This is a genomic window from Halorubellus salinus (assembly GCF_020567525.1).
Lineage (GTDB): Archaea > Halobacteriota > Halobacteria > Halobacteriales > Natrialbaceae > Halorubellus > Halorubellus salinus.
The window spans coordinates 57,365-113,381 of the sequence record NZ_JAJCVI010000001.1 but is presented as its reverse complement, the minus strand read 5'-3'; the positions used below and the strand labels follow the sequence as shown (position 1 = coordinate 113,381).

General features: G+C 68.3%; 54 protein-coding genes and 1 tRNA gene (1 of these 55 only partly in view). 17 read left to right on the top strand and 38 right to left on the bottom strand.

The features are described 5' to 3' along the window. Positions 1-1,121 carry the 5' portion of an NAD(P)/FAD-dependent oxidoreductase gene (locus LI336_RS00540; protein ID WP_227130670.1) on the bottom strand. The gene continues 193 nt to the left of window position 1, outside the view, so only the first 1,121 of its 1,314 coding nucleotides appear in the window; its start codon is at positions 1,119-1,121; the stop codon falls past the left edge of the window. A gap of 127 nt (positions 1,122-1,248) precedes the next feature. On the opposite strand from LI336_RS00540, the gene LI336_RS00535 reads away from it, so the two are divergent. Next, positions 1,249-2,322 (top strand): ABC transporter ATP-binding protein, encoded by a 1,074-nt coding sequence (locus tag LI336_RS00535; protein WP_227130669.1) that lies wholly within the window; start codon positions 1,249-1,251, stop codon positions 2,320-2,322. After that, the gene (locus LI336_RS00530; RefSeq protein ID WP_227130668.1) at positions 2,319-3,095 is read left to right on the top strand and encodes an ABC transporter permease; all 777 of its coding nucleotides are present in this window, start codon (positions 2,319-2,321) and stop codon (positions 3,093-3,095) included. Before LI336_RS00535 ends, LI336_RS00530 begins: the two co-directional genes overlap by 4 nt. 56 nt (positions 3,096-3,151) lie before the next feature. On the opposite strand, the gene LI336_RS00525 is transcribed toward LI336_RS00530, so the two are convergent. From LI336_RS00525 to LI336_RS00510, 4 genes are all read right to left on the bottom strand, one after another. Beyond that, positions 3,152-3,949 (bottom strand): cytochrome c biogenesis protein CcdA, encoded by a 798-nt coding sequence (locus tag LI336_RS00525; protein WP_227130667.1) that lies wholly within the window; start codon positions 3,947-3,949, stop codon positions 3,152-3,154. Positions 3,950-3,951: 2 nt separating this feature from the next. Further along, on the bottom strand, positions 3,952-4,545 hold the full coding sequence (locus LI336_RS00520; RefSeq protein WP_227130666.1) for a TlpA family protein disulfide reductase: 594 nt from the start codon (positions 4,543-4,545) through the stop codon (positions 3,952-3,954). 93 nt (positions 4,546-4,638) lie between these two features. Next, the gene (gene nucS / locus LI336_RS00515) at positions 4,639-5,406 is read right to left on the bottom strand and encodes an endonuclease NucS (RefSeq protein ID WP_368408330.1); all 768 of its coding nucleotides are present in this window, start codon (positions 5,404-5,406) and stop codon (positions 4,639-4,641) included. Positions 5,407-5,482: 76 nt separating this feature from the next. Then, entirely contained in the window at positions 5,483-6,106 is a 624-nt protein-coding gene (locus LI336_RS00510; protein WP_227130665.1) for a DUF420 domain-containing protein, read from the bottom strand. Between the two features lie 177 nt (positions 6,107-6,283). Between LI336_RS00510 and LI336_RS00505 the strand changes: the two genes are divergently transcribed. The 3 genes from LI336_RS00505 (at position 6,284) to LI336_RS00495 (ending at position 8,876) form a co-directional block, all read left to right on the top strand. Continuing rightward, positions 6,284-6,700 carry a cobalamin B12-binding domain-containing protein gene (locus LI336_RS00505; protein WP_227130664.1) on the top strand — a complete coding sequence of 139 codons (417 nt, stop codon included), beginning with the start codon at positions 6,284-6,286 and terminating at the stop codon, positions 6,698-6,700. Continuing rightward, positions 6,697-7,755 carry a methylmalonyl Co-A mutase-associated GTPase MeaB gene (gene meaB / locus LI336_RS00500; RefSeq protein ID WP_227130663.1) on the top strand — a complete coding sequence of 353 codons (1,059 nt, stop codon included), beginning with the start codon at positions 6,697-6,699 and terminating at the stop codon, positions 7,753-7,755. Before LI336_RS00505 ends, meaB begins: the two co-directional genes overlap by 4 nt. Positions 7,756-7,883: 128 nt before the next feature. Continuing rightward, positions 7,884-8,876, top strand: a complete 993-nt coding sequence (locus tag LI336_RS00495) for an alpha/beta fold hydrolase (RefSeq protein ID WP_227130662.1) — start codon at positions 7,884-7,886, stop codon at positions 8,874-8,876. A 33-nt stretch (positions 8,877-8,909) separates the two neighbouring features. Here the strand turns inward: LI336_RS00495 and LI336_RS00490 are convergent, their stop codons facing one another. Together LI336_RS00490 and LI336_RS00485 are read right to left on the bottom strand one after the other, a co-directional pair. Next, positions 8,910-9,299 carry a Zn-ribbon domain-containing OB-fold protein gene (locus LI336_RS00490; protein WP_227130661.1) on the bottom strand — a complete coding sequence of 130 codons (390 nt, stop codon included), beginning with the start codon at positions 9,297-9,299 and terminating at the stop codon, positions 8,910-8,912. Next, positions 9,296-10,465 carry a thiolase domain-containing protein gene (locus LI336_RS00485; RefSeq protein ID WP_227130660.1) on the bottom strand — a complete coding sequence of 390 codons (1,170 nt, stop codon included), beginning with the start codon at positions 10,463-10,465 and terminating at the stop codon, positions 9,296-9,298. The genes LI336_RS00490 and LI336_RS00485 overlap by 4 nt, the downstream gene beginning before the upstream one ends. Before the next feature lie 152 nt (positions 10,466-10,617). Here LI336_RS00485 and LI336_RS00480 point away from each other — a divergent pair, with 152 nt between their 5' ends. From LI336_RS00480 to LI336_RS00465, 4 genes are all read left to right on the top strand, one after another. Then, positions 10,618-11,046, top strand: coding sequence for a DUF7541 family protein (locus tag LI336_RS00480; protein WP_227130659.1), 429 nt, complete (start codon positions 10,618-10,620; stop codon positions 11,044-11,046). A gap of 125 nt (positions 11,047-11,171) precedes the next feature. Continuing rightward, a complete protein-coding gene (locus LI336_RS00475) occupies positions 11,172-11,552 on the top strand; it encodes a DUF6684 family protein (protein WP_227130658.1) in 381 nt (126 codons plus the stop codon). A 162-nt stretch (positions 11,553-11,714) separates the two neighbouring features. Next, positions 11,715-13,613, top strand: coding sequence for a cbb3-type cytochrome c oxidase subunit I (locus LI336_RS00470; RefSeq protein WP_227130657.1), 1,899 nt, complete (start codon positions 11,715-11,717; stop codon positions 13,611-13,613). A 401-nt stretch (positions 13,614-14,014) separates the two neighbouring features. Then, positions 14,015-14,290: a DUF7520 family protein gene (locus LI336_RS00465; protein ID WP_227130656.1), complete on the top strand. Its 276-nt coding sequence runs from the start codon at positions 14,015-14,017 to the stop codon at positions 14,288-14,290. Between the two features lie 122 nt (positions 14,291-14,412). Here the strand turns inward: LI336_RS00465 and acs are convergent, their stop codons facing one another. Beyond that, positions 14,413-16,404, bottom strand: a complete 1,992-nt coding sequence (gene acs / locus LI336_RS00460; RefSeq protein ID WP_227130655.1) for an acetate--CoA ligase — start codon at positions 16,402-16,404, stop codon at positions 14,413-14,415. 152 nt (positions 16,405-16,556) lie between these two features. On the opposite strand from acs, the gene LI336_RS00455 reads away from it, so the two are divergent. Further along, complete coding sequence (locus LI336_RS00455; RefSeq protein ID WP_227130654.1) at positions 16,557-17,948, top strand: UDP-N-acetylglucosamine 2-epimerase; 1,392 nt, start codon at positions 16,557-16,559, stop codon at positions 17,946-17,948. Positions 17,949-18,038: 90 nt separating this feature from the next. After that, positions 18,039-19,376: a DUF7537 family lipoprotein gene (locus LI336_RS00450; protein WP_227130653.1), complete on the top strand. Its 1,338-nt coding sequence runs from the start codon at positions 18,039-18,041 to the stop codon at positions 19,374-19,376. 18 nt (positions 19,377-19,394) lie between these two features. Here LI336_RS00450 and LI336_RS00445 read toward each other — a convergent pair whose 3' ends face one another. The 20 genes from LI336_RS00445 to LI336_RS00350 all read right to left on the bottom strand — a co-directional run bounded on the left by LI336_RS00445 (position 19,395) and on the right by LI336_RS00350 (position 42,032). After that, the gene (locus LI336_RS00445) at positions 19,395-21,095 is read right to left on the bottom strand and encodes an acyl-CoA mutase large subunit family protein (protein WP_227130652.1); all 1,701 of its coding nucleotides are present in this window, start codon (positions 21,093-21,095) and stop codon (positions 19,395-19,397) included. A gap of 101 nt (positions 21,096-21,196) precedes the next feature. Further along, positions 21,197-22,255 (bottom strand): PAS domain-containing sensor histidine kinase, encoded by a 1,059-nt coding sequence (locus LI336_RS00440; protein WP_227130651.1) that lies wholly within the window; start codon positions 22,253-22,255, stop codon positions 21,197-21,199. Positions 22,256-22,297: 42 nt separating this feature from the next. Beyond that, entirely contained in the window at positions 22,298-23,068 is a 771-nt protein-coding gene (locus LI336_RS00435) for an ABC transporter permease (protein ID WP_227130650.1), read from the bottom strand. Continuing rightward, the gene (locus LI336_RS00430) at positions 23,065-24,129 is read right to left on the bottom strand and encodes an ABC transporter ATP-binding protein (RefSeq protein ID WP_227130649.1); all 1,065 of its coding nucleotides are present in this window, start codon (positions 24,127-24,129) and stop codon (positions 23,065-23,067) included. Before LI336_RS00430 ends, LI336_RS00435 begins: the two co-directional genes overlap by 4 nt. 79 nt (positions 24,130-24,208) lie before the next feature. Further along, the gene (locus tag LI336_RS00425) at positions 24,209-25,012 is read right to left on the bottom strand and encodes a CBS pair associated ParBc domain-containing protein (protein ID WP_227130648.1); all 804 of its coding nucleotides are present in this window, start codon (positions 25,010-25,012) and stop codon (positions 24,209-24,211) included. A gap of 53 nt (positions 25,013-25,065) precedes the next feature. Beyond that, entirely contained in the window at positions 25,066-26,550 is a 1,485-nt protein-coding gene (locus LI336_RS00420) for a DHH family phosphoesterase (RefSeq protein ID WP_227130647.1), read from the bottom strand. Positions 26,551-26,641: 91 nt separating this feature from the next. Beyond that, a complete protein-coding gene (locus tag LI336_RS00415) occupies positions 26,642-28,129 on the bottom strand; it encodes an NADH-quinone oxidoreductase subunit N (RefSeq protein WP_227131422.1) in 1,488 nt (495 codons plus the stop codon). A gap of 221 nt (positions 28,130-28,350) precedes the next feature. Next, positions 28,351-29,898, bottom strand: a complete 1,548-nt coding sequence (locus LI336_RS00410; protein ID WP_227130646.1) for a complex I subunit 4 family protein — start codon at positions 29,896-29,898, stop codon at positions 28,351-28,353. After that, positions 29,899-32,013 (bottom strand): NADH-quinone oxidoreductase subunit L, encoded by a 2,115-nt coding sequence (nuoL, locus tag LI336_RS00405; RefSeq protein WP_227130645.1) that lies wholly within the window; start codon positions 32,011-32,013, stop codon positions 29,899-29,901. Position 32,014: 1 nt separating this feature from the next. Further along, positions 32,015-32,320: an NADH-quinone oxidoreductase subunit NuoK gene (gene nuoK, locus LI336_RS00400; RefSeq protein ID WP_227130644.1), complete on the bottom strand. Its 306-nt coding sequence runs from the start codon at positions 32,318-32,320 to the stop codon at positions 32,015-32,017. After that, a complete protein-coding gene (locus tag LI336_RS20480; RefSeq protein WP_227130643.1) occupies positions 32,320-32,928 on the bottom strand; it encodes an NADH dehydrogenase subunit 6 in 609 nt (202 codons plus the stop codon). The genes nuoK and LI336_RS20480 overlap by 1 nt, the downstream gene beginning before the upstream one ends. Then, on the bottom strand, positions 32,925-33,197 hold the full coding sequence (locus tag LI336_RS00390) for an NADH-quinone oxidoreductase subunit J (protein WP_227130642.1): 273 nt from the start codon (positions 33,195-33,197) through the stop codon (positions 32,925-32,927). The genes LI336_RS20480 and LI336_RS00390 overlap by 4 nt, the downstream gene beginning before the upstream one ends. 12 nt (positions 33,198-33,209) lie before the next feature. Continuing rightward, positions 33,210-33,671: a NuoI/complex I 23 kDa subunit family protein gene (locus tag LI336_RS00385; protein WP_227130641.1), complete on the bottom strand. Its 462-nt coding sequence runs from the start codon at positions 33,669-33,671 to the stop codon at positions 33,210-33,212. After that, positions 33,668-34,747 carry a complex I subunit 1/NuoH family protein gene (locus LI336_RS00380; protein ID WP_227130640.1) on the bottom strand — a complete coding sequence of 360 codons (1,080 nt, stop codon included), beginning with the start codon at positions 34,745-34,747 and terminating at the stop codon, positions 33,668-33,670. The genes LI336_RS00385 and LI336_RS00380 overlap by 4 nt, the downstream gene beginning before the upstream one ends. Then, positions 34,747-36,417 (bottom strand): NADH-quinone oxidoreductase subunit D, encoded by a 1,671-nt coding sequence (locus tag LI336_RS00375; protein ID WP_227130639.1) that lies wholly within the window; start codon positions 36,415-36,417, stop codon positions 34,747-34,749. Before LI336_RS00375 ends, LI336_RS00380 begins: the two co-directional genes overlap by 1 nt. Next, on the bottom strand, positions 36,414-37,115 hold the full coding sequence (locus LI336_RS00370; protein ID WP_227130638.1) for an NADH-quinone oxidoreductase subunit B: 702 nt from the start codon (positions 37,113-37,115) through the stop codon (positions 36,414-36,416). The genes LI336_RS00375 and LI336_RS00370 overlap by 4 nt, the downstream gene beginning before the upstream one ends. A 12-nt stretch (positions 37,116-37,127) precedes the next feature. Next, on the bottom strand, positions 37,128-37,526 hold the full coding sequence (locus tag LI336_RS00365) for an NADH-quinone oxidoreductase subunit A (RefSeq protein WP_227130637.1): 399 nt from the start codon (positions 37,524-37,526) through the stop codon (positions 37,128-37,130). Between the two features lie 498 nt (positions 37,527-38,024). Then, the gene (locus LI336_RS00360) at positions 38,025-38,663 is read right to left on the bottom strand and encodes an AIR carboxylase family protein (protein WP_227130636.1); all 639 of its coding nucleotides are present in this window, start codon (positions 38,661-38,663) and stop codon (positions 38,025-38,027) included. A 30-nt stretch (positions 38,664-38,693) separates the two neighbouring features. Further along, the gene (locus LI336_RS00355; RefSeq protein ID WP_227130635.1) at positions 38,694-39,857 is read right to left on the bottom strand and encodes a 5-(carboxyamino)imidazole ribonucleotide synthase; all 1,164 of its coding nucleotides are present in this window, start codon (positions 39,855-39,857) and stop codon (positions 38,694-38,696) included. Between the two features lie 27 nt (positions 39,858-39,884). After that, positions 39,885-42,032, bottom strand: coding sequence for a flippase activity-associated protein Agl23 (locus LI336_RS00350; RefSeq protein WP_227130634.1), 2,148 nt, complete (start codon positions 42,030-42,032; stop codon positions 39,885-39,887). 145 nt (positions 42,033-42,177) lie between these two features. Between LI336_RS00350 and ribH the strand changes: the two genes are divergently transcribed. Then, entirely contained in the window at positions 42,178-42,591 is a 414-nt protein-coding gene (gene ribH, locus LI336_RS00345; protein WP_227130633.1) for a 6,7-dimethyl-8-ribityllumazine synthase, read from the top strand. Further along, positions 42,588-43,736, top strand: coding sequence for a pyridoxal phosphate-dependent aminotransferase (locus LI336_RS00340; protein WP_227130632.1), 1,149 nt, complete (start codon positions 42,588-42,590; stop codon positions 43,734-43,736). Before ribH ends, LI336_RS00340 begins: the two co-directional genes overlap by 4 nt. An 18-nt stretch (positions 43,737-43,754) precedes the next feature. Here the strand turns inward: LI336_RS00340 and LI336_RS00335 are convergent, their stop codons facing one another. Beyond that, entirely contained in the window at positions 43,755-44,429 is a 675-nt protein-coding gene (locus tag LI336_RS00335) for a DNA methyltransferase (RefSeq protein ID WP_227130631.1), read from the bottom strand. A gap of 142 nt (positions 44,430-44,571) precedes the next feature. Here LI336_RS00335 and LI336_RS00330 point away from each other — a divergent pair, with 142 nt between their 5' ends. Then, positions 44,572-44,946 carry a CBS domain-containing protein gene (locus LI336_RS00330; protein ID WP_227130630.1) on the top strand — a complete coding sequence of 125 codons (375 nt, stop codon included), beginning with the start codon at positions 44,572-44,574 and terminating at the stop codon, positions 44,944-44,946. 16 nt (positions 44,947-44,962) lie between these two features. Here LI336_RS00330 and LI336_RS00325 read toward each other — a convergent pair whose 3' ends face one another. Both LI336_RS00325 and LI336_RS00320 read right to left on the bottom strand, forming a co-directional pair. Further along, positions 44,963-45,394 carry an FAD synthase family protein gene (locus tag LI336_RS00325; protein WP_227130629.1) on the bottom strand — a complete coding sequence of 144 codons (432 nt, stop codon included), beginning with the start codon at positions 45,392-45,394 and terminating at the stop codon, positions 44,963-44,965. After that, the gene (locus LI336_RS00320) at positions 45,395-45,916 is read right to left on the bottom strand and encodes a Mov34/MPN/PAD-1 family protein (RefSeq protein WP_227130628.1); all 522 of its coding nucleotides are present in this window, start codon (positions 45,914-45,916) and stop codon (positions 45,395-45,397) included. It lies immediately after the preceding gene. Positions 45,917-46,234: 318 nt separating this feature from the next. Between LI336_RS00320 and han the strand changes: the two genes are divergently transcribed. Beyond that, a complete protein-coding gene (han, locus tag LI336_RS00315; protein WP_227130627.1) occupies positions 46,235-48,133 on the top strand; it encodes a Hef-associated nuclease in 1,899 nt (632 codons plus the stop codon). A 29-nt stretch (positions 48,134-48,162) separates the two neighbouring features. Here the strand turns inward: han and LI336_RS00310 are convergent, their stop codons facing one another. The 3 genes from LI336_RS00310 to LI336_RS00300 all read right to left on the bottom strand — a co-directional run bounded on the left by LI336_RS00310 (position 48,163) and on the right by LI336_RS00300 (position 52,110). After that, positions 48,163-49,914, bottom strand: coding sequence for a phospholipase D-like domain-containing protein (locus LI336_RS00310; protein WP_227130626.1), 1,752 nt, complete (start codon positions 49,912-49,914; stop codon positions 48,163-48,165). 159 nt (positions 49,915-50,073) lie between these two features. After that, positions 50,074-51,336 carry a HEAT repeat domain-containing protein gene (locus LI336_RS00305; RefSeq protein WP_227130625.1) on the bottom strand — a complete coding sequence of 421 codons (1,263 nt, stop codon included), beginning with the start codon at positions 51,334-51,336 and terminating at the stop codon, positions 50,074-50,076. 51 nt (positions 51,337-51,387) lie between these two features. Next, the gene (locus LI336_RS00300) at positions 51,388-52,110 is read right to left on the bottom strand and encodes a protein sorting system archaetidylserine synthase (RefSeq protein ID WP_227130624.1); all 723 of its coding nucleotides are present in this window, start codon (positions 52,108-52,110) and stop codon (positions 51,388-51,390) included. A 178-nt stretch (positions 52,111-52,288) separates the two neighbouring features. Between LI336_RS00300 and LI336_RS00295 the strand changes: the two genes are divergently transcribed. Further along, positions 52,289-52,714: a plastocyanin/azurin family copper-binding protein gene (locus LI336_RS00295; protein WP_227130623.1), complete on the top strand. Its 426-nt coding sequence runs from the start codon at positions 52,289-52,291 to the stop codon at positions 52,712-52,714. A 111-nt stretch (positions 52,715-52,825) separates the two neighbouring features. Here LI336_RS00295 and LI336_RS00290 read toward each other — a convergent pair whose 3' ends face one another. The 4 genes from LI336_RS00290 to LI336_RS00275 are packed head-to-tail and all read right to left on the bottom strand — an operon-like array spanning position 52,826 to position 55,391. Continuing rightward, on the bottom strand, positions 52,826-53,485 hold the full coding sequence (locus LI336_RS00290; protein WP_227130622.1) for a 30S ribosomal protein S3ae: 660 nt from the start codon (positions 53,483-53,485) through the stop codon (positions 52,826-52,828). Continuing rightward, positions 53,482-53,718, bottom strand: coding sequence for a KEOPS complex subunit Pcc1 (locus tag LI336_RS00285; RefSeq protein ID WP_227130621.1), 237 nt, complete (start codon positions 53,716-53,718; stop codon positions 53,482-53,484). The genes LI336_RS00290 and LI336_RS00285 overlap by 4 nt, the downstream gene beginning before the upstream one ends. Beyond that, positions 53,715-54,911 (bottom strand): exonuclease RecJ, encoded by a 1,197-nt coding sequence (locus LI336_RS00280; protein WP_227130620.1) that lies wholly within the window; start codon positions 54,909-54,911, stop codon positions 53,715-53,717. Before LI336_RS00280 ends, LI336_RS00285 begins: the two co-directional genes overlap by 4 nt. Before the next feature lie 6 nt (positions 54,912-54,917). After that, entirely contained in the window at positions 54,918-55,391 is a 474-nt protein-coding gene (locus LI336_RS00275) for a 30S ribosomal protein S15 (protein ID WP_227130619.1), read from the bottom strand. A gap of 276 nt (positions 55,392-55,667) precedes the next feature. Here LI336_RS00275 and LI336_RS00270 point away from each other — a divergent pair. Then, positions 55,668-55,739 (top strand) — tRNA-Ala (locus LI336_RS00270). Positions 55,740-56,017 lie beyond the last annotated feature (278 nt).

The following is a 56,017-nucleotide window of genomic DNA, read 5'->3' as shown; positions in this document are numbered from 1 at the left end:
GAGTCGAAGTCGAAGCGCTTCATGCGCGGTTCGAAGTCGCCGGGTTCGCTCGTCCGGCGGTGCTCGACGAGCGCCGCGACGTTGGCGGCGGCGACGCGTGCTTCGCGGATGGCGGATTGGGCGCTCGCGGGGACGGCTTCGCCGTCGGCGTCGACGACGCGGCCGGCGTCGCCGACGACGAACGTGTCGCCGCCGACGCGGAGGTCGGCGCGCGCGTCGACGCGGTCGCCGTCGGTTGCTTCGGGGCCGGCGATGCCGCCGGTCCAGACGAACGTGTCGTACTCGACGCGCGTGCCGTCCTCGAGGACGACGGCGTCGGCGGTGGCTTCGGCGACGACCGCGTTCGTACGGACGTCGACGCCGGCGTCCTCGAGTGCGTCGTGGACGGCGACCTGGAAGTTCTCGGGGAACCCGGGTGCGACCGAGGCTCGCATCTCGAGGACGGTCACCTCGAAGTCGTCGGCTGCAGCGCCCTGGGACGCCACGTCGTCCGTCACGGGGTCGTCGGGTGCGGGGTCGTCTGCTGCAGGTTCGGTCGTTTCGGCGTGCTCGGGCGCGTCGGTCGCGTCGTCGACGCTGACCTGGACCGGGTCGCTGTCGTCCGTCGGCGCTGGGTCGGTGTGAGCGTCGCGGAGGGCGGCGAGTTCGCCGGCGACCTGCACGCCGGAGAGCCCGGCGCCGCCGACGATGGCACGACCACCGGCCGCTATCGTTTCGAGGACGGAGTCGCGGATTTCGTCGGCGTGCGAGACGCGCTTGCAGGGGATGGCGTGCTCGCGGACGCCGGGGAGGTCGTAGTACGCGGTCTCGCTCCCGAGGCAGACCGCGCCGACGTCGTACGTGAGGACGGTGTCGTCGTCGAGCGTCACCTCGTTCGCGTCGGTGTCCACGTCGACGACGGTGCCTTCGCGGACCTCGGCGCGGTCGAAGAGATCGTGGAGGTCGAGCGTGATGTGGTCCGCGACCCGTGGTTTCCGGATGACGCGGTGGACTTCGTGCTGGACGACGTGCGTGCCGGTGTCGTCGACGACGACGACATCGACGTCGTCGTCGAGCGTCCGTTCGAGCTTCCGTGTCAACGCGACGCCAGCGTAGCCGGCGCCGAGAACGAGGACTCGCATATGGGTCCCTTGGAGCCGAATCGGCATATGCTGGGGGGTGCCGGCACGGCAGCGACCGTGCACGAAGATCGCTCGGCGCGAACCGAGACCGGGACGCATTAGCGCGTCGACGCCGAAGCGTCTCCCGATGACTGATGCGCTCGTCGCGACTGACGTCCGGAAGGCCTACGGCGAGGTCCAGGCCGTCGCAGGGGTGTCGCTGTCCGTGGCCGCGGGCGAGGTGTTCGCGCTCGTCGGTCCGAACGGTGCGGGGAAGACGACGCTCGTCCGGACGCTCACGGGCACGGCGACGCCCGACGCGGGCGGCGTCGAACTCCTCGGCGAGAAGCCGACGGCGGCCGACCGGGAGCGCCTCGGGGTGCTCCCGCAATCCTTCTCGCCCCCCGAGCGGTTGACCGGGCGGGAGGTCGTCGCGTACTACGCGGGCCTCTACGACGACGCGCGGGACGTCGAGGACGTCCTCGCGGCAGTGGGCGTGACCGAGGCGGCGGACGCGAACTACGGCGACATGAGCGGTGGCGAGCAGCGTCGCGTGTGTCTCGGGAGTACGCTCGTGAACGACCCGGACGTGCTGTTCCTCGACGAGCCGACGACGGGCATCGACCCGGCGGGCCGGCGGACGGTCTGGAGCCGTATCGAGGAGCAGGTCGCGGGCGGAACGACGGTCGTGTTGACGACGCACGACATGCGGGAGGCTCAGCGGCTCGCGGACCGCGTCGGGTTGCTCGCGGACGGCGAGCTCGTCGCCGTGGGGGCGCCAGAGGACCTCGTCGCGGAGCACGCTGGCGCGCCGAGCGTCGTCGTCGACGTGGACGCGACCGCGGACGGCGCCGAACGCACTGGCGAGCGCGACCGCGGTTCGTCGGGGAGCGAGCAGCCGGTGGTCGTCGCGGAGCGCGCGCTCGCGGACGCCGGGATGGACGTGACGACGCACGGGACCGAGGTCCGCGTCCGGGGCGTCGCGGCGCGCGACGTCGCGACGGTCGCCGACGCGCTCGACGACGCCGGCGTCCCGTACTCCGGGCTGTCGTGGCGCGAGCCGACGCTCGAGGACGTCTACCTCGCGCTCGCCGGCGAGACCTACGACGCCGACGTCCAGGACGCTTCGGGGATCGCGGGCGGTCGTCGCGACGGCGCGGTCGCGGGCGCTCGCACTGACGGCGGGCCGACGGAGGCCGTGCAAGGGGGTGAGTCGTCGTGAGTCGCGTCGGGCGCGTGCGGTCGGCGTCGATGGCGGCGTCGCGGTCGTTCCTCCGGCGACGCGTGGCGGTGTTCTTCACGTTCTTCTTCCCCGCGATACTCGTCGGGATCTTCGGCGTGCTCGTCCAGACCGACGCCGCGGGCGCGGGACTGTTCACGAAGCCGGCGTCGTACTACGTCCCGGGGTACGTCGCCGTCGTCGTGCTGTTCACGCCGCTGTCGCGCGTCGGGAGCGAGGTCGCGCGCCACCGCGAGCACAACCGGTTCGAGAAGCTCGCCACCACGCCGCTGACGCGCGGCGAGTGGCTGCTCGCACAGACGCTCGTGAACGTCGGCATCATCGGCGTCGCGACCGTCCTCGTGCTCGCCCTCACCACCGCGCTCACCGGCGCGAGCATCGTGCTCTCCCCGCTCCTGCTCGTCTACGTCCCGGTCGGCGTGGCGTGTTTCTGCGGCGTCGGCGCGCTCCTCGGCGCGTTCGCGGACAGCCAGGACGGCGCCGTCACCGCGAGCAACGCCATCGGCCTCCCCCTGCTCTTCCTCTCGCAGACGTTCGTCCAGCCGGCGCTACTGCCCGAGTGGTTCCACCCGCTCGTCGCCCTCAGCCCGCTCACGTACTTCGCGCAGGGACTCCGCCAGGTCATCGCGCCCGGGTCGACCGACGCGGGCACGGTCGTCCTCGACCTCGGCCCGCTCGCCGCACTCGGCGTGCTCGCGGTCGCCGCGGTCGCGTTCCTCGCAGCGGGCGCCCTCGCTATCCCGGTGACCGACTGAGAGCCACCGCGACGGCAATCGCTCGAACCCCGAGCAGGCTCCCGATTCCTCCACCCTCAGGCCCCGAGCAGGCTACCGATTCCCGCGACGTCGAAGACGACGACGAGGTAGTACGCGGCGACGGCGACCATCACGACGCCCGTGACGCGGTTGACGAGGCCCGCGTTCTGAGCGAGTGCGCGGGTGACGGCGCGACCGCGGGCCTCCGAGATGGCGGCGAACGCGAGCAACGGTGCGCCCATCCCGAGGCCGAACACGAGGAAGCCCGCGAAGCCCGCGATGGGCGAGTCGAAGAGGATGGGCGTTCGCGCGAAGAACAGCGCGATGAACCCGGGGTTGCAGGGGAGGACGATGCCGCCGAAGAAGAGGCCGTAGACGAACGCGGACCCGTACGCGTTCCCGGTCTCCGGCGGGTCGAGGCCGGGGAGGCGGTCGACGACGTCGTGGTCGAGCGCGAGCGCGACGCCGAGGACGAACAGGACCGCGAACGCGGCCGGGGAGACGACCTCGACGACGGTGGTCAGTGACTCCTGGAGGAAGTACGCGAACACGAGGCCGACCGCGCCCATGAACGCGACGACGCCCGCGACGACCGCGAGTCCGAGCACGAACGACGACCGCGACGCGCCGCCGTCGCTCGCGGCGCCGGACCCAGTGCCGTCGCCAGTGCCCGTCTCGGAGCGGTCGCTGCGTGCGAGATACGAGAGGAATCCCGGGTAGAGCGGGAGCGCACAGGCCGCCGTCAACGGGGTGAGGACGCCGACGACGAACGCCTCGACGAATGGCGCGATGCCCGCCGGGAACTCGAACCCGAGCTGGAGGGCGAACCCGAGCTGGAGGGCGATTTCGGGCACGGCTAGCACTCGTCGAGCGCGGACTCGAGGAACGCCACGGACTTCTGGCCGTCCTTCAGGCGCTCGACGTCCTCGGGCCCGCACATGCGGAGCATCGGGACCGACGGCGCGTTCGCCATCGACGACCCGAACTCGCTCGTGACGGACTTCGTCCACTCGCCGGGCGCGACCGCGTATCGCCAGTCGAACCCGTGCTTGTTCGCGTGGTCGCGGACCTTCTTCGCGTCCTCGTTCGGGTCGATGTCGACCGCGACGGTCGTCACGTCCGGGTTCGCCTCGTGGAAGTCGATCATCGTCTTCTGCTGGCGCAGACAGTTCGAACACCAGACCGCGAACGTCTCGACGAGCACCGGGCCGTCGGCTGCGAGGTCGGCGATGGTGAACGACTCGTCGCCGCGGACCGTCGAGAGCGAGATGTCCCGCCAGTCCGCCCCCGAGCCGTCTTCGCCGGTGCCTCCGTCGCCGCTGCCATCGCCGGCGTCGCCGCCGTCGGTCGGGTCGCCGCTCCCGCTACCCGTGCTCAGACACCCCGCGAGGCCAGCGAGTGCGCCGGCGCCGACCGAGGAGAGGACCGCTCGCCGCGTGGGACCGTTCATATCAATACGGGAGCGCGCCGTGCGTTAATGCGTCCCTCGGTCGTGCACGTGGCACGCCAGACCGCCACCCCGACGGCCGCGGCACGGTCCAGGTCAGGAGAAGTCCGTCAGCGTCGTCTCTGACGCTTCGCGAGTCTCGACGTCGAACTCGGCGAGGCGCACGAACTCCATGTCGTTGTCCCGGAGCGCGCGCTTGACGCGGTCGCTCGTCGACGGTGCGACCAGCATCCCACGCACCTCCGGGTTCGATTCCCGGTACAGGTCCATGTAGCGCTTGAGCTGGTCGAAGTGATTCAGCGTCGCCTGCCGGCGCTTGACCTCGACGACGACGGGCGTCCCGTCGGCGTCCTGCGCGAAGAAGTCGAGGTACCCGTACTGGGTCTCGCGCTCGTGCTCGACGATGCGGATCCCGGCTTCGAGCGCGCTCTCCGGATCGCTCTCGATGTACTCGTGCATCTCCGCTTCCGTGCCGCGCTCCTGGTACTCGACGGCGTCCGTCGCGTCGAAGCGCGACACCGAGTAGACGTCCTGGAGGTACACGCGCAGGAACTCGTTGGGGTTCGACCGGCGCGCGTACAGCAACGGCGCGTCCTCGTCGCTCTCACCGGGGTCGACCTTGATGGTGGCACCGCCAGGCATCCAGTTCACGGGCTTGTGGCCGGACGGGCGATGCACGAGGAGCGTCCCGTCGGGCTTGCAGACGACGAGCCGGTCGCCCGGACCGAGGTACCCGCCGGACCGGCCGTCGTACTCGACCTCGCACTCGGCCTCGATGGAGACGACCGCGCCCTCGCGGAGCCCGTCGCCGACGACGCGAGCGACGGTGGCCGCATCCGGGGCCGCGAAACGTTCGACAGTCACGACGACTCGATACCCGAGGCACCAGTAAAAACCTATCCGTTGCCGGAACGACTCGCGGCCGCGAGCCGTCGCCGCCTCAGACGGGGAGTGGGACCGCGACGACCGCCTTCACGAACTCGAACCCGTAGATGTGATTCAGCATGAGGTACGTGACGACGCCGAGCGAGAGCGAGAGGATCCACGCGCTCGCGGCGATGCGGCCGACGCGCCGGTGCGGGGTCTCCTGGCGGAGTTCCCGCGGCGTATGCGTCACGCCGAGGAGGATGGCGTAGAGCACGACCGGCACGGAGACGATGGAGAGCAGGATGTGGATGGCGAGCATCGCGAGGTACGAGTAGTAGATTGCACCCGGTTCGAGCGCGATCTCCTTCGTGCCGCCGCCCCCGGTCTTCAGGAGGTAGAGCACGAGGAACACGAGGATGAGCGCGAACGCGCCACCCATGAGCGCGCGGTGGCGGTCGACGTTCCCGCGGCGGATCTCTCTCCAGCCGAGGACGAGACAGGTCGTCGCGACCGTGTTGATGACCGCGATGGCGTCGCTCAGGGTGTTCACCGTGTTCAGTCCGATGTCGGGGTAGATGGGGAGCCCGAGGTAGAGCGTCCCGAGCACGAGCGCGTACCCGACGACCGAGAGTACGATGGTCAGCGACCGCACCGAGCCCTTCAGGTCCCGGAGTGGCGGCGTCGTCGTTTCCGTCATCGACCGGGGCTAGGGAGAGCGCGAGTAATTGCTTTTGCATTCGGACTCCCTGGGAGTCCCGTGGCGGTCGCTGTCGGTACTGGAACCGCTGGTGGGCCGGTCCCACCGAGAACCCCTACCCGTACGAGGCGTCACACTTCCGTTAAAGTAAAACCTGCCGGAAGGGAACAGTCGTTCATGAGTCAGAGCCAGGAGGAGCGGTCCATTCGCTGCCTCGTCGCGAAGGTCGGCCTCGACGGGCACGACCGTGGCGCGCACGTCATCGCGCGGGCGTTCCGCGACGCCGGATTCGAGGTCATCTACTCGGGCCTCCACAAGGCGCCCGACGAGATCGTGCAGGCGGCGGTCCAGGAGGACGTCGACGTCATCGGCATCAGCATCCTCTCGGGCGCGCACAACACGCTCGTCCCGAAGGTCATCGAGGGCCTGAAGGAGTACGACGCGTTCGAGGACACGCTCATCCTCGTCGGCGGCGTCGTCCCCGACGAGGACAAGGCGCACCTCAAGGAACTCGGTGTCGCCGAGGTGTTCGGTCCCGGGACGTCGATGGAGCAGACCATCGAGTTCGTCCGCGAGAACGCCCCGGAGCGATGACGCTGTCGACGCAGGAACTGCTCGACGGCATCCTCGAGGGCGAGCACCGTGCGCTCGCGAGAGCGATCACGAAGATCGAGAACCGACAGGACGGCTACCGCGACATCGTCTCCGGGCTCTACGAGCATACCGGGGACGCTGACGTCATCGGCATCACGGGGAGTCCGGGCGCGGGGAAGTCGACGCTCGTCGACAAGGTCGCGAAGGCGTACCGCGACCGCGGCCTCACCGTCGGTATCGTCGCCATCGACCCGTCGTCGCCGTACACGGGCGGCGCGGTGCTCGGGGACCGCATCCGGATGGCGTCGAACGTCGGCGACATGGACGTGTTCTTCCGGTCGATGTCGGCGAGGGGAAGCCTCGGTGGGTTGTCGACGGCGACCGCGGACGCCGTGAAGGCGCTGGACGCGTTCGGGAAGGACAAGGTCATCATCGAGACCGTGGGCGCGGGCCAGAACGAGATCGACATCGTGCAGGCCGCCGACACCGTCGTGGTGCTCGTTCCGCCGGGGTCGGGCGACAACGTCCAGATGCTGAAGGCGGGCATCCTCGAGATCGCGGACGTGTTCGCGGTGAACAAGGCGGACATGGACGGCGCTGACCGCACCGTCCAGGAACTGGAGGAGATGGTGCACATGGACGACGGGCACGTGAGCGTCGCCGCGGGGCATCACGGGATGGGCGTCGACACGGAGGTCGACATGCCCGAGAAGGGCAACGAGAGCGAAGAGACCATCGAGCCGTGGGAGACGCCGGTCCTGGAGACGGTGGCGACGACCGGCGACGGCGTCGACGAGTTCCTCGACACGCTGCAGGCGCACGCGGACTGGCTCGATGACACCGGGCAGATCCAGGCGAAGCGACGGCAGCGGACTGCCGAGGAGATACGGACGTTGCTCCGCGAGGACGCGGGCGCGCTCGTCGAGGGGGAGATCGACGAGCACGGTGGCGTGGACGCGCTCGCGGAGCGCGTGCTCGACGGCGAGACCGACCCGTACACGATCGCGGACGAGGTGCTGGACCCTGTCGCTGCGTGTCTCGAACGCGAGAACTGACGGCCTCACGACCCCGCCGGCCCCACCCCGACTGCGTGTCGTTCGGTCCCACGCCTCGTGGTTCCGTCTCGTGGTTCGCTCCGGGATTCGGCACGACGTTCAAGTCGTTGGGTCTCTTCTATCGAGATATGAAACTGAAGAACGCGGCGTACGCCGCGGCAGGCGCGGTCGGTGCAGTCAGCGCGGGCGTGCTCGTCGACCGCGCGCTCAGACGGAAAGCTGGCGACCTCCCCCGACCGCTTCCAGGCACGGGCGAGACGTACCGCTGGCGCGGCATCGACACGTACTACACTGACCTCGGGAATCCCGAGCATCCGACGCTCGTCCTCGTGCACGGCGTGAACGCGGCCGCGTCAAGCAACGAGTTCGTCGGAATCGCCGAAGCGCTCGCCGAGGACTACCACGTCCTCGCACCCGACCTCCCCGGGTTCGGGCGCTCCGAGCGACCAGCCATCGAGTACACGAACGAGCACTACGAGGCGTACCTCGCCGCGTTCCTCCGGGACGTCGCCGGTCCGGACGCGACCGTGCTCGCGTCGTCGCTCTCGGGCGCGTACGCGATGGCCGCAGCGGCCGAGGACGACGTCGACGTCTCCCGGCTCGTGCTCGTATCGCCGACGGCGTCGACGATGCCCGGGGGCGAGAAGCCGCTCGTCCGGAAGGCGATGCGGTCGCCGGTGCTGGGCACGCTCCTGTTCGACGCCGTCGCGAGCGAGCGGTCGCTCGAGTACTTCAGCGACGACCACTCGTACTACGACGCCGACGCGTACTCGCCGGAACGCAAACAGTACGACTGGCAGACCACGCACCAGGCCGGGGCGCGGTTCGCGCCCGCGTCGTTCGTCTCGGGGTACCTCGACAGCGACCTCGACCTCGGCGCCGCCATCGCCGACCTCGACGTCCCGACGACGCTCGTCTGGGGTCGCGAAGCCGACATCACGCCGCTCGCCGACGGCCGCGAACTCGCCGAGGCCGCGAACGCGAAGCTCGTCGTCGTCGACTACGCCGCGCTCCTCCCGCACGACGAACACCCCGACGCGTTCCTCGACGGGCTCGCCGACGACCTGGGCCTCGACCGCGAGGTCGACGCCGACCGCGTCGCCGTCGAACGCGAGAACTGACCGCGAGAACTGACCGCGAGAAACGGCCGTCCCTTACTGCGGTCTGAAGACGACGAGGTCGTCGCCCGTCGTCTCGGTCTCGGCGACGTCGATGGCGACCTGGATCCCGACCTCGACCTCCTCGACGGCGACGTCCCGAAGCTGGCCAGTGACGCGAACGTCACCGAACCGCGCGATACCGACCGCGTACGGCGTGTCGTCCGCGAAGTTCGGCGTCGCGACGTGCGTTATCGTGAACGTCTCCACCTCGCCGGTGTCGGGCAGCGGCGTCTCCTCGATGTCGAGCGACCCGCAGTGCGGGCAGACCCGCCGCGGCGGCAGCGACCCGTGGTCGTTCTCACACGACAGGAAGTAGCCCTCGCCCTCGCTGACGGCGTCGATCCACTCGTCGTAGCCAGCGTCCGCGACGTCCTCGTCGCTCATGACTCCATCACCTCTAAAACGTGAACGACGGCAGACGCGACCGTACCGCCCGCGTTGTGCGCGAGCCCGCAGTCCGCGTCCGCGACCGCGTCGCTGTTCGGGTGGTCGCCGCGCAGGAGCATCGCGAGCTCGCAGATCTGGCTCGCGCCCGTCGCCCCGACCGGATGCCCCTTCGCCTTCAGGCCACCCGAGAGGTTCACGGGGACGTCACCGTCCTTCGTCGTCCGCCCGTCCGCGGCCGCAGTGACGCCCTCGCCGACCTCGCAGAGCCCGAGGGACTCGAGCGCGAGCACCTCCGCGATGGTGAAGCAGTCGTGGACCTCCGCGACGTCGACGTCCTCGGGGGTCACGCCCGCGTCCGCGTACGCCTCCTCGGCGGCCTCGTCCGCCGCGGGCGAGCGCGCGAGGTACTCGCGGTCGTGTAGCGCCATCAAGTCCCCGCCCTGGCCGGTGCCCGTGACCGCGACCGGTGCGTCCAGGTCGTGTTCGGCGGCGAACTCGTCGCTCACGAGCACGACCGCCGCCGCACCGTCACTGATCGGGCAGGAGTCGTACAGGCCCAGCGGCTCGGAGACCATCGGCGCGTCGATGACCGTCTCCACGTCGATCGCGCGCTGGTACTGCGCCTTCTCGTTGTTCAACGCGTTGTCGTGGTTCTTCACCGCGATGGCGGCGAGGTCCTCGCGCGTCCCACCGTACTCCGCGAAGTACGCCTGCGCCATCAGCGCGTACGCTCCCGGGAACGTCATCCCCGCGCGGACCTCCCAGAGGTCGTCCGCGGCGATGGCGAGCGCCTCCGTCGCACCCGCCGTCCCGAGGTTCGTCATCCGCTCCGTGCCGCCGACGAGGAGGACGTCCGATTCGCCGTTCCGGACGCGCTTGACGCCCTCCCGGACCGCGACCCCGGAGGACGCACACGCCGCCTCGAAGCGCGTCGCCGGCGCGTCGATACCGACGGCCTCCGCCATCAGCGGCCCCTGGTGACCCTGGTGTTCTGCGAGCTCTCCCATGAAGTTCCCGTAGAGGAGCGCCTCCACGTCGTCGCGGTCGACGCCAGCGTCCGCGAGCGCGTCACAGCCAGCCTCCGCGAAGAGGTCCCGGCCCGTGCGTTCCGGGGACGCGCCGAACGCCGTCAACCCGACGCCAGCCACTCGTACACCTGACATGGCCTGAACTTCGCTATCGACCACTTAATATGTCGTGGTTAACGGCGCGACGAGCGCACGGCCGCTGTCGGCGCTCGACGAGGAACCCGGTCCGGAACCGCCGTCTGGGGTGTTCCGTGACGTGTTTATGCCTGAACCTCTAACGGGAGGATATGTCGAAGGAGCGCGTCGAGGACGGGGCCGCGAGCAGTGAGGGGAATCGCGCCGTCACCGACCACAAGCCCTCCGCGAGTCTCTGGCCGATGTTCATCGCGTTCGGGCTCGCCATCGCCGAGGTCGGCGTCGTCGTCGGCGTGTTCGTGTTCACGGTCATCGGCTTCCTCATGTTCACGGGTGCAGTGGCGGGAATCCTCGCCGAAGCCGGGTACGTGGAGCGTCCCTGGGTGGCGCTCGGCGTCCTCGGGACCGTCGTCCTCGCGCTCGGCATCGCCGTGTTCGGGGCGTTCGGCGGCGTCGTCGGCGGCACGGAACTGGTCGCCGTCCCGAACGCAGTCGCGTACCGCGGCCTGTCGATGATCTCCGCCGGCGCGCTCACCATCCTCACCGCGGGCGTCGGCTCGATCCGCAGTGAACTGACGTAATCGACGCCACTCGCTCGACGGCGCCCACTCGCTCGACGGCGGTCCTCACCTCACGAAGACGTAGGGGGACGCGCTGGCACGAACCGACAACCTATTTGGGCGTCACTCGAAAACCCATGATAGCAATGGCAGAGCGCGTCTTCACGAAGGACACGATGCTCGACCTCCTGGTGAACATCATCCCACTGGGCATCATGGCCTTCTTCATCGGGTTGTTCGTCCTCTGGGGTCCGTTCAGCTGGGACCCGCTGTACAGCACCCTCATGCTCGGTATCATCGGCGGGTCGTTCCTCCTCCTCGCCATCCTCACGTACATCTCCGCGGTCGCCATCGAAGGCGACGCCATCAAGAGCGAGGAAGCCGGTCGCGCAGCACACGCCGAAGACGAATCCGCGGTCGTCGACACCGCCGAGACGAACGCGACCGACACGCCCGACGAGACGCCGGACGCGACCGGCGACGACGGGACCGACGAACGCAAGGACTCCCCCGAAGAAGCCGTCTGACGAGACGCTCTCTCGTCCTCCAGACCGACGCCCGCTCCGCGATTCTCTCCACCGTCGACCTCTCGATGCACGACCTCGTCCACCTCCTCGAGGCGAATCGCCGAAATCGCGGGCGGCGGTGAACCCGAGCCTTTCTTTAGGTTGCAATCCTGAGCAACATCCATGGGACTTAGCGGAGAGCTCGCACTAACACTCCTCACGGGCGTCCTCGTCCTCATCGTCTTCGCGCTCGCCACGCGCTTCGACGACTGGCGGACGTACACGCCGCTCGCCGGCGGCGGCGCCCTTGGCGGAGAGACCGGGTACGGACACGACGAGAAGCCCGGTGGTATCGTTCGCTGGTTGACGACCGTCGACCACAAGGACATCGGCATCCTGTACGGCGTCTACGCCATCGTCGCGTTCGCGTGGGGTGGCCTCGCTGTCATGCTCATGCGGTTCGAGTTGGCGACGCCCGCGATGGACGTCCTCGCCAGCGTCGGGGGCCGCGCGTTCTACAATCAGCTCCTGACGAGTCACGGCATCACGATGCTGTTCCTGTTCGGGACACCGATACTCGCCGCGTTCTCGAACTACTTCATCCCGCTCCTCATCGGCGCGGACGACATGGCGTTCCCGCGTATCAACGCCATCGCGTTCTGGTTGCTGCCGCCCGGCGCCATCCTCATCTGGGCCGGCTTCTTCCTCGCGCCGTTCTTCGACGGTATCGCGGCGTCGATGACGTCGTGGACGATGTACCCGCCGCAGGCGGTCGCACAGACCGCCGCCGGGCAAGACGCGATGTCCTACGAGTACGCGGGTCGCGTCATCGCGTCGAGCGAGATCGACACGGCCGCGCTGAACGCCGGGACGGACCTGATGTTGCTCGGGCTCCACCTCACTGGCGTGTCGGCGACGATGGGTGCGATCAACTTCATCGCGACCATCTTCACGGAGCGCGGGAGTGACGTCGGCTGGGACAAGCTCGACATCTTCTCGTGGACGATCCTTACGCAGTCCGCGCTCATCCTGTTCTCGTTCCCGCTCCTCGGGAGCGCGATCGTCATGCTCCTGCTCGACCGGAACTTCGCGACCGGGTTCTTCGCGGTCGAGGGCGGTGGAACGATCCTCTACCAGCACCTGTTCTGGTTCTTCGGACACCCCGAGGTGTACATCCTCGTGCTCCCGCCGATGGGTATCATCAGCTACGTCCTCCCGCGGTTCTCGGGCCGGAAGCTGTTCGGGTTCAAGTTCGTCGTGTACTCCACGCTCGCCATCGGCGTCCTCAGCTTCGGTGTGTGGGCGCACCACATGTTCGCGAGCGGTATCGACCCGCGGCTACGCGCCGGCTTCATGGCGGTGAGTCTTGCGATTGCGATACCGAGCGCGGTGAAGACGTTCAACTGGATCACGACGATGTGGAACGGGAACATCCGGTTGACGACCCCGATGCTGTTCTGTATCGGGTTCATCGCGAACTTCATCATCGGTGGCGTCACTGGCGTGTTCCTGGCGGCAGTTCCCGTGGACCTCATCCTCCACGACACGTACTACGTCGTCGGGCACTTCCACTACGTCATCATGGGTGCCATCGCGTTCGCGGTGTTCGCGGGCGTCTACTACTGGTTCCCGATCGTCTCCGGGCGGATGTACCAGCGGACGCTCGGGAAGGCGCACTTTTGGACGACGATGGTCGGGACGAACCTGACGTTCTTCGCGATGATCCTGCTCGGGTACGGCGGGATGCCGCGTCGGTACGCGACGTACAACGGCGTCACGGCCGAGGGCATCATCGGCTACTTCACGAACCTGCACGTCATCGCGACCGTCGGCGCGTTCATCCTCCTCGTCGGCCAGATCATCTGGCTGGTGAACATGGTGCAGTCCTGGCTCGAGGGCCCGGTCGTCGGTCCGGACCCGTGGAACCTGAAGGAGGACGGCCTACCGAGTCGCGAGTTCGACTGGCACGCTGACCGCATCGAGACGACGCTCGCCGACGGTGGCGAGCCCGCCGAGGACGAACCGATGACCGACGGTGGCGAACCCGTCGACGCGGACGACGACGCTGCCGGCGACGAGTAACGCGGCGCTGCGGTACGTCTTCTTTCTCGGGTTCGGAGTTACGTTCGTCGTCGACGACTCGCGTATCGATGTTGGTGGTTCGTGATTCGCTCGCTGAGCGACGGCGGTGCTCTGCGGTCAGTGGGGTTGGTATCGTCGTGGGGGCGGGTGACGCGTCGCTCGCGGTCGATGGTGGGGAGAGCTAGAGGAGTCCGTGGTGGGGACGCGGCCCAGTTCGCGTACTGTCGTGCTGTCGGTGGATTCGAGGGGTCGCCGTCAGACGGTCGCGAGCACGAATCCGGTGGTGAACATCATGATGGCGACGAGTGCGAGGACGACGAGCAGGAGCTCTTTCTCGCTCATGAACGGGTTTTGGAGCCGGAATGCCAAAGGCTAATCGTTGCCGGTGCCAAGCGACCGGTGTGACTGAGAACGTTCGCCTGTCGGCGGTGCTCTCCGGGAAGCGCGTGGTGGCGACCGTCTACGTCGGGGTCGTCGCGCTCGCGGGCGTCCTCGGGTACGTCCTTGGCATCATCCTCCCCGCGCAGAAGAACGTCGAGATGGCGGAACTCGGGCCGATCACGTTCGAGATAACGCCGGTGTCGTTCGCGCTGTACGGGATGGTGATGCTCGCACTCAGTCTCGGCGTCTTCATCGCGCTCGTGCAGGTCGCGAGCCGCGTCGACGATACTGACTGACTGCGTCGTAGTCGCCGACGATACTGACTGACGCCGTCGTCTTCGTTGACGGTACGGGGTGATTCTCGGAGGAGACCGACTGATTCGTCGGTGTCGCCGTCGGAAGGGGCGTGGTCGTCCTGTTACTCGCGAACTGCCTGTTGGATGTCCTCGACGACGTCTGGGTTCCGGAGCGTCGAGGTGTCGCCGAGGTCGTCGCCGTTCGCGACGTCGACGAGGAGGCGACGCATGATCTTTCCGCTGCGGGTCTTCGGGAGTTCGGGCGTGAAGACGACGGATTCGGGGCGTGCGATGGGGCCGATGGCGTCCTCGACGCCCTTGATTATCTTCTCGCGGAGCGCGTCACCGGGGGTGGCGTCGTCTTCGGTGATGACGTACGCGTGCACGGCTTCGCCTTTGACGTCGTGGTCGGCGCCGACGACGGCGGCTTCGGCGACGCCTTCGACGCCGACGATGGCGCTCTCGATCTCCATGGTGCCGAGGCGGTGCCCGGAGACGTTGATGACGTCGTCGACGCGCCCGAGGACGGTGATGTAGCCGTCGTCGTCGATCTTCGCGCCGTCCTCGGGGAAGTACGTCCAGTCGTCGGGGTCGTCGCTGTCGACGTCGGAGTACTCGCGCCAGTACTCGTCGACGAAGCGCTCGTCGTTCTTGTAGAGCGTGCGGAGCATCCCCGGCCACGGCTTGTTCACGGTGAGGTAGCCGGCGTTCCCTTCGTCGACGGGGTCACCGGCGACGTCGACGACCTCGGCGCCGATACCGGGGAGTGGCGGGCCGGCGCTCCCGGGTTTCATCTCGCCGACCCCGGGGAGCGTGGTTATCATCATGCCGCCGGTCTCGGTCTGCCACCACGTGTCCACGACCGGGCAGTCCTCGTTCCCGATGTGCTTGTAGTACCACTTCCACGCCCGCGGGTTGATCGGTTCGCCGACGGTCCCGAGCAGGCGCAGCGAGGAGAGGTCGTGGCGGTTCGGGTACTCGGTGCCCCACTTCATGAACGACCGGATGGCTGTCGGTGCGGTGTAGAGCTGGTCGACGCGGTACTTCTCGACGAGCTCCCAGAGGCGGTCGCGCTCGGGGTAGTCGGGCGTGCCCTCGTACATCACGGTCGTCGTGCCGAGTGCGAGCGGGCCGTAGACGATGTAGGAGTGACCCGTGATCCAGCCGATGTCGGCGGCGCACCAGTACGTGTCCTCGGGTTTGACGTCGAGGACGTTCTGGGTGGTCCAGGCGGCATAGGAGAGGTAGCCGCCGGTGGTGTGTTTGACGCCCTTCGGTTCGCCAGTCGTCCCCGACGTGTACATCAGGAAGAGCATGTCCTCCGCGTCGCGGCTCACGGGTTCGACGTGCGTGCCTTCGTGGCGGTCGACGAGCTCGTCGTAGTCGTGGGCGTGGTCGCCGAGGAAGTGCGTGAGTTCGTCGCCGAGGCGGTCGACGACGACGGTCTCGACGTCGTGGTCGACGCCGCGCAGGCCCTCGTCGGCCTTCCCCTTGTGGTTGAGGGTGTCGCCGCGCCGGTAGTAGCCGTCGCAGGTGACGAGGTACTCGCTGTCGGCGGCGTTCATCCGCGTCGCGAGCGCGTTCGCGGAGAACCCCGCGAACACGACGCTGTGAGGGGCGCCGATGCGAGCGCACGCCAGCATCGCGATGGGGAGTTCGGGGATCATCGGCATGTACAGCGTGACGACGTCGTCCGCTTCCACGCCGAGGTCTCTGAGCCCGGCGGCGAACGCGTTCACCTCCCGGAGGAGGTCCTGGTACGTGTACGTGCGTTCCTCGCCGAGTTCGCCCTCCCACTGGATGGCTGCACGGTTCTTCGCGCCGTTCTCGACGTGCCGGTCGAGGCAGTTGTAGCTCGCGTTCAGCGACCCGCCCGTGAACCACTCGTAGAACGGCGGGTTCGAATCGTCGAGGACGGTGTCGTAGGGTTCGTCCCAGTCGACGAGCGCGGCCGCGTCCTCCCAGCACTCGGGCCAGTTCTCGGCGAACTCGTCGTAGACCGCGTCGTCGGCGACGTTCGCCTGTTCGACGAACGATTCCGGCGGCTCGAACGTGTCCTGTGCGGCGAGTCGCGCTTCGAGTTCCACCGCGTCGTCGTCGGTATCGTCGGCCATGGTTCGTCTAGGCCGTCGACCGGACGTATGCTAAGCTTTCCCCCGACGTCGGTGGCCGGTTCGCGTCGGCGGTCGGTTCGCGGCGGTTCGAACGTGCGGCGACCGCGTCGCGATGAACAGGTACTCGTGGGTCGGGCGAGGACGACTGGGCAATGAGTGCTGAGTACACGGTCTACGAGGACCGACTCGACGCAAGACTCGATGGCGCCAACTTCGCCATCGCGGTCGTGACGGCGACGAAACCGGACTTCTACAAGCAGGCGCCGGTGGTGACGGCGGCCGACGACATGGGCGTGCCCTCGTTCATCCTCCACACCGGCCAGCACTACGACGACCTGCTCGGGTACGGCCTGGCGGAGTACGGCGTCGAGGACCGCGTCGGCGTGGACCTCGGCGTCCGCGGTGGGCTCTCCCAGAAGACCGCTGAGGTGACCGAACGCGTGGACGCGTTCACGGACTACCTCGACGAGCATCATCCGGAGACGACGGTCGTCCCGCTCGTGCACGGCGACACGCACGCCGCGGCGACGGTCCCCCAGGCGTGGGCGTTCGCCACCGGCGAGCAGGTCGCGCACAACGAGGCGGGCCTGCGTGGGATGGCGCCGGACTACGACGCGGTCGACCGCGACGCGCTTGCCCTCGGGGACGCGGACGCGATCGACGCGTTCGTCGACGCGCAGTGGCGCGACGACTGGCACGTCGACCGCTCGGAACCGTTCCCCGAGCAGTACGACACGTTCGTCGGGTCCGCCGCCTCGCTCTATCACTTCGCGCCCGTCGAGTTGAACCGCGAGCACCTCGTCCGCGAGGGCTACCCCGAGGAGCGCGTACCGGTCGTCGGGAACAGCGTCGTCGACGCCATCGACGCGAAGCGAGCGGCCGAGCTCGACGAGAGCGTCTTCGACGTCTACCCGACGCTCGAGGAGCGCGACGACTGGATCCGCGTGGACGTCCATCGGCGCGCGAACCTCCTCCCGGGCCGGTTCTGCGCCATCGTCGAGGGCGTGATCGCGCTCGTCGAGGACGGGTTCAACGTCAACTTCGTCGAGCTGACTGCCACCCGGAACGCGCTCGAGGCGACGGGACTCCGCGACCGCTTGCTCGAGTTGGACGAGCGCCACGAGAACTTCCTGTTCACTGGTCTCTGGAAGAAGCACGCGCACGTCTACGAGTTCCTCGAATCCGGGCAGTGCCTCGCGGAGTTCACGGACTCCGGGAGCATGCAGGAGGAACTGAACCACATCGAGGAGACCGTCTGCCTCACCGCGCGCTTCAACACGGATCGGCCGGAGACGGTGTTCGACGCGAACACGAACCTCCTCGTCCCGCCGGTCTCCGGGGAGTTCGTCGCCACGATGCTTCGTCGCGTCCACGACGACGACGCGCTCCGCGGCCGGATGCGGGACGGGCCGGCGCTCTACGGCGAGGACGTCGGTGAGCGACTCGTCTCGTTCATGGACGAGCACCGCGACGACCCCGTGGAGTGGTCCCACGAGCGCGCCGGGTTCGACCTCGGCGAGACGACCGGGATGGACTACCTCTGAATACCGGCCGTCGCCGAGGCGATAGCGTCGCGGTGACCGTTCCGTGACCGGTTAGCCACGTTCAAGTGCGTCGCGTGGACAGTTCGACCAATGACACGCAGACTCGCGACGGTGCTCGTCGTAGCGCTCGTCGTCCTCGCCGGCTGTAGCGGAGGGCCGGGGACGTCGACTGCGCCGGGCGACCAGACCGACGCCCCGACAGACGCGGCATCGACGGCGACCGACGGCGACCGGAACCGCGTGACGGTTCCCTCGAACCTCGTCGCACCGGGTGCGTCCCAGAGCGGTATCGCGAACCCGCGGACGCTCTTGCGCGCCAACGCTCGCGCGCTGTCGAACGTCTCGACGGAATCGACCACGCGCTACACGGCACTGGGTGCGAACGCGACCGGGACCGTCGAGTTCGCGCTCACGCGAACGCCCGACGGCGACTACGTCTCGTCGCGTCGGAACGTCGGGAACGGGACGCCGACGGGCACGGACGTGTACTTCGCGAACGGCGTCGCGACGACCCGGTCCGTGCAACCCAACGGGACGACCTACCAGTACGCGGTCGGGCCGACGCGAACGCGCTTCCAGTACGCGCGACCGAGTCAACCGCTCGCGAGCGTCTCGCTCCTGTACTTCTCGCTGAGCGACAAGATGCGCGCGTCGGACTTCGGGACGCGGAACGGCCAGAAGGTCGTCAAGTACGAGTCGACGGGCGTGAACGAATCGCGCTTCCGGCAGTTCCGCGGGGCGCTCGGCGTGCCGAACGGAACCGTCGAGGACTTCTCGTTCACGGTGTTCGTCGCGGCGAACGGCGTCGTCCACGACGCGGACGCGACGCTGACCGTCGAGACCGGGTCGGGTGACGCGACGGAGTTCGTTCTCGACCACTCAGTCGACGCGTACGGCGGTGCGTCGCTCGCGAAGCCGTCGTGGACGGACGCCGCGCCGCGAGTGAACGGGTCGTTCGTCGCGAACGGGACCGCGGTCGAACTCGAGAACGTCGGGTCGGCGACGGTGTTCGACCACACCGTCGGCGTCGCGGGGAACGTCACCGGGTCGACGTCGGTCAACGAATCGTTCGCCCCCGGCGAGACGCGGTACGTCTACGTCACGACCACCGGGAACGAGACGACGGTGCACGTGACCGACGACCGCTCGTCGGTACCCGCGGACGCCGCATCCCTCCCGCGGCGAACGACCGCGTCCGTGTTCATCGGGTCGCACAACGTCAGCATCTCCATCGGGCTCATCGCGGACGCGACGACCGCGAACGCGACCGCTGATGCGAGCGTCGACCGCCCGGACGCGCTCGTCGACTGGTCGGGTAACGGATTCGACGCGACCGGTGGCTCGATGAGCGATAGCGTCGACGCCCGGTCGGCCGCGGCGCTGGACGTCGACGTGGCTGCGACGCTCGACGTGCGAGCGACCGCGTAGAATCGGCGCGCGACCCGCTCAGGCGAGGCCGATCTGTTCGCTGTACGCGCCGTACGCGTCCTCGAACACCGCCATGATCTCGCCCATCGTCGCGTACTTCTTGACGGCGGCGACGATGGCGGGCATCACGTTCTCGTCGTCCTCGATGGCCGCCTCGAGGTCCTCGAGCGCGGCGTCGACCGCGTCGTCGTCGCGCTCCTCCTTCGTACGTTCCAGGCGGTCGAGCTGGGTCTGTTCGGTCGCCTCGTCGACCTTCAGTATCTCCGGGCTCGTGTCCTCCTCGATGCTGTACTCGTTGACGCCGACGACGACCTCCTCGCCGCGCTCGACGCGCTCCTGGTACTCGTAGCTCGCCTCCTGGATCTCCCGGAGGAAGAACCCCTGGTCGATACCTTCGAGGATGCCGTCGCGCACCGAGCCGTCGCCCATCTCCTTGATCTCCTCGATGTACGCCATCGCCTGCTGTTCGACCTGGTCGGTGAGCGCCTCGATGGCGTAACTCCCACCCATCGGGTCGACGATGTCCGCCGCCCCGGACTCCTCGGCGATGATCTGCTGGGTGCGGAGTGCGACCCGGACGGCTTTCTCGCTCGGGAGCGCGAGCGCCTCGTCGAAGCTGTTCGTGTGGAGGCTCTGCGTGCCGCCCATGACGCCCGCGAGCGCCTGCACGGTCACGCGGACGACGTTGTTCAGGGGCTGCTGGGCGGTGAGGCTCTGTCCCGCGGTCTGCGTGTGGAACTTGAGTCGCTTGGACTCCGGTTTCTCGGCGTCGTACCACTCGTCCATCACGCGAGCGTAGATACGGCGTGCGGCCCGGAACTTCGCGACCTCCTCGAAGATGGAGTTGTGCGAGTTGAAGAAGAACGAGAGTCGGGGCGCGAAGTCGTCGACGTCGAGGCCGCGGTCGATGCCGTCCTCGACGTACCCGAATCCGTCCGCGAGCGTGAACGCGAGCTCCTGGACCGCCGTCGACCCGGCCTCGCGGATGTGGTATCCCGAGATGCTGACGGGGTGGAAATTCGGGGTCTCCTCCGTGCTGTACTCGATGGTGTCCGTGACGAGGTCGAGGCTCGGCTCGGGCGGGATGACCCACTCCTTCTGCGCGATGAACTCCTTGAACATGTCGTTCTGGAGGGTCCCACGGACCTCCTCGCGGGGCACGCCCTGCTGGTCGGCGAGCGCGACGTACATCGCGTAGATGACGGGCGCACTCGGGTTGATCGTGAAGCTCGTCGATATCTCCGCGAGGTCGATGCCGTCGAACAGCACCTCCATGTCCCGGAGGGTGTCGACGGCGACGCCTTCCTTCCCGACCTCGCCCTCGCTCATCGGGTCGTCGCTATCGATACCCATCAGCGTCGGCATGTCGAACGCCGTCGACAACCCCGTCTGGCCGTTCTCGAGGAGGTAGTGGAAGCGCTCGTTGGTCTCCTCGGCGGTCCCCATCCCGGCGAACTGCCGCATCGTCCACGTCCGCCCGCGGTACATCGTCGGGTACGGCCCCCGGGTGTACGGTTCCTCGCCGGGGAATCCGAGGTCCTCGTCGTAGTCGAGGTCCGCGACGTCGGTCGGGTCGTACACCCGGTCGACCTCGAGGTTCGACACGGTCGCGAACCGGTCCTTTCGCTCGCCGTAGGAGTCGAGGACGGGGTCGAGGGTCTCCGATTCCCACGCCTCGCGTGACTCGCGGATGTCCGCGAGGTCGTCGTCGTCGTACATGCGCGTAAGTATTGCCGGACCCGCCTATAATGGTTCGGTCGCCGGCGACGCCGCCGGTCGTCGCCGTCCGACGCCGAACCGAAGGACGTCGCCGCGGGCGGTCAGTCGTCGGCGACGGGGATGGTGACGGTGAAGACCGTCCCGCGGGAGTCGTTCGGTTCGACGTGGACGTCGCCGCCGTACCCGGAGACGAGCCGGTCGACGAGGTACAGCCCCATGCCGGTGCCGGGGCTGTCGACGCCCTTCTCGCCGCGACCGAACAGGGACTCCTGCATCGCGTCGGGGATGCCGGGGCCGTCGTCGGCGACGTGGACGACGACCGCGTCCGCATCGTCGGCCGCGGTCAGGGTCGCGTCGACGACGACGGTCGGCTCCTCGCGGTCGTTGTGCACGATCGCGTTCCCGAGGAGGTTGTCGAAGACCGACGACAGCATCTGGTTCGCGACGACGGCGACCGCGGGAACGTCACCGTCGACGCGAACGGTGGCGTCAGGGTACTTGCGTCGGGTCTTCTCGACCTGCTGGCGGAGGACGACGTCGAGCTGGATCGGTTCGACGGGCATCTCGCCGCCCTGGATGAGGACCTCGGCGAGGTCGCGGGCTTCCGTCGTCAGCGCGATGGTGTGCGAGACGGCGTCCCTGACGTTCGCGAGCGCGTCCGCACCGCCGGCGTCGACGTGCGGGCCGAGTTCGTCGAGCCAGCCCGCGACGACGTTCATGTCGTTCCGGATGTCGTGCCGGAGGACGCGGTTCAGGACCTCGAGTTGCTCGGAGAGCCGAGCGAGCTCGCGCTCGCGTTCGCGGACGGCGGTCAGGTTCCGGAGGATGGCGACGACGTACTCGTCGTGGCGCGCGTACCGGACGTCGACGGGCACGACGTCGCCGTGGACGTTCCGGAGTTCGAACTCGACGCGCGACCGGTCCTCGTCGCCGGACGCGACCGCCCGGTAGGCCGCTCGCCCGCGGTTCGTCGTCTCGTTCGCCCCGTACTCGTCGAGGAGCTCCTCGTGGGTGGTCCCGAGCATCTCCGCGGTCGGGAGCCCGGACACCTCGCCGACGCGCGCGTTCGCGTCCACGAGCACGCCGGACGTATCGAAGACGTAGAGGGCATCTCCGAGGGAATCGTGGAACGACGAGAGGACGCCCGCAGGACCTGTCATGGAGGAATCGTACTCGTCTCGCGGGCATATGGTTTGCGGGCTTCAGTACTGGCCGAGGAGGCCGTCGCGGCGCGCGCGTCGTTCGGCGAACCGGAACGCGACGACGCCCGCTGCGACGTATCCGACGGCGGTCGCGACGAGGACGGCGAGGTCGACGACGGGGAGGTTCCAGATGGCGACGCCGTCGGTCATCGCGCGCTGGAGGAGCGTGCTGCCCTGGGAGAGCGGGAGGACTGCGAGGAAGGGGTACTGGTCGGTGGGGGCGGCGATGAGGAAGAGCAGCCCGAAGTTGAGGAGTCCGAAGATGTTGTCGATACGCTTGTAGACGAGTGCGAGCCCGGCGAACACGAACCCGATGCCGAGCGCGCTCGCGACCGTGAGGACGACCAGCGGGACGACGGTGAGGACGTCGAGCGTGAGGGACTGGCCGGTGGTGGCGAGCATCGCCGCGAGGATGGCGCCACCCCACGCGAACGACTCGAGGAGGCGAACGACGGCGTTCGCAGCCATCACGCGCTCGAACCCGTACGGCGACATGTACAGCTGTTCGAGCGTCCCCCACTGGGCGTCGTCCATGATGGAGCGCGCCGCCCCCGCGAACGCCGTGATGGCCATCGTCCACACGAAGAACCCGACGATGATACCGGGGAGGCTGTCCGTGATGGCGGCGCCGGCGACGGCCTGCCCGCCGAAGAAGATGCCCGCGAAGAACATGTACGTCACCGCGAGCTGCGTGAGCGTGTTCACCGGGTACTCCCGGAGGATGACGTACCGCTTCCGGGCGAGCGCCTCGACGAGCGTCAGGTAGCTCATCGCTCGTCACCTCCGTCCGTCACCGGCGGGCTGGACGTCGCGCGCTCGCCCGCACGACCCTCTTTTGCGGTCGCACGCGAGCCGTCGCCCGACGTTATCTGGACGAACACGTCCTCGAGGTCCGGGTCGACGCTCTCGAACGCCTCCAGGGCAGCGCCGCTCTCCCTGACGGCGTCGACGAGCTCGTAGAACGCCTCCTGGTCGGGGAGCACGACCTCGAACCGAGCGATACCGTCGCGTTCCGTCCAGGACTCTATCGTCCCGGCGTGGGCGACGGCGTCGCGGAGCCCCGGTTCGGCGGACGCTCGAACGCGGTACGCTTGCGTGGCGAACACCTCGACGAGGTCCTCGACGCGCTCGTCGGCCGCGACCCGGCCGTCGGCGAGGATGACGACGCGGTCGCAGACGCGCTCGACGACGTCCATGTCGTGACTGGAGAGGACGACCGTGACGCCGTCCTCGCGTGCGAGGCGCTGCAGTTCCCGCTGGAGGTCGAGCGAGCTCTCGACGTCGAGACCGAGCGTCGGTTCGTCGAGGAAGAGGACGTCGGCACCGCGGGCGAGCGTGCACGCGAGCGCGACCTTCTGCTTCTGGCCCCTGGAGAGCTCGCGGACCGGGACGTCCGCCTTCTCGGCGATACCGAGCGTCTCCAGCAGGTCGTCGTGGCGGTCCCGGACGTCGCTCGGGTCGGCGCCGCCGATAGCCGCGAAAAAGCGGAGGTTCTCCCGTACCGACAGCCGCCAGTAGACGTTCCGTGCACCCTCGAGCATCGCGCCGACGCGCTCGTACGCCCGGCGCGGGTGTTCCTCGACGTCGACGCCGGCGACGGTCGCCGACCCCGTCGAGGGCGTGACGAGACCCAGAAGCATCTTGATCGTCGTCGTCTTCCCGGCACCGTTCGGCCCGAGCAGTCCGACGATCTCACCGCTGTCGACGCTGAACGAGACGTCGTCGACCGCGAGCACGCCGCCGTCCTCGATGTCGCCGTATTCCTTCCGGAGGCCGTCCGCGGACACGGCAACGTCCACGCGGCCATCGTCGGAGCGGGGACTCGATGTCACGTCCACACCGAGGGGCTCCACGAAGGTCAACGTTTCCTGAAGGACCATCCGATACGAATACTGATAGCTCGGGGGACCGCTACTGCAGTCGCTTGGTCGTCTCGACGAGCGGGTGGCGCGCGTAGTCGACGACGTTCACGTCCTCGAGCGACCGCAGTCCCTCGCGTTCGGCGGTCTTCGCCATCCCCAGGTCGATTCGCTCGCGGATGACGATGACGTACGCGTCCATCGACTCCAGCCCGAGTCGGTCCGCCGCCATCACGCGATGGTGGCCGTCAGCGAGCAGCATCTGGCCGGCGTTGTCGATGACGACGAGTGGCTCCGCGAGCCCGCGCTCCAGTTCGTACCGGCGGCCCTCGAGTTCGTCCGCGTACACCTTCGTCTGCGTCGGCACGAGTCCCTCCAGGTCGACCTCGCGGCGCTCCTGCTCGAGCGTGATGCCGTGGATGTTCTCGAGGGTCCGGCGGAGCTTCCCGACCTTCTCCGGCGTCGCGCGCTCGATCTGACTGCGGATGACGTCCGCGTTCGAGATGATGCCGACGAGGTTCCCCGCGTCGTCCACCACCGGGAGCTTCTGGATGCCGGACCGCAGGATGACGCGCGCGGCGTCGGTCACCTTCATCTCGGGGTGTGCGACGATGAGGTCCGTCGTCATCACCTTGAATATCGGCTCGTCGTCGTCCGCGAGCAAGAGATCTCGCGCCGACACGAACCCCTCCACGCGCCGTCGTTCACAGACCGGGAACCCGCTGTGCTCCTCGCTTCCCGCGATCATCTTCGCCACCTCACCGACCGTCTCGTCGGGCGACACCGTCACCACGTCCTGCGTCATGTAATCCTTCACGTGCGGCGTCCCCCGCCCATCCCCGTCGTCGCCTTTCATGGCCCGGCCTTCGGCGCCCGCGACGAAAAGCCTCTCCCTCCAGTCGAGCGCACTCAGTCGTCGTTCACGTCGAGCATGTTCTCGAACTCGAACCCGACCGCGGCGTCGCTGTCCACGTTCGTCCCGCGCGGGCGCTCCCGAAGCGCGTCGAAGAACGCCTCCGTCACGACGTCCCGGACCGCCGCCAGTCGCTCGTCGTCGGTCTCGAACTCGCCGAACGCGTTCGTTATCGGGACCTGCGCGCCAGCCATGTCCGCGTGCCCGCCAGCACTCCCGATGTGGTCGAACGCGACCCGTAACGTCTCCCCGAGGTCGACGTCCCGACCACGCGCTCGCGCCGACATCAGGACGTCGTCCTCGAGCACGCCGTACACGAGCACCGTCGTGATGCCCTCCATCGTCAGGAGCTTGTCGGCGGCCTGCGGGAGCGCGTCCCGGTCGTTGATCTGGCCCGCACAGGACACGAGGACGCTCCCACGGACCTCGCGGTCCTGGATCGCCGCCGCGAGCGTCGTCATCGTATCGCCGCTCACGCTCGGCGACTCCATCTTCGCGAGCAAGGAGACGTCCACGCTCGGCAGTATCGACGCCGCCGCCTCGAAGTCGAGCGTCGACACCTCGCGTGCAAAGTCGTGCGTATCAACCTGGATACCGTACATGAGCGCGGTCGCGACCGTCGACGAGGGCGTGATACCGTACCGATGCAGGTGGTCGAGCACGAGCGTGCTCGTCGCCCCGACGTCCTCGCGGAGGTCCGTGTACCGCGCCGGGACCGCGCCACGCGGCGGATGATGGTCGACGACGACGTCCACCTCCAGCGTCGGCGGGAGCTGGTCGTTCACGCCCGGCCGCGAATGATCGACGAGCGCGAACCCACCGAACCGCTCCAGTGCGTCGTCGCCGCTCGAGAGGTTCTCCAGGTCCAGATCGAGGAGGTTCACCATCGCGCGGTTCTCCTGATGACTGATATCGCCGAAGTAACACGGGACCGCGGGCGTGCCCAGCGCCTCCGCGAGCGTCGCCAGCGCCACCGCACTCCCGATCGCGTCCGGGTCCGGGTTGTCGTGCATCACGACCGCGAGCCCGCCGTCGACCTCCCGGAGCACCTGCCGGAGCCGGCGCGTGTCCTCCGCGCGCTCCCCGGCCACCTGCCCGCCGACGCTCTCGACGAGCACCGACGTCGGGTCGACGACCGCGTCCGCCACCGACGCCAACGCGTCCCGCTGCTCGGTCGTCGACCGACTCCCCGCGTACGCCAGCACGAACACGTCACCGTACCGGTCGCGGACCGCACGCACGACGTCGTGGTTCACGACCGCGTCGTCCGTCGCCACGACCACCGCCGTCGCCGCCGGTAACTCCGCGAGCACCGCCGCATCCGTCGGGTCACCGACCGTCGCCGAGACGTTCTCCGACCGCAGCGCGTCCACGCGACTCTCGCTCTCGCAGACGACCGCGGCGACGCCCCCACGGTCGGCCAGGCGCGCCACCAGGCGCTGCCCGACGGCACCACACCCGAGAACGACCCGCGAAACCATACCCCGGCTACCCCCTCCGCACGGTAAAACCTACCGACCTCGAGAGAACGAAAGAACCGCTGAAACGACCGGAATCGGGCGCCAGGGGCGTTCAGCCGAAGAACGCCGTCGTCGTGTCGCCCGCGTTCGGCAGCACCGCGTTCGCCGCCTCGATCGCGGTCTCGGCGATCGGGAAGAACCCGGGGAGCAGCAGGACCGTCACGACCGCTGCCGCGACGACCGCCGCGTACAGCCCCGTCGGGCGACCCTGCAGTTCGAGTTCGCCGTTTGGCTCCTCCACCCACATCGCCTTCACGACGCGCGTGTAGTAGTAGAGGCTCAGCGCGGAGTTGATCGCACCGACCGCCGCGAGCCACCAGAACCCGGCGCTGACCGCACCGAAGAACAGGACGTACTTCGAGAGGAAGCCCGCCCCGACCGGGAGGCCCGCAAGCGAGAACAGGAACACCGTCATCGCCGCACAGGCGACCGGTGCCTTCCGCCCGAGGCCAGCGTAGTCCTCGAACGTCCGACCGACGCCCCAGTACTCGACGAGCGCGATGAACAGGAACGCGCCCGTGTTCATGAACCCGTACACGAACAGGTGCATCATGCTCGCGCCGAGGACGGTGTCGCCCTGCGAGGCGACGCCGCCGAGCGACGCCAGCCCGATGAGGACGTAGCCCGCGTGCCCGATCGAGGAGTACGCGAGCATCCGCTTGACGTTCTCCTGGGTCGCCGCCGCGAAGTTACCGAGCGTCATCGTCACGACCGCCAGGATCTGGAAGACGAGCACCCAGTCGATACCGAGGCTCGCGAACAACCCAGCGGGCGTGAACGCGACCGTGAACACGCGGAACGCGATCACGAACCCGGCCGCCTTCGACGCCGACGAGATGAACGCGCTGATGGGCGCGGGCGCACCCTCGTACGCCTCCGGTGCCCAGAAGTGGAACGGGACGCTCGCGGTCTTGTACGCGAACCCACCGACGAGCATCAGCATCCCGATCCCGAGCATCCCGACGAACTCGGTGCCGCCCGAGAGCGCGCTCGCGACCGCCTCCAGTTGGAGCGAGCCCGTGGTCGCGTACACGAGACTGATCCCGTACGCGAAGAAGCTCGAGGAGAGCGCGCCGATGAGGAAGTACTTCAAGCCGGCTTCGACGCTCCCGCGGTTCTTCTTGAGGAACGCGACGAGCGCGAACGACGGCAGGCTCGCGAGCTCCATCGCGACGAACACGGTCGCCAGCGAGTTCGCGGCCGCCATCAGACTCATCCCGGTCGCCGCGAGCAGGACGAGCGCGTAGTACTCCGCCTGGTACGCGTGCCCTTCGAGGTAATCGTAGGACGCGAGCGCGACGAGCGCCGTCACGCTGGCCGCGATCGCCATGAACAGCAGGCTCATCTGGTCGACGACCAGCTGGTCGCCGAACAGGAGCGCGGCCTGCGCGTCACTCGTCGTCCCGAAGTACGCCAGGTAGTACGCGGCGTTCCCGAGCGAGAACACGGCGCCGGCGACCGCGACGGACGCGACCAGCAGCCGGTTCGACCCGGACGGGTCCACGAGGTAGACGAGGAACGCGACGAGGAACGCGTTCATCGCCGCGAACGCGTGCGCGCCGACGCCCAGTCCGAGGAGCGTCCCGCCGGTGAACGCGGCGACCGCCGCCGCGCCGACCGCCGCAACGCCGAACACCGCGGACCCGAGCGCGAACGGGAGCCGCGTCGTCCGCCCGACCGAATCGAGGACGAGCACGAGCAGGCCCGTTGCCGCCAGGTACAGCGCCGGTCCGAGCGCGAACAGGGACGCGTGACTACTCATCAGGCACCACCTCCGATGCTCGCAACCGGCTCAATCGCCGTCTCGATCATCTCCATGAACAGGTCCGGGAACACGCCGAGTGCGATGACGAGCAGGAGCAGGACGAACAGCGGCGCGACGTCGTGGAACGCCGCACGCCCGACCTCGTAGTCGGTGTCCAGCCGGAACTCGCCGAACAGCGTCTTCTGCATCGCCAGCAGCAGGTAGCCGGCGACGATGACGATACCGAACATCGCAGCGCCCGTGAACACCGGGGCCGACGGCAGCACCGTCGACTGGAACGACCCGACGAACACGAAGAACTCCGCGGCGAACCCGCTCATGAGCGGGAGGCCCATGTAACCGAACGCACCGGCGACGAAGATCCCGACCGTCACCGGCATCCGGTCAGCCATCCCGGACATGTCCGAGACCATGCGCGTGTGCGTGACGTTGTAGATGACGCCGACCGCCATGAACATCAGCCCCGAGATGAGGCCGTGGGAGATCATCTGGAACGTCGCGCCACTGACCCCGATGGTCGTGTACGCGACGAGTCCGAGGATGACGTACCCCATGGAGCTCACGGAGGAGTACGCGACGATGCGCTTCAGGTCCGTCTGCGCGAGGGCGAGCATCGCCCCGTAGATGACGGACACGACAGCGAACACCGCGATGGGGACCGCGAGGTCCGTCGCGATGTCCGGAAGCATCGTGAAGTTGAACCGCAGTAGCGCGTACGTCCCCATCTTCAGGAGGACACCCGCCAGCAGCACCGACACCGGCGTCGGCGCCTCGACGTGCGCGTCCGGCAGCCACGTGTGCACGGGGACGACGGGTACCTTCACCGCGAACCCGACGAACATCGCGAGGAACGCGAACAGCTTCAGGGACTCCGCGCCGACGCCCGGCAGACCGTCAGGGGCGACGCCGTCGCGGAGCGCCTGCGTGATCTCCGGTAGGCCGAACGTCGCGACGCTGTCACCGAGCCCGAACACGAGCGCGACGAACCCGATGAACAGCACGAGGCTCGCGACGTTCGTGTACACGAACATCTTGATGGCGGCGTACTTCCGGCGCGGGCCACCCCAGACCCCGATGAGCAGATACATCGGGACGAGGACGGCCTCCCAGAAGACGAACCACACGAAGAAGTCCAGTGCCGTGAACACGCCCAGCAGCGACGCCTCCAGGAACAGCACGAGCCCGTAGAACTGGCTCTGGCGTTCGCTGATCGGCGTCCACGCGCTCACGAGCGCGAGCGTCGTCAGTACCGTCGTCAACACCACCAGGGGCATCGCGACGCCGTCGACGCCGACGAACCACTGGAGCGTGATACCGCCGAGGTCGAACCACTCGACCTGACTCATGTACCCGATAGCGGACTCGCCGTCCACCAGGGCGTTGCCGGCCGGCTCGAATCCACTCCACATCACCAGACTGCCTGCGAGCGGCAACAGCGAGAGCGCTGTCGCCAGCTTCGCGGCGTACCGGTCGGGCGAGACGAGCACGGCGAACGATGCGACCAGTGTCACCGCGAGTAACGCTTCGATAGTGCCGTCGATCATTTAGAACCACCCTCCCGTGGCCGCCATGGCCACCAGTAGCACCAGGAACCCGAGCGTCAACAGGAGCGCGTAGTTCGTGACCAACCCGGTCTGGACGCGCTTGACGCGACGGCCCGAGAACAGGCTCACGCTGGAGACGCCGTTGACCGCGCCGTCGATGACGCTCTGGTCGAACGTGTCAGCGGCCTTCGCGAGCGGCATCGTGACGCGCTCGGCGAGGAACACCTGGAACTCGTCCTGGTAGTAGTTGTTGTAGAGCACGTCCTTCGCCGCGCCGAGCTTGTCCGTGTGCTCGACGGGCTCCGGGACGTTGTACAGGCGATACGCGAGCCCCGCACCGGCGAGCGCGAGGCCGAGCGAGACCGCAGCCGAGATCAGGACCGTCCCGACCTCGCCGCCAGCGAGCGTGCCGGCGACGTAGTGCGCGCCCTCGTGCAGCAGGCTCGTGTCACCGTCGGTGTAGTGCGCGACCGACGTCTGGGCCTTCAGGGCTTCCGGTCCCTTCAGCCACTTGTGCAGGAAGTCGATGTTCGCACCGGTGAGCTTCTTCACCGGCACCATGTTCACGAGGCCGACGACCGCCGCGAGGATACCGAGGACCGCGAGCGGGCCCTTGACGTTCCAGCGAACGCCGTGGGGGTCCTTCGCGGTGTCACTGCGCGGTTCGCCGTGGAAGGTGAGGAACACCATCCGGAACGTGTAGAATCCCGTGAAGAACACGGCGAGCAGTCCGAACGCGTACGCGACGAGCAGGAGCGTGCCCTGCGTCCCCGCGGTCCCGAGCCCGTGAACGAACGCCTCGTAGAGGACCTCGTCCTTCGACCAGAACCCGGAGAACGGCACGATGCCCGCGAGCGCGAGCGAGCCCGACAGGAACGTGTAGTACGTGACGGGCATCTTCTCCTTCAGGCCACCCATGTCCCACATGTTCTCGTTGTGGTGCATCGCGATGATGACCGACCCGGCGCCGAGGAAGAGCAGCGCCTTGAAGAACGCGTGGGTCATCAGGTGGAAGGTCGCCGCGACGTACCCACCAGCGCCGAGTGCGAGCATCATGTACCCGTACTGGCTGATGGTGGAGTACGCGAGCACCTGCTTGATCTCCTTCTTGACGACGCCCATCGTCGCCGCGAACAGCGCCGTGAACCCGCCGACGAGTGCGATGATACCGAGCGCGGTCGGCGACAGCAGGTAGAACCCGTACATGCGAGCGACGAGGTACACACCGGCTGCGACCATCGTCGCCGCGTGGATGAGCGCGGAGACCGGCGTCGGGCCCTCCATGGCGTCCGGGAGCCACGTATGCAGCGGGAACTGCGCGGACTTCCCGACGACGCCACCGAGGACGAGCAGTCCGAGGATCGTGAACCACAGCTGCGGGTCCATCCCACCGGGGATGACCGCCGTCGCGGTCCCCTCCGTCACGCCGAGGACCTTCGCCGCCTCGACGGGGAACGCCGCCGCAGCGGCGTCACCGACGACCGCGAACCGGCTCGTGCCGAACGTCGCGATGATGCCGACCACGCCGATGAGGAAGAAGTAGTCCCCGAACCGCGTCACGAGGAACGCCTTCTTCGCCGCACTCGGCGGTGCGTCCTCCCGGAACCAGAAGCCGATGAGGAGGAACGAGCAGAGGCCGACGAGCTCGAAGAACATGAACGCCTGCAGGAGGTTGTCCGCCATGACGAAACTGAGCATGGAGAACGTGAACAGGCCGAGGCCGGCGTAGTACCGCGGGAGGCCGGTCTCGCCCTCGTCGTTCATGTACCCGAGACTGAAGACGTGCACGAGCAACGCGATGAGGCTCACGATGATGAGCATCATCGCCGACAGCGGGTCGAGCAGCAGTCCGAAGTGCAGGTTGACGTCCCCGAGCGCACCGCCTGCGTCGAGGATCGTCCACGTGTGGATGTCGTGCACGTACGCGCTGCCACCGGAGACGGTGACGAACACCCACAGCGACAACAGGAGCGACCCGGCAGTCGCGAGGATACCACCGAGCGCACCGCCCTTCGGCATCCGGTCGCCGAACGCGAGCGCGATCAGGAACGATACGAACGGGAGCGCCGCGATAGCGGGCGCGAACTCGAACGCGAACGGAGTAGTTCCTGTCATCTTACCACCTCATCCCCACTGCGTCGGTCACGTCCACGTCCCCGAAGTTCCGGTAGAGGACGAGGATGATGCCGATACCGATGGCGACCTCCGCGGCCGCCAACGCCATCGTGAACAGTGCGAACGTCTGCCCGGTGAGATTCCCCCAGTAGAGACTGAACGCGACGAAGTTGATGTTCGCGGCGTTCAGCATGAGCTCGACGCTCATGAGGAACATCAGGGCGTTCTTCCGGGTGAGGATACCAGCGAGGCCGATACAGAACAGGCCCGCGGACAGCACGAGGTAGTACTCGGCAGGTACCGCCATCAGGCGTCACCTCCGTCAGTGGACTCCTCGGAGACGTCCGGTTCGCTGCCACCGTCCGCCGCGACCGCGCCGCTCGGTGCAGCGTCCTCGGACGACGTGAACAGCGTCACGACCGTACTCAGGTCCTCGCGTCGCGCGAGCGTCACTGCACCGACGAGCGCCGCGACGAGCACGAGATCGATGATCTCGAACACCGCGAGGAAGCTCTCGCTCTTCAGTTCGTCCGGCAACTGGCTGGAGAGTCCGAACATCGCGTACCCGATGGTCGCCGTGACGCTCACTGGCTCGGAGACGACGCCATACGCCGACCCACCGGCCGTGACGATCGTCGCGTTCACGCCCGTATCCTCGGTCAGCAGCGTCGACTCGTTCCCGCTCGCCGTCGCCACCTGCGCGAACGTCCCGTTGTTCGTCGTCTGGATGCTCGCGTTCGACGCGACGCTCGCGTCCCCGATGGACTCGTTCGCCACCTCGGCGTTCTGCGGGAACCCGGCCGCGTCCCCGATGGGTGCACCGAGGAACACCGCCGCCATCACGACGAACAGGCCGACCGCCGCCACCGCCGGCAGCAGCCCACCTGTGTCGCGTAACTCAGGTCTGGTCGTCATCTCTGTACCACCCCGCCTTCGGTATCGCTCTCGCGCGTCAACATCACGGCGAACGTGATGAGGATGAGAACCCCGCCGACGTAGACGAGGACCTGCATCGCCGCGATGAACTCCGCTTGCAGCATCACGAAGTGAACCGCGACGCTGAGCAGGCTCACCCCCACGAGGAGTGCGGCGTGCCACACGTCCTCGACGAGGACGACCCCGGCCGCCGCCCCGAGCGTCACGAAGGCGAACAGCGCGAAAGCGATGGTTTCTGCTAGTGCCATTGTTTCGTTTGCTTACTGATAGTCGACTTCGCCATCGCCCTCACCGATCCACGCACCACGGTCGGGTTCGCGGGATTCGAGCGGGTCGATGTCCTTGTACCACGGAACGCTCTTCAGCTGTTCCTTGTTGTACACGAGTTCGTCCTTCGTGTCGCCGGTGAACTCGAAGTTCTGCGTGAGCAGGATCGCGTCCACCGGACACACCTCCTCGCACAGCCGACAGTAGATGCACTGTCCGATGTGGAGGTTGTACTCTTCGCCCTGGCGCTGGTCGTCGGTCACGATGTGGATGGTGTCGTTCGGGCAGACGTTCTCGCACTGCCGGCACCAGATACATCGTTCCTGACTGAACTTGTGCACCCCACGGAATCGCGCGGAGACCTCCGGCGTCTCCTCGGGGTACTGGACGGTGAACTTCTCACCGTCGAGCGCGTGCTTCATCGTCGTCGCCATGCCTTTCAGGATTCCAATCATGCTATCACCCCGACGATCACGGCCGTCAGGAGCAGGTTCGCGAACGACAGCACGAGCATGCCCTTCCAGCCGATCTCGATGAGTTGGTCGATGCGGACGCGCGGGACCGCGGAGCGCGCCCACTGCGTGAGCAGGAAGAAGCCCCAGATCTTGATCGTGAACCAGACGAATCCGGGGAGGACGGGCCCTGCGGGCCCGCCGAGGAAGAGCGTCGCCGCGATGGCGCCACCCAGGAAGATGTGGAGGAACTCGCCGAGGTAGATGAGGACGAAGTACACGGAGGAGTACTCCGTCTGGTACCCGGCGACGATCTCGGTCGGTGCCTCCGGGATGTCGAAGGGATTCCGGCCGACCTCAGCGATGTTCGCGATCGTGAACAGCACGAACGCGAACGGGTTCACGAACGCGAACCACGGCGGGATGCCGAGGCCAGCGATGGAGAACAGCGGCTCGGCACCGCCACTGATCGTCTGCGCCGCGACGATCTCGCTCATCTGGAGCGACCCGGCGAAGATGACGACCGAGGCGCCCGTGAGGACGAGCGGAATCTCGTACGCGATGTTCTGTGCGATCGCGCGCAGCGACCCCATGAACGAGAACTTGTTCGCGCTCGCGTACCCGGCCATCGTCAGGCCGAGCGTCGCGATGGACGCGACGGCGAACGCGTACGCGAGCCCCGCTTCGGGGTCCGCTATCTGCATGTTGATGCCGAACAGCGAACCCATCGGGATGACCGCGAACGCGAAGAGCGCGGACCCCGCGACGACGAGCGGCGCGAGGTCGAACGCGGGCCGGTCCACGCGCTCGGGGATGATGAGTTCCTTCGAGAGGAGCCGGAGCGCGTCCGCCGGAATCGTGAGCAGGCCGAACGGACCCATCCGGTTTGCCGCGTACCGGTCGGTGAACGCCGCCGTGATCTTCCGCTTCGCCCACGGGCCGGCGATGCCGGTGTACGTGAGCATGATGGTGCCGATGATGCCGGCACCGACGATCGCGGCGACGAACTCGCCGGCGACGCCAAACGACCCGAGTCCAGTGATCTCGCTGATGAACTCGGGGAGCGTCTGCGTCGCCATCAGCGGTCCACCTCGCCGAGGACGATGTCGAGACTCCCGAGGCTCGCGATGAGGTCAGGGATGTACTCGCCCTGCGCCATCTCCGGGAGCGTCTGGAGGTTCGAGAAGCACGGACTCCGGATCTTGAACCGCGCCGGTTTGTCCGTGCCGTCCGCGCGCATGTAGATACCGAGTTCGCCCTTCGCCGCCTCGACCGCACGGTACGTCTCCGTGTCGTTCTCCGGCTTCAGCGTCCGGGGCACGTTCGACTGGATGGTGCGTTCCTCCTCGGGCCATTCCTCGAGCAGGTCGACGCACTGCTTGATGATCTTCGCGGACTCCTCGACCTCCTGCATCCGCGTGAGGACGCGCGCGTAGTTGTCCTTCCCGTCCTCGGTGACGACGTCCCAGTCGAGCTCGTCGTAGTAGCCGTACGGGTCGTCGCGCCGGAGGTCGTAGTCCACACCGGACGCACGAGCGACCGGTCCGGTCGCACCGTAGGACTTCGCGACCTCGGGCTCGAGGATGCCGGTGTCGACGCACCGGAGCTGGAAGATCTCGTTGGACGTGATGAGGTCGTGGTACTCCTCGAGCTTGCCCGGGAGCCCGTCGAGGAAGTCCCGCGTGAGCTCGAAGAAGTCCTCGCGGGGCTCGGGGAGGTCCCACGCGACACCGCCGAGGCGGAAGTAGTTGAACATCATCCGCTGGCCGGTGAGCTCCTCGAGGATGTTCTGGACGACCTCGCGGTCGCGGAACGCGTACTGGAAGATGGCGGTGAAGTCACCGTAGACGTCCAGTGCGAACGTCCCGAGCGCGAGCATGTGCGCGGCGACCCGGCAGAGTTCCGCGCCCATCGTCCGGATGACTTGCGCGTACTCGGGGACCTCGATGTCGGCGAGGTCCTCGGCAGCGCGCGCGTACGCCCACTCGTTGAGGAGGCCGGCGGAGACGTAGTCCCAGCGGTCCGGGTACGGCATTATCTGATGCCGGTAGGTGCCGTTCTGGCACACTTGCTCCTCGCAGCGGTGGAGGTACCCGATGTCGGACTCGACGTTAGCGACCGTCTCGCCGTCGAGTACGGTCTTGACGTGGAGGACGCCGTGGGTCGCCGGGTGGTGCGGACCGATGTTGATGAACATCGTGTCGTTCTCCTCGTCCCGGATGTCGTCCTTCAGCGGGTTGTCGTGCTGGCCGAGCGTGACGACCTGCGGGCGGTCCTGGTCGTAGTCCATCGACAGCGGGTGCCCCTGCCACGTCTCGGGCATGAGGATGCGCCGCATGTCGGGGTGGTTCTCGTACTCGATACCGACCAGGTCGTACGCCTCGCGCTCGTGCCAGTCACACGTCCGGTACGCGGCGTTCCCGGACTGACTGACGGGGTCGTCCTTCGTCGCAGGGACGACGACGCTGACCTCGTTCGTCGGGTCGTCGTACTGCTTCAGGTGGTAGATGGACTCGTAGCGGTCCTCGTACTCCTGGGCGGTGACGAGCGAGCAGTGGTCGAACCCGGCTTCGTCGCGGAGCGCGAGCAGCGTCTCCTCGACGGTGTCCGGGCGAACGACGACCGCGATGTCGGCGTTCATGTGCTCCTCGATGTCGAGGACGCGGTCCCCGAGCAGGTCGAGGATGGCCTGCGGGTCGACGTTGCCGTCGGCGTCGAGCGTGTCGTCGCGAACTGGTTCCAAGCTCATGGCGAATCAGCCCAGTTGTACCGCATCGCGAGGGTATCCTCGTCGATCTGGTCGGCGAGCTGGTCGACGACCTCGTCGCGCTCCATGTCCCCGAACTGCTCGAGTTCGTAGGGCTTGACGGTGACGGGACTGGATTCGCCGTTCGCGATCCGTTCCTGGAGCTTCGCGACGCCGTAGATGAGCGCTTCGGGGCGGGGCGGGCAGCCCGGGACGTGGATGTCGACCGGGATGACCTCCTCGGCGCCTTTCACGACGTTGTAGCCCTCCTGGAACGGGCCGCCGCTGATGGTGCACGACCCCATGCCGACGACGAACTTCGGCTCGGGCATCTGGTCGTACACGCGCTTCATGCGCGGCGCGAACTTCGAGACGATGGTTCCGGGGACGATGATGACGTCCGCCTGTCGCGGGCTCGCCCGCGGCACGCCGGCGTGGAACCGGTCGAGGTCGTGCTTGATGGCGTACGTGTGGATCATCTCGATGCTGCAGCACGCGATACCGAACTGCAGCATGAACATCGACGACCCACGCACCCAGTTCATGAACTTGTCGAACTTGGTGAGGATGAACGGTGAGGCGCCGAAGGCTTCGCGGAGCTTCGAGTTGAAGCGGTCGTCGAGCCCTGCGCCCATGCGTGCCTCACGCGTCTTGGTCAGTGCGTCTGTGCTGCCGCCGTCCGTGGTGTTGTCTGAACTCATTGTTTGACGGGGTTACTGTGTCTCACTCGCCTGCGGGTCGCGCGACCACTGCACGGCGCCGTTGTGCCACGCCCAGGCGAGCCCCACGACGAGGACGCCGATGAATATGAGCATCGGCGCCAGAACGGTCACGAGTCCGACGCCGTCTTCGAGAGCAGACCGATAGATGACCGTCCAAGGGAAGATGAGGACGGTCTCGATGTCGAAGACGACGAACAGGAGTGCGACCATGTAGTACTGGATGTTGAAGCGGATGCGAGTCCCGCCGGTGGGGACCTCACCGCTCTCGTACGTGGTGCGCTTACTGTCTTCTGGAACGCTCGGCCGCAACAGCGACGATACCAGCATCATACTCAGCGGTATCACCACTGAAACGACCCCGAGCGCCCCGACTGCTATCCATGGATTCATACCGTGTACTCCGTATCATCTGCGGGTTTGAAGCGCACCCATATAAGGGTTGATTCTTGGGGTTTTCGGGTTCCTGCGGGGGTATCCGTCGGGAAGACGAAGGAATCGACGTGAGCCCGGTGTACTACGCTGTTTTGTTTCACTGGGCGCTTGCGCGCACGCGAGCGTCGGTGGTCCGGGTGCGGTCGACGGTCGGGGCGACGTCCCGGCGCGGGCCGAGCGCGAGGGCGTCCTCTGCGTCGGTTGGGGTGTCGGCGGCGGCGCCGGAGACGCTGGCGCGCGCCCGCCGCCGGTTGGCTTGTGCTCGTCGGTATCTGGCGCGTGCTCCTCGCCGTCGTCGGCGTCGCGGTCCGCTGTCGCCGGTCCGTCCGTGCCGTCGTCGGGCCGCCGGAGCACCGGCATCGCCGACCGTCCCTGCGGGACGAACGTATCGGTTCGCTGAACGCCGTCCGTGTAGGATACCCGTGCCCTTCGTCGGACGGTCGGGCCGTCCGCGCGTCACTCGTGTTTCTCGCGGAAGCCAGGGGTGCCGAGCGTGTGGAGGTCGTGGGAGACGTCGGCGACGTCGGCCTTGAGGCCCTCGTGGTAGTCGACGAGGCGGTCGCGGAGGTCGTCGTGCTCGCGGGCGAGGATCATCGCCGCGGAGAGCGCGGCGTTGAAGCTCTTCCCGGCGTCGACGGCGGTGAGCGGCGCGCCCGTGGGCATCCCGATGACGGAGTCGACCGATTTCTCCTGGACGGGGACGCCGACGACGGGAACCGGGTACGCGATGCTCGCGGTCATGTTCGGGAGGTCCGCGGACTTCCCGCCGGCGCCCGCGATGACGACGTCGAGCCCGCGTGCTTCGGCGGTCTCGGCGTACGCGTACATGAGTTCGGGCGTCCGGTGGGCGGACACGACGAACGTCTCGAACGTGAACCGCGCGTCGGGGGCGTCGTCGTAGTCGGTCTGTTCTGCGAACCCGAGTTCGTCGACGAGCGCGTCGTATGCGCCCACCGACTCGGCGGTCCCCATCATGACGTCGAGGTCCGAGTCCGATCCCATGACGATGCCGACGTCGGGCGTCTCGTCGCTGGGTCGGTCGTCGTCGGCCTGTGCGTGGAGGTCGTCGATGAGCGCTTGCAGTCTGTCTGTCATTGGGTGCTGAGAGGCGATGGTGGGTGTGGGTCAGTCGAACGCGATGCCGTCGCGGAGGGTGCGGGCGCCGGCGAGCAGGTCGCCGACGGATTCGTCGGCCGTCTGCACGCACGTGACGTGGCCCATCTTCCGGAGCGGGCGCGTCTCGCGTTTGCCGTACCAGTGGAGGTTCGCGCCGGGCGCTTCGAGGATGACGTCGACGTCGTCGACGACGGCGTCCCGCGAGTGGTCGCCGTCGCCGAGGAGGTTCGCCATCGCGGTCGGCCCGCGGAGGCCGGTCGCGGCGAGCGGCCAGCCGAGGACGGCGCGGACGTGCTGCTCGAACTGACTGGAGTGCGCGCCCTCGATCGTCCAGTGTCCGGAGTTGTGCGGCCGGGGCGCGATCTCGTTGACGGAGATGCTGCCGTCCGCGTGTTCGAACAGTTCGATGCCGTAGACGCCGCGGCCGTCGAGGACGTCGAGGACGTCGAGTGCGACGTCGCGGGCGCGGTCGCGGACGTCGTCACTCGTGCGGGCGGGGACGACGGTCTCGCGGAGTATCTGCTCGCGGTGGACGTTCTCGCCGACGGGGAACGCGGCGGTGTCGTCGTCGCCCTGGACGGCGATGACGGAGAGTTCGCGCTCGTAGTCGACGAACGACTCGACCATCGCGTTCCCTTCGCCGCCGACTTCGGCGAGCGCGGCGGCGTGGTCGGTGTCGGCGTCCACGGGGACGTTCCCGCGGCCGTCGTACCCACCGGTGCGCGCCTTCAGCATCGCGGGTGCGCCGAGGTCGTCGAGCGCGTCCGCGACGTCGCTCGGGGATTCGACCTCGTGGAATTCGGGGACGGGCACGCCGGCGTCGGCGAGCGCGCGCTTCTGAACGAGCTTGTCGTGGATCAAATCGAGCGTCGCGGGCTTGGGGTGACAGGGGACGCCGGTGTCGCGCTCGATGCGTTCGAGCGCGTCCTGGTCGGCGAGCTCGATCTCGAACGTGAGGTAGTCGGCGCGTTCGGCGAGGTCGCGGATGGCGTCGGTGTCGTCGAAGTCGGCGACGATCTGGTCGCGTGCCGGTGGCGCGGCCGGACAGTCCGGCGTCGGGTCGAGAACCAGGACGTCGACGCCGAGGGGCGAGGCGGCTTCGGCGAGCATCCGTCCGAGCTGGCCGCCGCCGACGACCCCGAGCGTCGGGCCGGGCGTCGAGAGCGTGGTCATCACGCGAGGGGTTCTGCGGGCCGGCGCTTAACGGTTCCTCCTTCCATGCGCGCGAACGCCGGACTGGCCGGCATCGCCGACGGCGGTCGCGTTCGTCGCTCGCTCGACCGCGGGCGCATCCAGCGCGTTGGTGACCCCGGCGTCGCTGTCGACGAAGACGGTGACGGTGACGTTGCGCTGCGTGAGGTTGAACGTCGTCCGGTCGTAGCCGCCACCGAGGACCGTGGAGACGTTCCCGGCGAGCTGCGAGCGGACGACGACGACGGGCGGCTCCGTCGCCGCGAGCTCTTCGAGGCGGGCGAGCGTCCGGGCGCTGTCGGTCGTCGCGTTCATCGACGCGGTGTACCACGGGAGCGGGAGGCGGTTGTACCAGCCTTCGTTCGCTTCGACGAGTTCGTACTCGCCGTCGTCGCGTTGCGTGTAGACGTCGCCGACGGGGAGGCGGTCGACGCGCTCGGGGTTCTCGAGGTAGAAGTACGCGCCGTAGTAGACGACGTCCGGGCCGTCCTCGTTCGCCCCGGCCGCGGCGTCGACGCGTTCGAGGGTGTCGCGGACGTCGTCGGCTGGCTGGCCGTACTGGACGAGCGGGTTGTCCTGGCTCTGGGGGTGGAGGTAGGCGGTGCCGGCGGCGGTGGTGAGGGGGACGGCGAGTGCGACGCAGAGGACGATGGCGGCGACGCCGGCGACCCCGGGGTCGCGCTCGCGCGCTGCCGTCGCGAGGCGTCTGGCGACCGCGGCGACGGCGACCGCCGCGGGGATGGCGAGCGGGACGACGACGTGGACGGCGTGCCAGGGGGCGTTCACGAGCATCGCGAGCGGGGAGACTACCGCGGCGAGGCCGCCCCAGACGAGCGCGAACTCGACGAGTTCGTCGCGGTCGCCGTAGCGGTTCGCGACGAACCCGAGGACGCCCGCGGTGACGACCGTGAGGCTCGTGACCGCGAGCGTCAGGAGGAGCGGGAGCGTGAACGTGAGGTAGTCGTTGTGGTTGGACGCGACCCAGACGCCGTAGTACTCCGTGAGTGGGGTGACGAGGCCGGCTTCGACGAGCGCGGGGAGTGCGAGTGGGTCCGCGAGCGAACTCCAGAGGCCGAGCCCGTCGGGGTTCCGTGGCGCGAACAGGGCGAGCGTGAGGGCGAGGAACCAGACGGTCGCGAGGACGCCGGGTGCACGCCACCGGCGGACGCGAGCGCCGAGGGCGGTGCCGCGGAGGAGGACGCCGACGATGCCGGCGGCGGCGGCGAGCCACGTGAGTGCGAACGCGACCTCGCGGCTCCCGGCGGCGAGCGGAGACCCGAGGAAGCCCGAGGCGCCGACGTACGCGGCGACGACGCCGCCGACGAGCCAGACCGCGTTCCGGTCGGCGATGCGGTCGGCGTCCTGGAGCGACAGTCCGGCGAGGAGCGCGACGACGGCGACGAGGACGGCGACGACGACCGTCGAGAACGGGCCGACCGCGAGGACGACGACGGGGTTGAAGATTGCGACGACCGCCATCTCGGGCGTGCCGCGCGCTCGGACCGCGGCGACGAGTTCGCCGCCGCGACGATGGTCGAACACTGGCCGTCGGGCGACGGCGCGGAGGAACGCGCGCTGGTCCGCGACGACGAGGCCGGCGGCGATCCAGAACGCGACGTAGAGGGGAGCGTTGGCCTTCGAGGCGAACGCGAGCGCGCCGAACGTGCTCGCGGAATACAGGTATCGCGCGTCGTCCGTGTGTCGAGTCCGGACGAGGAACCCGAGCGCGGCGAGCGCGAACGCGGCGACGAGGACGTCGTTGCGCACGAACCGCGAGTAGTAGACGAGCACGGGGTTCGCGGCGAGGAGCACGCCGAACGCGAGCACTTCGCTGTCTCGGAGGTGGTCGCGGAACAGCCACGCCGCGAGTGGAAGGAGGCCGCCGACGACCGCGACGGGGAGGCGCGCGACGAGGTCGGACGCCCCGATGAGTTCGAAGAGGACGCGGTCGACGTGATAGAGCAGCGGGCCGTGCGTGACCGGTCGGTACTCGAAGACGCCGGTCGCGGCGTACCGGAGGACGTCGTACCCGAGGCGGGCTTCGCCCCAGTGCGCGATGCGGTCGCCGAGCGCGAGTACTCGCGCGAGCGTCCCACCGACCGCGAGCGCGAGCAGCGCGGCGAACGTGCCGCGTCGGTCGGTCCGACGAGAGGTCATCGTTCCCCACCTGTCCCCCGGACGGTAAGGGCTTTGTCAATCCGCACGCCCGCTCCGGGCCCGATCGCGGCCGGCGAGCGCGGCAACGTTTGCCCGTGCAGCCGGTCCCGGTAGGTTCTTGTGGCGTCTCGGCAACCGGTGGTGTATGGCACGGCTCGGACTGGTGGTTGCCGAATTCAATCGGTCGGTCACCGCGGAGATGGAGGACGCCGCGCTCTCGGCGGCCGCTGCGCGCGACGCCGAGGTCGTCGACGTCACGTCGGTCCCCGGCGCGTACGACTCGCCGCTGGCGGCGGACCGGCTGGCGCGACGGGACGACGTCGACGCGGTCGCCGTCGTCGGCGCGATCGTCACCGGCGACACGAACCACGACGAGGTCATCGGGAACGCGACCGCCCAGAAGCTCACGGACGTGAGCCTGGAGCGCGACACCCCGGTGACCCTCGGCGTGACCGGGCCGGGAATGAGCGGTGCGGAAGCCAGGGAGCGCGTCGAGAACGCCGCGCACGCGGTCGACGGCGCGCTCGACCTGGTCGCCGAACTCGAGGACGACTCATGACCATGGATTTCGCTTCTCGCGTCGAACGCGTGGAACCGTCCGCGACGCTGGCCATCTCGAACGCCGCCTCCGAACTCGAAGCGGAGGGGCACGACGTGGTGGACCTCAGCGTCGGTGAACCAGACTTCCCGACCCCGAAGAACGTCGTCGAGGCGGGGAAGGCCGCGATGGACGCCGGCCACACCGGCTACACGTCCAGCAACGGCATCCCCGCGCTCAAGGAAGCGATCGTGGACAAGCTCGCGGACGACGGCCTGGACTACGCGACCGACGAGGTCGTGGTGACCCCCGGCGGCAAGCAGGGCCTGTTCGAGATCATCATGTCGCTCATCGACGACGGCGACGAGGTCGTTCTCCTGGACCCGGCGTGGGTGTCCTACGAGGCGATGGTGAAGATGGCGGGCGGCACGCTCAGTCGCGTGGACACGTCGCCGTACGACTTCCAGCTCGAGCCGGCGCTCGACGAACTCGCGGAGGTCGTCACGGACGACACCGAGTTGCTCGTCGTGAACTCGCCGAGCAACCCCACCGGCGCAGTGTACTCCGACGCGGCGATGGAGGGCGTGCGCGACCTCGCCGTCGAGCACGACGTCGCGGTCATCAGCGACGAGATCTACAAGGAGATCACGTACGGCGTCGAGTCCACGAGCCTCGGGAGCCTGGACGGCATGGGCGACCGCACCATCACCCTGAACGGGTTCTCGAAGGCGTACTCGATGACCGGCTGGCGGCTCGGTTACTACGCGGCGCCCCAGGCGCTCGTCGACCAGTCGAGCAAGCTCCACAGTCACTCGGTGTCGTGTGCGGTGAACTTCGTCCAGCACGCGGGCGTGGAAGCGCTCCAGAACACCGACGACGCAGTAGAGGAGATGGTCGAGGCGTTCGAGTCGCGTCGCGACCTCCTCGTGGACCTCTTCGACGACCACGGCGTGCACGCGGCGACCCCCGACGGCGCGTTCTACCTCATGCCCGAGGTGGCGGACGACGACCAAGCGTGGTGCGAGGCCGCCATCGAGGACGCGCACGTCGCGACCGTCCCCGGGAGCGCGTTCGGCACGCCCGGCTACGCGCGACTGTCCTACGCAGCCAGTGAAGAGCGCCTCCGCGAGGGCGTGCAGCGGCTCGCCGACGAAGACCTCATCTGAGGGCTCCGCGACGGCGCGCTACTCGTTCTTCTTCGTGAACGTCAGGCAGTACGAGTGGTCGTAGCCGTAGCCGAACGTCCCGTCGCCGTGGTCGCGGTCGTCGCCTGCTTCCCAGCCGACGACGACCTCGCCGTCGAACTCGAGGACGTTCGCCACGCGGTCGGCGACGTCCCACGCGAGCGTCGTCACGCGACCCTCGTGCTTCATGTTCGAGACGTCGACGACGACGTGCGCGCCGGTCGCGAGAACCGACTCGACGCGCGAGAACGCGCGCTCTACGTCGTCGAGGTAGTCGACGTACGTGCTCTCCCCGGCGTAGTTCTCGAAGGGGTTCCGGGTGTCGGTGCGTTCCATGAACGGCGGCGACGTGAAGCACATGTCGCACGCGGGGAACCACGCGTCGTCGAGGTCGAGGACGCTCCCGTGGTGGACGCGGGCAGCGTCTGCGACCGCGTCGCGGGCGTGCTCGACGCGGTCGGCGTCGTACTCGATACCGTAGGCCTCGCGGTCGAGTCGCTCGGCGACGGCGAGCGTCGTCCCGAACCCAGCGAACGGGTCGAGGACGCGGTCGCCGGGCTCGGTGTACTCGGTGAGGAACCGTTCGACGAGCGCGTGCGGCGTCCGGAACTCGTCGTCGTGGTCCGCGGGGAGCGCGGTGTCGTGTGCGTACTCGAGGGACAGGAACGTTCTCACGAGCCAGTCATCCGGACTCTGCAGAATCAGTGTTGTGGACGCGTGCTACCGCGCGACACGACTGGGCCTGTCGTCGTGCCCGTTCCACGAAAGCGCTGCCACCGGCGGAAACACCATTACGGTGGTCGCCGTGAGTGTTCGTATGAATTCGTCCGACCGAGTGACCGTCGAGGACGTGATGTCGTCACCGCTGGAGACCGTGTCGAAGGACGCGACCGTCATGAAGGCGACCAAGCGCATGCGCGAACTGGACATCAACGCGCTCGTGGTGCCGACGAACCCGCGCGGTATCATCAGTAGCACGGACGTCCTGGACGCCGTCGCCGAGGGCCGGAACGTCTCCGAGCTCACGGTCGGGGACGTGATGACCGAGGACGTCGAGACCGTCAGCCCGGACCTCTACATGGAGGAGGTCGCTGCGATGATGACGACGTACGGCATCAAGCACCTGCCCGTGGTCGACGACGACTACGTCGGCATGATATCGTCGACCGACGTCACTGGCACCATCTCGTGAACCGCTAGTCGACCGTTCAGTCGCCGCGTTCGTCGAGGATGCGGTCGATGATGCGACCCGTCGACAGGAGTTCGTCGTCGTAGCGTCTTTCGCGAGCGCTCGCTCGACTGACCTCGCAGTCGATGCCGCGCTCGGAGAGCGCGCGCTGGATGCTCGCCTCGTCGTGGTGCTGGTCGTGCCCGAGGACGACGTAGTCCGGGTCGATGCGCTCGATCGGCACGAAGATGTCCTCGCGGTCCCCGAGGTGTGCTTCGTCGACGACGTCGAGCGCGGCGACCATGTCGCGGCGCTGACGGTCGGCGAGGATGGGTTTCTCCTTGTGCGTGACGTTCCCGCGTCGTGCGATGATGACGTGGAGTTCGTCGCCGTACGACGCTGCGTCTTCGAGGTAGTGCACGTGCCCCGGGTGGAGGATGTCGAACGTGCCCTGTGCGATTGCTCGTGTCATCTAGTAGGTGTCTCCTGGCCGCAGTTCGTCGTCGATGTCGTACTGGTCGAAGTCGAAGAACGCCTCCGGGTCGTCGAGGTCGACGTCGAGGACCGGGAGCGTGGTCGCCTCGCCTTCCTGATCGAACGCCCGCCAGTCACTCGTCCGGTACGGCGCACCCATGATGACGTGCACGCTCCCGGACGTGAACGTCGCCAGGTCGGCGTCACTCGGCCGGAGGACGCCGTTCGGGTGCGAGTGAATGGAGCCGACGGTCCGCATGTCGTTCGGGATCATGTTATTGTCGACGGTCGCACTCATCTCGTTCGACGTCGTCCCCGGGATGACGAGGACGTCGGTCACGACGTAGTCGTCCGGGTGGATCTCCTCGTCGAGGTCGAACTCGCGCGCCGGCGTCCCACGCATGAACCCCATGTACTCGTTCGGGTGCGTGTCTTCGGCCGACGAGAGCGCGAACTCGAGCGTGTCCCGCGCGATACCCGCGACGTTTCGCGACCGGAAGAACCGGTCGAACAACCCCATGCCCGCAACTCGTCGTCTCGGCTACCTGAACGTTGCGGATGCGGGCCGCACGAGCGTCACGCGGCCCGCACGAGCGTACGGCGCCCCCCAGGGCGCCGTTTCAGCGGTGCGGGGGCGTTCGCGGTCGGTGCTGTGGTGACTACTCGCGGATGCGGCCCGCACGAGCGTACGGCGCCCCCCAGGGCGCCGTTTCGGCGGTGCGGTCGCTTGCCTGGTTGCTGTGGGGTGGTGGGTGTGTGTGCGTGCAAGTGGCGGTTTCTGGCGGGGCGGGGCGTCTTGACAAGGATTAAACGGCGGCGGAGCAAATCCGAGGGTAACATGACTGTTGAATCTGCCGGCGGGGCGGAGCGTCCGGTCGTCTTCGATCTCGCTCCGGCGTGTACCGTCGACGACGTTGATGCGGAGGTGCCGTACTTGGCGACGGTGAACGGGGTCGTCGAGTACGGGGTGTTCGTTGATTTGTCGGAGTCGGTGTCGGGTCTCGTGCACGAGTCGAACCTGGACGGGTCGTATTCGGTCGGTGACGAGCTCGTCGTGGAACTGGAGTCGGTGCGGGACAACGGCGACCTGTCGTTCGTGCTCGCGGACGTCGCGGGCGAGTACGACGTGGAGCGGGCGAGCGAGGACGTGGCGTTGACGGCGACGAGTGCGTTGTCGACGCAGCTCGGTGATCGCGTGCACGTCGAGGGCGAGGTCACGCAGATCAAGCAGACGGGTGGGCCGACGGTGTTCCAGGTTCGCGACGAGCACGGCGTGGTGCCGGCGACGGCGTTCGCGTCCGCTGGCGTTCGCGCGCACCCCGAGATCGAGGTCGGTGACGTGGTGCGTATCGCGGGCGAGGTCGAGAAGCGCGAGGGAACGCACCAGATCGAGGTCGAGCACATCGAGACGCTCGAGGGCGACGCCGCGGACGCGGTCCACGAGCGCCTTGAGAGCGCGATGCTGGATGCGGCGGAGCCGAACGACGTGGAGCCGCTCGTGGAGTGGGAGGCGTTCGAGAAGCTCCGCCCGGACCTGGAGGCGGTCGCGCAGGAACTCCGGAAGACCGTCATCGAGGGACGCCCCATCCGGCTGCGGCATCACGCGGACGGTGACGGGATGTGCGCGAGCGTCCCGGTGCAGGCGGCGTTGGAGGCGTTCATCGAGGACGTCCACGAGGACGGTGACGCGAAACGCCACCTGTTCAAGCGCCTGCCGTCGAAGGCGCCGTTCTACGAGATGGAGGACGCGACGCGCGACCTGAACTTCGCGCTCGAGGACCGCTCGCGGCACGGCCAGAAGCTCCCGCTGCTCCTGATGCTCGACAACGGGAGTACCGCGGAGGACGTGCCGGCGTACGAGACGCTCGCGCACTACGACATCCCCATCGTCGTCGTCGACCACCATCACCCGGATCCCGAGGCGGTCGACGACCTCCTGACGCATCACGTGAACCCGTACCTCTACGACGAGGACTACCGGGTGACGACGGGGATGATGTGCGTGGAGCTCGCGCGCATGATCCACCCCGAGTTCGCCGACAAGCTCGACCACGTCCCCGCGGTCGCGGGGCTCGCGGACCGGTCGAAGGCCGAGGCGATGACGGACTACCTCGAACTCGCGAACGACGCGGGCTACAGCGAGGACGACCTCCGCGACATCTCGGAGGCGCTGGATTACGGCGCGCACTGGCTCCGGTACAACTCCGGCCAGCATCTCATCGACGACGCGCTGAACGTGCGGTGCGACGACGAGGCACGCCACGAGGAGCTCGTGGACTTCCTCGCGTCGCGCTCGCGAGAGCGCGTGGAGACGCAACTCGACCGCGCCATGGAGCACGTCGAGCACGAAGAGCTGGACAACGGCGCGCAACTCTACCGCATCGACGTGGAGAATCACGCGAAGCGCTTCACGTACCCGGCACCGGGGAACACGACCGGCGAGATCCACGACCGGAAGGTCAAGGAGACCGGTGACCCCGTCATCACGATTGGATACGGGCCGGACTTCGCGGTGCTGCGGTCGGACGGCGTGCGTCTGGACATCCCGAACATGGTGACCGAACTCACCGAGGAGGTCGCAGAAGGCGGGGTCTCGGGCGGCGGGCACCTCGTCGTCGGCTCGATCAAGTTCGTGAAGGGCCGCCGCGAGGAGGTCCTGGACGCGCTCGTCGAGAAGATGGCGGATGCAGACATCGACGAGGACGTCTCCAGTCTCTCCGCGGTCGACGACGTCTGAGGCTGGGTTCGACAGCGTTCTTTTCGCGGTCAGTTCTCGAAGTGGATCCGTCGCGCGAGCGCTGCGAGGACGACGAGGACGGCGACGGCGGTGGCGACTGCGAGCCACGTGGGGATGGGTGTCTTCGTGCCGCCTTGCCAGTCGCGGGCGAGGGCGTCCGCGTAGTAGTCCGCGACGGCGTCGCCGTGGAGGACGACGGCGACCTCTCGGTTCTCGCGGAGCGAGTGGTCGTTCCAGTTGATGGAGCCGAGGACGACGGTGTCGTCGACGACGATGCCTTTCGCGTGCACCTTCCGGAATCGGCCGTCCGGGTCGACGAGTCGGGCGTCGAGCGGGAGGGATTCGCGTTCGGCGATGGTGGTGAGCGCGTCGACGACCGCCTGGTTCTCTTCGCGAGCGTACCACGCGGAGGAGAGGAGGATGCGGACGTCGACGCCGCGGCGAGCGGCCGCGACGGTCTCGCGGACGAGAACGCCGTCGCGGGCGGCGGTCATCTGGAGGACCTGCACGCGGTCGGTCGCGTTCCGGAGGCGTGCGGTGAGCGCCCGTTCGGCGTTGTCGGGGGCGACGAGGACGGTCGCGCGCTCGGCGGTGACGTTGCGCGACCGGATTCGCGTGGGGTACGTGGCGTTCGCGGCGCGAGTCGATTGGGCGGCCGCCTCCGTGGTGACGCTCGTCCAGGGTCTCGCGTCCGGTCCCGTCCAGTCGCTGTCGAAGACGTCCCGGAGCGCGCTCGCGGTCGCTTCGTCTCGGAGGACGACTCCCCAGCCGCGGTTCGCGTGCCCGCCGGTCCCGGAGGGTTTCCAGTTCTCGGTGAGGACGACGGCGACGTCGTCCGCGACGAGGTACTTCGCGTGATGGTAGTCGTAGCGTGCGCGGCGTCCGCCGAGTGCCCGAACCGCGATGCCGGAGTCGGAGAGGTCCTCGAGGACGCGTACCTGGCGCGGCGTGACGCCGCCGACTGGGGCGTCGTCGACGAGCACGCGGACGTCGACGCCGCGGTCGGCTGCGCGCTCGAGTGCGTCGGCGACGCGTTCGGACGCGAACGTGTACCCGGCGAGGGAGATCCTCGTCGACGCGTTCCGGATGGGGGCGAGCGGCACGGCGACGTCTGGCGTGACGAACGCTCGCGCGTCGACGCTCGCCGTTGTCGCTGGCGCGTGGGCGGTCGCACCGAGCGGTCGGAACGCGCCGTCGACGTACCGTTCGCCTTCGGGCGCGTCCTCGTACGCGACGGCGTCCGCCGTCGTCCCGTTCGGTCGGGCGAGCACCAGTCGTTCGCCGCCGTTCGACAGCGCGAGCCCCGCGGCGGTGACACCAGGGATGCGCGTGCTGCTCCCGTCGTTCCCGTGGCTCCCGTTCGCGCGGGCGTGAGTCGGCGCGGACGCGTTCGCTCGGAGGCGACGTGCGGCGGAGACGTTCGCTGCGACGACCACGACCCCGGAGACGGTCCGGTTCGGGAGCGAGACCGTGGTCTCGCCGTCCGAGAGCGTCCAGTTCCCGACGGCAGTGCGATCGGGGAACGACAACAGGACGTACTCGCCGGCGTCACCGTCGGCGACCGGATTCGGGTAGACCGCCTCGACTCGCGGCCCCGACTCGTTCTCCCTGGCCGCCTCCGACAGCGAGGACGGACTCACTCCCGCCGCTGCCGTGGATGCCCCGACTGGCGGGGCTGCCGGGTCGACGTCCGCCATCGACGCGGACCCAGCACCGGTCGCTATCGCCGGTGCGACGAGCAACCAGACCAGGGCTACCGCGACCGTACGTCCTCGTGGCACGCCGACCGTAGCCGCGCCCCGTCACAAGAACCCTCGGGCGTAGCGGTCGCTCCTTGAATCGTAGCACGCACGAATCGATGTGCGAACGGTGCGAGGACCCTCCTCGAACGAGTGAAACGGATCGGTGAGAGGAACGAGTGACGCGAACGAACGACGCGCTCAGGCGACCTTCTCGGCTTCCGCCTGCACGATGAACGCGCGGTCGTCGACGTACCCCGAGACCTCCTCCAAGGCGGCCTCGGTCCCGATCTGGTTGAGCGCCCACGCGGCACTGGCACGCACGCGGTCGGCTTCCGCCTCGTCAGCGAGGACGTCCGCGAGCGGGCTGATGGCGCGCGTGTCACCGAGGAGACCGAGCGCGCGAGCGGCACGCGAGCGCGTGTCCTCGCTGTCCGCCACGAGCTTGTTCGCGAGCGGCTGCGTCGCCTCCTCGCTCCCGATCTCGCCGAGTGCGCGGAACGTCGCCTTCTGGAGTTCCGGGTCGGAGTCCGCGTCCACGTAGTCGACGAGCGTCTCCACGGGCTCCTCGCTCCCGATCTTCCCGAGGATGCGGATCGCGGCTTTGTCGCGGCGCTGCGCGCGCTGACTCATCTCGTCGAGGGCCTCCTCCGGGCCGAGCTTCTCCAGGACCTCCATGCAGTGACGCTCCATGAAGTCCGAGTCCAAGCGGTCGAGGACGACGAGCACGCCCTCGGCGTCGAAGTTCTTCTCGTAGACCTTGAGCGCGTGCCACTCCGGCGGGAAGTCCTTCCGGTGGTCGACCTGGTCGTAGACGCCGTGGAACTCGAGCTGTTCGCGGATGGAGAGGTCGTCCCACTCCTCGGCGTCCTCGACGGCCGCCTGGAGCGTCTCGGTCGCCTCGAGGAGCGCGGCGATGACGTCGGCGTCCTCGTCAGCGTCCAGGCCAGCGCTCTCGACGGCGTCGGCGACCGCTTCGAGCGCCGTCCCCAGGCTCTCGGGTTCCTCGTCGTCGGCGTCGAACGATTCGTCGAGTTCCTCGCCGGCGGCCTCGAGGAACGTCTCGACGGCCGCGTGGACGTCCTCGTGACCGTCCTCCGTCCAGCGCGTGTCCGCGACCGTGCTCGCGACATCCTCGAGGTCGCTCGCGACGTCCGCCGCGTACGGGCCGCGCGCCTCTTCGAGGTCGCTCTGGACGTCCTCGATGTCCGCGACGAGTTCCTCCTCGGGCGCGTCCTCGTCCTCGTCGTCGGGTTCGGGGAGGTCGCTCGCCTCCACGTCCGCTTCCAGTTGCTCGACGTCGGCCTCGACGTCGTCGAGGTCGGCCTCGGTCTCCGCGGCGTCGAGGAGTTCCTGGAGTTCCTCGAGTCGGTCGCGGAGTTCCTCGACGCTGTAGTCGGTCCCTTCGGTGTCGTCGGCTGCCTCGCCGTCGGCGTCGCCGTTCTCGGGTTCGTCCTCGCTCATGGGCGAACACCAGCCGTGAGAGTCATACGGGAACGTCGGGCCAGCGGTTTCCTAAGCGTTTCCATACAGGTTCGCGACCGCGGGGTCGTCCTCCCGCCAGTAGAACCACGGGCCAGCCACGAGATACGCGACGCCGAGCGTGAGGATGGCGTACGGGAACGTCCGGCCGAACGCGTAGGGAACGAGCACGGCGAGCGCGTGCACGACGCCCATCAGGAGCGCGTCGCGCGCAAGGAGGTCCGGGTACGTCACCGTGGACACCATGAGGTAGACGAACGCGCCGGTCGCGGCGAGGAGGACGCGCGGGTCGGTGACGCCCGAGAGGACGGCCGCGGCGAGGATGGTCGCTGCGAGCGTCGTCTGCACGCCCTCCGTGTGGTCGTCCGCGGTATCGTACGCCGTGTAGAGGCCGAGGCGGACGACGCCCATCGCGACGAACAACGCGGGGACGGCGAGGACGAGCGCCAGGAGCACCCCCGGGTCGGCGATGCTGACCGCCCAGGCGTCCCTGACGCTCACGTAGACCACGACCGCAGGGGCGACGCAGAACGACGCGACGTCCGCGAGCGAGTCCAGGTAGGGGCCGGCCGCCGAGCCGCCGGAGTAGCGTGCGACCACGCCGTCGAGCCCGTCGGCGATGCCAGCGAGGAGGACGAGTCTCGCCGCGAGCTCCGGGTCCGCGAACGCCACCACGACCGCGACGAAGCCCAGGCAGGCGTTCGTCGTCGTGACGGCGTCCGCGAGACTCAATCGCCCGACGAACCGCGGCAACATATCGAACGACTGCGTGAAGCGCACCAATAGGACTTGCGTTCTGCCCGCCTGCGGGCGCGTCACCCGGGCCGCGGCCGACCGCGCCGGGTCGTTCGCGACGCGAGCGCGTGGTGGTTCACCGGTCGAACGTGCCTCGGGAACCGCGGTACATTTGTCCGGGAGGCCCTAAGCGGCGCGCATGAACCGCCGTTCGGTCCTCGCGTCCGGCGCACTCGCGACAGCGGGCGCACTCTCGGGATGCCTCGCGGTCTTCAATAGCACCGGTAGCGGGAACGACGACTTCGACGTCGGGATGGGCGACAGCGTGTACGAGCCCGACGAGATAACGGTCTCCGTCGGCGACACGGTCGTCTGGAAGAACACGAGCGGTCGTGCACACACCGTCACCGCGTACGACACGGGGGTCCCCGACGGCGGCGCGTACTTCGCCTCGGGCGGGTTCGACGACGAGCAGGCGGCGCGGGACGCGTGGGCGCGCGGCGCCGGCGGTATCGTCTCCGGCGACACCTACGAGCACACGTTCGAGACCGCCGGCGAGTTCCAGTACTTCTGCATCCCCCACGAGCGCCAGGCGATGACCGGGAGCGTCGTCGTCGAAGAGTAATCGACTCACGGCCCCAACCCGTCGCCTCCGCTACTCGCGACCACACACACCACGGTTGCACGTGAAGAAAGGCGTCTCGGGCACGCGAACGCCGCGTGCGTGGGAGTTCGATTACTCCTCGTCGTCCGGTTCGATCTCGTCCGCGACCTCGTCCTCGTCGACCTCGACGGCCGTCTCCTCCTCCGCGGCGACCTCCTCGGGACGGGCTTCGAGCGTCATCTTCTGGATCTCCACGCGACGCAGCGGGTAGATCGTCTTCGCCTCGCTGTAGATCGCCGAGGACATCCGGCCCTCGACGACGCTGTCGACGAGCGCCTCGAACGTGCGCTCCTCGGCAGCCGCCTCGACCTGGTCGATCATCGTCCGGCGGATGGCCTTCTCCTGGCTCGCGTCCGCCTTCTTCGTCGTGAACGCCACGGGCTGGATCTGGACGCGGTAGTCGTCCGTCGACAGCACCGTGATGTACGCCTCGACCTTCGAGGCGCCACGGCGCACGAGACTACGGAGGTAGTCTCGCGTGAGCTCGTGGGACACGAACTCGGTGTACGCGGCGTCGCTCCCGACGTCGTTGATCTTGAACGTGAGCTTCGTGTTGTTCTCGCTGGCGTCCTGCTTGAGGTCGCCGAGCGTTGTTTCGATGGTGCGACCGAGCACCTGGTCCGGTTCGTCTGCGGGCGTGGTACCGAGTTCCTCGCGACCGAACTGCTCGGGCGCGTGAATCGTGTACCAGCGTTTCTGGTCCTTCTTACGGGAGACTGATCGTTCGCTCATGTGTTGTGATTCGATGTGTGGTTGGCAGTCTGTACGATTCGCTCCGCGACGCCGACGTTCACGACGTAGTCGTCGACGGTCGACTGGAGGCCGCTCGTCGTCTCGCGCTCGATGCACGTCACGACGCGGCCGTCCTCGACCGTCGTCTCCATCTCGCTCGTGTTGTCCGGCGCGAGCGCTGCCGCGACGAGTGCGGCGTCGTCGTGGGTCGTCTCGATGGTCGCGGTTCTCATAGTGCAGCCCTCAGCGAGTCGACGAACTCGTCGGTCTCGCAGTCGATGGTCGCGTAGCCAGCGTCGGCGGTACCGTCGTGCTCGCCACCGGTCTGCGTGGTGACGCGCGCCAGCACGTCGCCGACGCCCACGTCGGGCGTCCCGGCGACCGCGACGGCGTCACCAGCAGGGTCGATGGCGGCGACGGCGGGTTCCGGCGAGCGGTAGTCGCGGACGAGGCGCGCGGTCGTCGCGAGCGGCGCGTCCACGTCGCGGACGACGACGACGCCGTCGTGGCGAGCGCGCTCGCACGACCCGACCGCCTCGTGGGCGGCCGTCGCGCCCTCGCGCCACGCCGACAGCGCGCTCTCGCGGACGTCGTGCCCGAGCGCCACCGCGACGCCCGTGCCCGGCGCGCTCTCCGCGAGCACCGCGAGCACGTCCGCGTACCCGGCGACGGTCGCGAACGGCGCGTCCGCGTCGGCGAGCACGTACGGACGGAGTGCACGCTCGACGGCGTCGCCCGAGCGCGCCGGCGCCTCCGCGGCACCGGTCGCAGCGATGGCGACGAACGACGCGACCCGTCGACGGTCGTCGTCGGACAGGTCCACGTCGCCCGCGAGGACGTCCGCGTCCACGGACAACGCACCGAGCGCGTTCCGCGCCGCGTCCTCGTCGCCCGAGAACGACGCGTGCACGAGCGTCGAGTGCGCGAGCGCGTCGACGACGTCGTCGACGGGCCCCGCGACGCCGGGACGACGGTCGAGCCGCCCCCCGGCCTCCGCGGACTCCACGAGTCGTGCGCTCGAGCCAGCACCCGGTGTCACGCCAGCCGCGGCGACGCCGACGAGCGCCAGCACCGAGTCCGCGGTCGCGCCGAGCTCGCCAGCGAGCCGCCACGCCGCGACGCTCGCCGGCTCGTCCACGGGGTCCAGATGCACGGCGTCGCTCGCGCGCGAATCACCGACGACCACGGTGACGTCGCCCGCCGAGGCGTCCTCGACGCGACGCGTCCGGTCCTCGATAGTGCGACCGACGCTCACCTGGAACGGCGTTCCGCGCGAAGCGAGCACGCGACCGAGCAACCCGGCAGCCGCCACCGCATCGCCGCTCGCGCGAGCGACGACGCGCACGAACGGCGCATCGGCTACCTCGGTCGCGACGCTCGCCGCGTCGAGCCCGCCGTCGGTACCACTGCGACCTGACTGCGACATCTGACGTTAGTCGTCGTACCCGAGGAGTTCCTTCACTTCCTCGTGCTCGTACGTGAAGTCCTCGTCGAGGACGTCACCACGGTAGTACGAGACGAGACGGCGCACCTTCGACTCCGCGTTCTGGAGCGCGCGCTTGTTCGACGCGTCCAGCGGATGCTCCTCCATGTGATCGCGGAGACGCACGGCGCGCTCCATGAGGTTCCGGAGGTCCTCCGGGAGCTCGTCCGTCGCATCGTGCTCCTCGAGGATCTCCGTGACCTTCTTTCCGGTCGCGAGCTTGACGTCCGGCACCGGCGTGCCCTGAACGCCCTCGTCGCGCAGCTTCATCCCGATCTGGGACGGGTCGTAACCCTGTTCTTTCAGTTCGACGACGCGGTCTTCGACAGCGTCCGCGTCGACGTCGCTCCACTCCGGCGGTTCGTCCGCCGCAGGCTTGTCCGAACCGGACGAGCCTCGACGGCGCGTGTGCATTCGTGCCATTGTTGAGGATAGGAACCGCAGCGGCGCAGATAGTCACCCGACCGCCACCCCACGCTGCGCGCAGGGCTCGCGGTCGGGACGCACTATCGCAATCCCAAGCCACCCAAGCGGGCAGCGAGTCAGATTTGCGACCGTGCCGTTCCCGCCAATACCTCCGGCGAGCGCGCTCAAAAGGGTTTCCAAACACATCACCAACCCACGCCAAACCCTCCCACGACAGCGACGCGATTCGAGGGGTTTATCAATCACCCACGGACAAAGTAGTCTTGCGAACGCGGGCTTGTAGATCAGCGGTAGATCATCCCCCTGGCACGGGGAAGGCCTCGGGTTCAAATCCCGACAAGTCCACTCACATTCTGACGACTCCAATCGTCGAGCGTAGCGAGTCGTCGGAGTCGTCAGAATTGACCGTCGCAGACGGGATTTGAAGCCATACCAGTCGCGCACAGCGAGTGAAGCGAGCGAGCAGGTCTGGTTTCGGGTTCAAATCCCGACAAGTCCACTTCCTCCGTTCACTACGTTCACGGAGTCGTGGGCTTGTCGTATCCCCATTCGCTCGCTACGCTCGCTCGCGAGGATCCCGACAAGTCCACTCACATTTTCGCGGCGCCAACCGACGAGCGCAG

What these genes read in the sequence shown, in the direction of transcription:
- LI336_RS00535 (WP_227130669.1), top strand. Translation starts at nt 1,249, where the DNA reads ATGACTGATGCGCTCGTCGCGACTGACGTCCGGAAGGCCTACGGCGAG.
- LI336_RS00520 (WP_227130666.1), bottom strand. Translation starts at nt 4,545, where the DNA reads ATGAACGGTCCCACGCGGCGAGCGGTCCTCTCCTCGGTCGGCGCCGGC.
- LI336_RS00510 (WP_227130665.1), bottom strand. Translation starts at nt 6,106, where the DNA reads ATGACGGAAACGACGACGCCGCCACTCCGGGACCTGAAGGGCTCGGTG.
- LI336_RS00505 (WP_227130664.1), top strand. Translation starts at nt 6,284, where the DNA reads ATGAGTCAGAGCCAGGAGGAGCGGTCCATTCGCTGCCTCGTCGCGAAG.
- meaB (WP_227130663.1), top strand. Translation starts at nt 6,697, where the DNA reads ATGACGCTGTCGACGCAGGAACTGCTCGACGGCATCCTCGAGGGCGAG.
- LI336_RS00495 (WP_227130662.1), top strand. Translation starts at nt 7,884, where the DNA reads ATGAAACTGAAGAACGCGGCGTACGCCGCGGCAGGCGCGGTCGGTGCA.
- LI336_RS00490 (WP_227130661.1), bottom strand. Translation starts at nt 9,299, where the DNA reads ATGAGCGACGAGGACGTCGCGGACGCTGGCTACGACGAGTGGATCGAC.
- LI336_RS00485 (WP_227130660.1), bottom strand. Translation starts at nt 10,465, where the DNA reads ATGTCAGGTGTACGAGTGGCTGGCGTCGGGTTGACGGCGTTCGGCGCG.
- LI336_RS00480 (WP_227130659.1), top strand. Translation starts at nt 10,618, where the DNA reads ATGTCGAAGGAGCGCGTCGAGGACGGGGCCGCGAGCAGTGAGGGGAAT.
- LI336_RS00475 (WP_227130658.1), top strand. Translation starts at nt 11,172, where the DNA reads ATGGCAGAGCGCGTCTTCACGAAGGACACGATGCTCGACCTCCTGGTG.
- LI336_RS00470 (WP_227130657.1), top strand. Translation starts at nt 11,715, where the DNA reads ATGGGACTTAGCGGAGAGCTCGCACTAACACTCCTCACGGGCGTCCTC.
- acs (WP_227130655.1), bottom strand. Translation starts at nt 16,404, where the DNA reads ATGGCCGACGATACCGACGACGACGCGGTGGAACTCGAAGCGCGACTC.
- LI336_RS00455 (WP_227130654.1), top strand. Translation starts at nt 16,557, where the DNA reads ATGAGTGCTGAGTACACGGTCTACGAGGACCGACTCGACGCAAGACTC.
- LI336_RS00450 (WP_227130653.1), top strand. Translation starts at nt 18,039, where the DNA reads ATGACACGCAGACTCGCGACGGTGCTCGTCGTAGCGCTCGTCGTCCTC.
- LI336_RS00445 (WP_227130652.1), bottom strand. Translation starts at nt 21,095, where the DNA reads ATGTACGACGACGACGACCTCGCGGACATCCGCGAGTCACGCGAGGCG.
- LI336_RS00440 (WP_227130651.1), bottom strand. Translation starts at nt 22,255, where the DNA reads ATGACAGGTCCTGCGGGCGTCCTCTCGTCGTTCCACGATTCCCTCGGA.
- LI336_RS00435 (WP_227130650.1), bottom strand. Translation starts at nt 23,068, where the DNA reads ATGAGCTACCTGACGCTCGTCGAGGCGCTCGCCCGGAAGCGGTACGTC.
- LI336_RS00425 (WP_227130648.1), bottom strand. Translation starts at nt 25,012, where the DNA reads ATGAAAGGCGACGACGGGGATGGGCGGGGGACGCCGCACGTGAAGGAT.
- LI336_RS00420 (WP_227130647.1), bottom strand. Translation starts at nt 26,550, where the DNA reads ATGGTTTCGCGGGTCGTTCTCGGGTGTGGTGCCGTCGGGCAGCGCCTG.
- LI336_RS00415 (WP_227131422.1), bottom strand. Translation starts at nt 28,129, where the DNA reads ATGAACGCGTTCCTCGTCGCGTTCCTCGTCTACCTCGTGGACCCGTCC.
- LI336_RS00410 (WP_227130646.1), bottom strand. Translation starts at nt 29,898, where the DNA reads ATGATCGACGGCACTATCGAAGCGTTACTCGCGGTGACACTGGTCGCA.
- nuoL (WP_227130645.1), bottom strand. Translation starts at nt 32,013, where the DNA reads ATGACAGGAACTACTCCGTTCGCGTTCGAGTTCGCGCCCGCTATCGCG.
- nuoK (WP_227130644.1), bottom strand. Translation starts at nt 32,320, where the DNA reads ATGGCGGTACCTGCCGAGTACTACCTCGTGCTGTCCGCGGGCCTGTTC.
- LI336_RS20480 (WP_227130643.1), bottom strand. Translation starts at nt 32,928, where the DNA reads ATGACGACCAGACCTGAGTTACGCGACACAGGTGGGCTGCTGCCGGCG.
- LI336_RS00390 (WP_227130642.1), bottom strand. Translation starts at nt 33,197, where the DNA reads ATGGCACTAGCAGAAACCATCGCTTTCGCGCTGTTCGCCTTCGTGACG.
- LI336_RS00385 (WP_227130641.1), bottom strand. Translation starts at nt 33,671, where the DNA reads ATGATTGGAATCCTGAAAGGCATGGCGACGACGATGAAGCACGCGCTC.
- LI336_RS00380 (WP_227130640.1), bottom strand. Translation starts at nt 34,747, where the DNA reads ATGGCGACGCAGACGCTCCCCGAGTTCATCAGCGAGATCACTGGACTC.
- LI336_RS00375 (WP_227130639.1), bottom strand. Translation starts at nt 36,417, where the DNA reads ATGAGCTTGGAACCAGTTCGCGACGACACGCTCGACGCCGACGGCAAC.
- LI336_RS00370 (WP_227130638.1), bottom strand. Translation starts at nt 37,115, where the DNA reads ATGAGTTCAGACAACACCACGGACGGCGGCAGCACAGACGCACTGACC.
- LI336_RS00365 (WP_227130637.1), bottom strand. Translation starts at nt 37,526, where the DNA reads ATGAATCCATGGATAGCAGTCGGGGCGCTCGGGGTCGTTTCAGTGGTG.
- LI336_RS00360 (WP_227130636.1), bottom strand. Translation starts at nt 38,663, where the DNA reads ATGACAGACAGACTGCAAGCGCTCATCGACGACCTCCACGCACAGGCC.
- LI336_RS00355 (WP_227130635.1), bottom strand. Translation starts at nt 39,857, where the DNA reads ATGACCACGCTCTCGACGCCCGGCCCGACGCTCGGGGTCGTCGGCGGC.
- LI336_RS00350 (WP_227130634.1), bottom strand. Translation starts at nt 42,032, where the DNA reads ATGACCTCTCGTCGGACCGACCGACGCGGCACGTTCGCCGCGCTGCTC.
- ribH (WP_227130633.1), top strand. Translation starts at nt 42,178, where the DNA reads ATGGCACGGCTCGGACTGGTGGTTGCCGAATTCAATCGGTCGGTCACC.
- LI336_RS00340 (WP_227130632.1), top strand. Translation starts at nt 42,588, where the DNA reads ATGACCATGGATTTCGCTTCTCGCGTCGAACGCGTGGAACCGTCCGCG.
- LI336_RS00330 (WP_227130630.1), top strand. Translation starts at nt 44,572, where the DNA reads ATGAATTCGTCCGACCGAGTGACCGTCGAGGACGTGATGTCGTCACCG.
- LI336_RS00325 (WP_227130629.1), bottom strand. Translation starts at nt 45,394, where the DNA reads ATGACACGAGCAATCGCACAGGGCACGTTCGACATCCTCCACCCGGGG.
- LI336_RS00320 (WP_227130628.1), bottom strand. Translation starts at nt 45,916, where the DNA reads ATGGGGTTGTTCGACCGGTTCTTCCGGTCGCGAAACGTCGCGGGTATC.
- han (WP_227130627.1), top strand. Translation starts at nt 46,235, where the DNA reads ATGACTGTTGAATCTGCCGGCGGGGCGGAGCGTCCGGTCGTCTTCGAT.
- LI336_RS00305 (WP_227130625.1), bottom strand. Translation starts at nt 51,336, where the DNA reads ATGAGCGAGGACGAACCCGAGAACGGCGACGCCGACGGCGAGGCAGCC.
- LI336_RS00300 (WP_227130624.1), bottom strand. Translation starts at nt 52,110, where the DNA reads ATGTTGCCGCGGTTCGTCGGGCGATTGAGTCTCGCGGACGCCGTCACG.
- LI336_RS00295 (WP_227130623.1), top strand. Translation starts at nt 52,289, where the DNA reads ATGAACCGCCGTTCGGTCCTCGCGTCCGGCGCACTCGCGACAGCGGGC.
- LI336_RS00290 (WP_227130622.1), bottom strand. Translation starts at nt 53,485, where the DNA reads ATGAGCGAACGATCAGTCTCCCGTAAGAAGGACCAGAAACGCTGGTAC.
- LI336_RS00285 (WP_227130621.1), bottom strand. Translation starts at nt 53,718, where the DNA reads ATGAGAACCGCGACCATCGAGACGACCCACGACGACGCCGCACTCGTC.
- LI336_RS00280 (WP_227130620.1), bottom strand. Translation starts at nt 54,911, where the DNA reads ATGTCGCAGTCAGGTCGCAGTGGTACCGACGGCGGGCTCGACGCGGCG.
- LI336_RS00275 (WP_227130619.1), bottom strand. Translation starts at nt 55,391, where the DNA reads ATGGCACGAATGCACACGCGCCGTCGAGGCTCGTCCGGTTCGGACAAG.